Below are 41,105 nucleotides of genomic sequence, written 5' to 3'. Positions count from 1 at the left end.
TGACCACCAGTTCCCCGCTTTTCTCGACTCTCTCCGTTTTTTGTCCTGTACTTAGGAGGTGCCCTTATTCATTACTCATTTACGCTCGCTCCCCTAAAGCCAATCTCGCCTGTTCTCGATCGTCGAAGTGAATCTTTTCTGTGCCTAAAATCTGATAATCTTCGTGACCTTTACCCGCAATTAAAATGCCATCTCCAGGTTTTGCGTCTAGGATAGCATGACGGATGGCTTCGGCGCGATCGCCAATCACCATCGGTTGGGCAGATTCAGGAATACCAGCGATAATATCTTGGAGAATTTGCTCCGGGTTTTCCGTGCGCGGGTTATCGGAAGTCACCACAGGAACATCGGATAATTCGGCGGCAATTTTACCCATTATGGGGCGTTTGGTGCGATCTCGATCGCCTCCACAGCCAAACACGCAAATCATCCGCCCTGGAATAAACGGACGGGATGCTTTAAGTAAATTCTCTAGGCTGTCAGGGGTATGAGCATAGTCTACAATCACTGTAATCTCTTGATCGGGATTGATGCTGACGCGCTCCATCCGTCCCGGCACGCCCAAAAAATCAGGTAAACTCGATACCATAGTTTCTAAGGGAATGCCCAGATGCAAACCAGCACCAATGGCGGCTAAGAGATTGGAGACATTAAATTGACCGACTAAGGGCGATTCAAAGGCAATCTCACCTTGGGGCGTATGTAAAATTCCTTTCACACCTTTAGGCTGGTATTCTAGATCGCTTGTCCACAACGAAGCGGAACTATTCTCAGTGCTATAGCTCCAAACCTGTTCCTGGGATAGGCGCTCAATTAACCGTTTTCCATAGGGATCGTCAAAATTAATGATCGCTTTTCCCTTCAAGTAATCTGGACTAAAGAGCAGTGCCTTGGCTTCAAAATAATCTTCCATCGTAGGGTGATAGTCCAAGTGATCTTGGGTAAGATTCGTAAAAACAGACACTTCAAATGGACATCCCCAAACTCGTTTTTGCTCTAGGGAATGGGAACTGACTTCCATCACCCCATACTCACATCCAGCTCCAACGGCTTGGGAGAGCTGTGCTTGGAGGGTAACTGCAAAAGGGGTGGTATTGATAGCAGTTTGATGATATGCTGGCCATTTCGCGTAGAGGGTTCCCAGGAGAGCAGTCGGCTTTTGTCCGTGAGTTAAAAAGGATTCAATTAAGTGGGTGGTGGTGGTTTTGCCATTGGTTCCTGTAACTCCCACTAGCTTTAAGGTTTGGGCAGGATAGTTATAGAATGCGGCCGCAATTTCCGCACAGTCCTTCGCTATATCTGTACTGGAAATCACACAATTGTCTCCTGGAGGATGCTTAGTTAGAGCGGATTCCGAGGCGATCGCGGCGATCGCCCCCGCCGCCACAGCACTCGGCCAAAACTCACCCCCATCCACACGGGTTCCGGGCATTCCGATAAACAGATCTCCAGCTTGACAAGAATGAGAATTCGTGCTTAAACCCCTAATCTCCAGGTTTAAGGCAGGATGGGTAGGCACTTCTCCTAACCCACTCACTTTAGCCAGCAGCTCGCCTAATTTCATCCGTCAGCCCTCCTCACAGAAACATACGTTGGCAATTGCACAGGAATTGTTACTTACTATGCGTCAACTAGCTGAGAATGGCAAGCAGGGCAGGGGTTTATGAACACTAACGTGGAAAGAAATCAACGAGCAGATCGGCGAGAAACCCAGTTTCTAGTTCCGCCAGGCGATGGGTTGCCGCGATCGCCCTAAAATATAATTAAAGCCAAAGTTAACCTGTCCCTTATATTTGAGGTAACTGCCATGATGCCTCAATATAATTAGATCTATCCTCTGCTCTTATGCTAACCACTAAACCTCGATTCCAAACTTTTGACGAATACCTCGAATATGACGACCTCTCGGAAAAACTCTATGAACTGTTCAATGGAGAATTAATCGAAATGCCTCCCGAATCGGGTCTCAATTTCCAAATTGCAAATCGCCTATTTTTTGCTTTTGCTTCTCTCGTAGGCACGGATCGAGTACGGGGTCAGGGTCTAGAATTAGAAGTCAGAGGTGAACCCAAAAATCGCTATCCAGACCTGACGATTATCCGAGAAGAACATATTCAGCAACTCTCACAACGTAATACTCTTCGTCTCTCCATGCGCCCCCCTCTACTCGTCATTGAAGTGGTTAGTCCGGGAGAAATTCAACGAGAACGAGACTATATTGCTAAAAGAGTTCAATACCAAGATTGTCAGATTCCTGAATACTGGATTGTTGATCCGCAAACTCAAACGATTTTAATTTTGGAATTGATGAATCAGGTCTATACGGAAGTGGATACATTCAGGAATGATGACGTACTGGTATCTGCCAATTTCCCTCAATTGAATCTCCCGGTTTCCCAAGTTTTCCCGAATGATTGAGGGCATTGTGGAAACAATACCTTCGCCATTTTCTCGTAGGTTCGGTTGAACGAAGTGAAATCCAACGTCAACCCAACCTACGAATGTACCCCTATTTCAATTATTTGCCTGCACACTTACATACAGCAGACCACATCATAATTTTTCAGTATCTCTCGACCAAAGTGACGAACAGAGGCTGTACGAATTGCCTCCAGTTTAATATTTACATCGTTCTATCGGCCACGTTAAAGATAAAGGATATCATCAACAGCAAGATTTGGGTTCAGCACAATATGACAGAAATGAGAGTCGCTTAAGAATTAGTCGATCGAGGGGTAGACAAAGACCAAATTGTGCTAGGGTTTCACGATCCTGAAATCCGGCAATATACAGATTATGCAACCGTTTAAGGGATAGCACACGGACTTGATATTATCGACAATATCGCTGAACGTAAACGCTAGTTGGGGAACCGGGTTACCCGTCAGATACCAGGCAATGGCGATCGCCGGAATCAAATAAGCGATAATTAAAACCCCATATTGGGCGACTTGCGTCCAAGTAATCCCTTTCATCCCACCGAGGACAGCAAAAAAGGCAACAATTGCCATGCCTATCACTACCCCGGTACTCACATCCACTTGCAGAAACCGGCTAAAGACAATCCCCACACCACGCATCTGTCCGGCGACATAGGTGAGAGAAACGAAAATCGCCGCAATTACAGCAACGAGTCGGGCGATATTGGAATCATAGCGATCGCCCACAAAATCGGGAACCGTATATTTCCCAAACTTGCGTAAATAGGGAGCCAACAGCAACGCTAATAATACATAGCCCCCTGTCCATCCCATCAAATAAATCGAGCCATCATAGCCCAAAAACGAGATTAACCCCGCCATCGAAATAATTGATATAACAATGCTGTCAACCCGTTACCATTCAAACCCTTTCAGTCGAGACTTACAACAGCAACGGAGTGACAGCAATCATCACTACTTATGAGTAGAGGGGCTTAGTTATCAGCAGCAGTTGCCAATTCTGTACTGCCTTGAGTACGCCGTCTGGTGAGACTATTAAACAACAGTTGTCCGATCGCCTTAATTAAGCTACCTTCAAGTTCATTAAACATTTTCATGTTCATCCCAAAAGCAGCATTAGCTTCTTCGACGATGCGATCGGCTGTTGCTTCATCAATCGGTAAACTATCCATGGTTTGCCGATAGTTATTCTTAAATGCCTTCTCATCTGGAATATCAGCAAACTCATAGAACTGAGTTCCTTGTCCCTCTGGTAAATTCATCGCAGTTTGGGCAATCTTTTTCAGAATTTGCCCACCCGACAAATCCCCCATATACCGGGTGTACAGATGGGAAATCAACAATTCTGGTTCTTCATTGGAGACTTTTCTAATTTGGTCTACATAGGCTTGACCTGCTGGAGACAAGGATACTCCCTCGCGCCAGTTACTGCCATAATAGAAGGCTAAATCCTGTTCAATAGACTCTTTGCGGTTGAGTTCAGGAAAATAGAGTTTCCCCAGAATCGGATGATTCTGGTGACGAGCCATCTCTTCTTCCATGGCAGAATAGACGAAGTAAAGGTTACCTGACAGTTTGCGGTAAGACTCCTTCTCTACCGTTCCTTTTAAGAAACACTTGATAAAACCCACATTTTCCGCCATGGTATGGGCTTTTTTCGTGCCCTCGCGGAGCTTAGTCGCTAAATTGGTACTCATCCTAAAACAGTTCCCGATTTTGAAAATGAAAGACGATCTAAAAAATCCTTTGGGCAAGTCTCCACAAAGGGTTAGGGTTGATTTCTCAGCCTCTATATAGCTACCTTAGAACGATTTGATGAACGTTTACATTAAGTTTCTTAAACTTAAGTCACTTAGGCCGAATGGGCGATCGCCTCTCAGCGCCTGTAGAGGTCTATGCTTCTGCTATTCTAGAGTAGCCCAGTGTTAACGAGGAAGTGCTGCTGTGATGACTGATCCCTACTTATCAGAGGTTTTCCAGAGCCAGTATACCCCCTCAGATTCTCAGTCGGAAGACCCATTAAACCCATCAGCACAGTCTCCTAACCCGCAGGAAGACTTAGACCTAGAATTTCTCTATACCCGCGATATTGAATTTCGCCAAGAAACCCTTTACTTTATTGTTGTCGATCGCTTCTGTGATGGCGATCCGCGCAATAATGAAGGGCCAAACCCCGAACTCTACGATCCCACCCATGAAGATTGGGGCAAATATTGGGGTGGAGATTTACAAGGAGTAATCAACAAACTCGACTATTTGAAAAACCTGGGAGTAACGGCAATTTGGCTGACTCCTTTATTTGAGCAAATTGAGGACTTATTTGTTGAAAGTGCCGCTATCCATGGCTATTGGATTCAAGACTTTAAGCGCATCAATCCCCGCTTTATCCGACCAGAAGATAATCCCTCTTTGAACCAAACTCAAGAAGAGAAAGATACCCTATTTGATCGACTCATTGAAGAAATTCACAAGCGCAACATGAAGTTAATCTTGGATGTTGTCTGTAACCATAGCAATCCTGATATTAGCGGCAAAAAGGGAATTCTCTATGATGACGGGGTGAAAATTGCCGATTTCAATAATGACCTGGATCATTGGTATCATCACTATGGTGAAGTTCAAGACTGGGAAGATGAGTGGCAAATCCAAAATTGTGAGTTATCTGGATTAGCGACATTCAACGAAAATAACACGGCCTATCGAAGTTATATCAAAGCATCGATTAAGCAATGGATCGATCGGGGAGTAGATGCCCTGCGCATCGATACCGTCAAACATATGCCTATTTGGTTTTGGCAAGAATTCAATGCCGAAATTCAAACCCATAAACCTGATATTTTTGTGTTTGGAGAATGGATTTATTCCCATCCTCTTGACGATCGTTCTGTAGAGTTTGCCAATAATTCCGGGATGACGATTCTCGATTTTGGTTTGTGTTTAGCTATTCGGGAAACGTTAGCATTGGGATTAGAGGAGGGATTTTACCGAATCAAGAATGTTTTAGATCAAGATTATCGCTATTGCGGCGCAACCGAGTTAATTACCTTTATCGATAATCATGATATGTATCGCTTCCAGAGTTTAAATGACGATCCGGAAGTGTTGCATTTGGCGATCGCCCTATTAATGACCAGCCGGGGTATTCCTTGTATTTACTACGGAACAGAACAATATCTGTATGATAATACCAATGTTAATTCAGACAATCCCTTTGGAAATAATGACCCCTATAATCGTCCCCTCATGAAGCGCTGGGATACCAATACTAAACTCTATTGGACCATTCGTTTATTATCTGGTGTGCGTCGCTTGAATCCAGCCGTTTCTATGGGAGGACAATGGAAAAAATACATTACTCCTGATGTCTATTGCTATGTGCGACGGTATCGAGAGTCGATTCTGTTTGTGGCGATGAATCGAGGAGAAAGCGTAACTTTAGAATCCATCGATACGGAATTACCCGATGGCGAGCATACGGATATTATGTCCCTGGAAAAATATACGGTTGAGTCGAGTATACTATCCAATTTGACCCTAGAAAAAAATCAGGCAATTATTCTCAGTCATGTGGCGGAGAGAGTCACCGGTAAAACCATTGTTCGCGCTCAACTCAATGGTGTTAATACCCAGCCTGGAGAACGTATTATTGTCACTGGAGATTGTCCAGAATTGGGGAATTGGGATATAGCTAAAGCCTATCCCTTAGAGTATATTAATTCTAATACCTGGTTCGGTGAAATTCCTTTCAATGAAAGTGCAGGAAAATTAATTAATTATAAATATGCCATGTGGCGTGAAGGTCAATCTCCTCTGAGAGAAAATATAGTTTCCCGGCGTTGGGTGGTGGCTAGTGAAGGAACTGTAAAATGGAGAGACCATTGGACATCTGGCCGAGAATCTTAAGGGTGAATATAACTATTTCTTTCCTTTTCTAAAGGTTTGTTGCAGTTAATGGAATAGTAGAGGATTGGTGTAATACCATAATAAAGTCTAAAGTGAAGCTCTTCATTAAAGTACAGAAAGACCAGTCGTCAGCATAAGTAAAGGTTAAAATCGAAACGGTATTTCTGGACTCAATCGTTTGTGGACTCCAAAAGAGGTCAACCTGAGCAGCTAGGGGCTTTACAGGATAACCGTTCGATCGGTTAGGGAGGGTAAGCAATAGAAAGTTTGCAGGTAACGATATCAAAGAAAATACGTTGACTGACAAAACGGTCAGGAATTTAGGAGAGTAATATTATGGATGCTAATGAATTATTACAACGATATATTCAGGGTGAACGGGATTTTCGTGGTTCGGATTTGACCTATGCTAACTTAATTGGTGTGGAGTTACCTAAATCTAACTTGTCAGGTGCAAACTTAAAAGAAGCGTCTTTGGCGAGAGCCTATTTAGAGCGGTGTTTTCTGAAGGAGGCGAATCTTAATGGGGCGTTCTTGTATGGTACCAATTTGAGCTATGTGAAATTGCAAGGAGCGGTGTTAATTGAAGCAGACTTAACGAAAGCAGATTTGCGGGGCGCTCATTTGGGGAAAGCGGATTTAACGGGAGCCAAATTGACTGGGGCAATCTTGACTTGGGTGACGTTGTTTCGAGCAAAAATGCCAGGGGTGAATTTGTGTGGTTCAAACCTGAATGGGATTAATTTGCGAAGAGCGAATCTGGAGGGTGCCAATCTGAATTGGACGAATTTATCGGGAGCGCGCTTAAGTGGGGCGAATCTGCAAGGAGCGGGTTTAAATGGGGTGAAACTGAGCGGTGCCTTCTTGAATGGATTGAAACTGGAGGGGATGAATTTTAGTGGCTTGGAATTGGATGCGGTGAAGTTAAATGGGGCAAAAATGGCAGGTGCTAATTTGGTGGGAACCGATCTCAGTAATGCCCAAATGCGTTTTACTGATTTCGATCAAGCGAATTTGAAACAGGCAGATATGCATGAGACGATTCTCAAAGGCGGTAAGTTTATTCAAGCCAATTTGATGAAAACTAATTTGTGTGAAGCGGATATGCGTAAAGCTGATTTAACGGAAGCGAATCTAAATCTAGCCGATCTGCGAGGAACGGATTTGAGTGAAGCTGATTTGCGCGGGGCGTATCTGTGGGGCGCTAGTTTAGATGGGGCTTGTTTGCGTGATGCCGATCTGCGAGGTGCTAGTCTGCGGGATGCGGCTTTGGTGGGAGCGGATTTGCAAGGAGCAAATTTGGAAGGGGCGATGATGCCAGATGGTAAAATCCATGCCTAGGGGGATTATGCCATGAAAAATGGTGTAATCTAGAGTCCTGGAAAGATTCAGGTCGCGATCGCGGAGAAGAAAAATCATATGGCGATTGAGGTAGGACGGGAAATCTGTGGTGATTGGGCAATTGCCCTCTCTCGTGAATGGTTAGTTACCAACAGCATCGGGGGCTACGCATCGGGGACGATCGCCTCTGGCTTGACGCGCCGTTATCATGGGTTGTTAGTGGCGGCACTGAAACCCCCACTACAGCGAACCCTGCTGTTAACCAAACTCGATGAAACTGTTACTTATAGCCAAAAGTCCTATCCCTTGTTCACCAATCGATGGGTGGGCGGTAAAGTGGACGGAAACGGCGATCGCCATCTTGAAAGCTTCCGTTTAGAGGGAACAACCCCCGTATGGACATTTGCCTGCGGGGATATGTTGTTGGAAAAACGGATCTGGATGCGGCAGCGGGAAAATACCACCTACATTCGCTACGATCTGGTGCGGTGTAGCGCTCCTGTGGATTTAGAAATTGATGCGATCGCCAATACTCGGCCCTACAATCTTCTACAAGAGGATTTAGACTTTCCCATCCATACCCAACGGATTGAATCTGGAATAAAACTAGAAACGCCAGGAGAGTCTATCCCCTGGTACTTATTCAGCTCTGGAGGTGAATTAACCCTTTTAGGAACCTGGATACAAGGCTACGATCTCCCCATGGAACGCTATCGAGGAGATGGCTATCAAGAGAACCATTTCCATGCCTGCACCCTCACCGTATCCCTCAATGTAGGAGACTCCCTTACCTTAGTTGCCAGTACCCAGTCTCAGGTGAATCTAGACGGCAAAGAGGCGCTACAGCAGCAACACCGCTATGAACAGCAACACCTCGATCGTTGGCAAGCCACTCCCTATCTGAACACAGAAAAGGCTCCGGACTGGATTCGACAGTTAATTCTGGCTGCGGATCAATTTATTGTGTGTCGTCCCCTGTACCCTAACTCCCATGGGAAAACGGCGATCGCTGGCTATCCCTGGTTTACAGACTGGGGAAGGGATACGATGATTAGCTTACCCGGTTTAACCCTGGCGACAGGACGCACGGAAGTGGCTAAGAGGGTATTGACAACCTTTGCCCAATATGTGGATCGGGGCATGTTGCCCAATGTCTTTCCCGATGGCGGAGAAGACCCCGCTTACAATACTGTCGATGCAACGTTATGGTATTTTGAAGCCGTTCGCCAATATTATCAGGCAACCCGCGATCGCCCCCTCTTAGCTGAACTCTTCCCCGTTTTAGCAGACATCATTGACTGGCATTGTCGCGGAACCCGCTATCAAATTCATCGCGATCCCGATGATGGTCTCCTGTATGCTGGAGAAGCCATGACCCAACTCACTTGGATGGATGCTAAATATGGAGATTGGGTGGTCACTCCCCGGCAAGGAAAACCGGTGGAAGTGAATGCTCTATGGTACAATGCACTGCATACGATGGTCGCATTTGCCCGTAAATTAGGCAAGGAAGATCGGGAGTACGAAACCCTTGCAAAACAAGCAGAAAAGGGATTTGCTCGCTTTTGGAATGCTGAGGCAGGATACTGCTATGATGTAATCGATACAACAACAGGAAACGATCCAAAATTGCGACCGAATCAGATTTTTGCGGTTTCCTTACCCCAAAGTCCCCTGACTCCAGAACAGCAACGGGGAGTTGTGGAAGCTTGTGGGCGATCGCTGCTAACGTCGTATGGGTTGCGATCGCTCAGTCCAGACGATCCCCAATATATCGGTCATTATGGGGGGAATTTAGCCCATCGAGATGGAGCCTATCATCAAGGTACAGTATGGGGCTGGTTATTAGGGCCATTTGCGATCGCCCACTTCAAAGTGTACAACGAACCGGAGCGAGCGCTCAGTTTACTCACTCCCATGGCTCACCATTTATACACTCATGGCATCGGAAGCATCAGTGAAATCTTTGATGGCGATCCGCCCTTTACCCCCAGAGGCTGTATCGCCCAAGCTTGGAGTGTAGCTGAAACCCTCCGCGCATGGCAACTCATTGCCCAACACCAGAAAGTATAGTGGATTCAAATAACAATGAGAGTGCGATTGTTGTAGGGGCGAAAAAATTTTCGCCCCTACAGATACTGGCATTGTAGATTGATCTCAATCTCCGACCCTATTCTTTATTCCCTATTTCCTAGAGAAAAGTGCTATAACTCTTCCGGATCGATACCCATAGCTCTGAGGCGCTCTAATAGAGCTTCCCGTTTTTGTCGCTCAAGAGCTAATGCATTTTCTGCCTCTTGTGCCCGTTCCGTAGGAGTCGGTATCCAGTTGCCTTGGCGATCGTACCAGCGTAACCATAATCCTTCCACACCCTCATAAATTCCTTGCCATTTTCCCAAGCCTAACCCTAACGGCTCAAACCATAATTTCTCTTCTGGTAAACTCAAGGATTGATACTGAGAACCTTTTAAGTGAAAAGCTCGAAACTGATTGTTATAGCGGTCATAAACTACATAATGGGGAACCCGTAAAATTTGCTCGTATACTTGCCATTTTGTTGGCGGTTGATTAACTTCTCGCAAAGTTTGACCTAAATCTTCTTGCTCCGTTCCTCGAGATAAGAGTTCAATGACTAAAAAGGGTGAAATTCGTTCTTGCCAGATTAGATAACTCAGCCGCAGATCTTGTTGCTGTTTAAATCGTCCCGTTCCTAAAACGAGAAACCAATCGGGACGTTTATACCAATTGGTATGATGGGAATCGTAATATAGATTTAAGTCTTTAGCGATTAACCTTTGTTCGACTGGATAAAGGGGAGAGTCAAAGGTGAGATCGAGTAATTGGGGTTGTAGATCGTGAAATAAGTCAGGCAATCCCGGTTCCTCCGGATCTTCGCTGGGTAAATCATACATGGTGGGCAAGGAGTTTGGCCAGTCTGAGCGCGGATATTTGGGTGACATGGCTATAGGATCGCACAGTGAGGTTTTCTCTACTATGGTAGCGGTTGATTGCTACAGATTACCGAACCTCTGAATTCCCCAAATTTAAGGGAGATTTGCCAAGCTGGTAAATGATGAGTTCTCTGATTGATGATGATGAGTGTAAGGTTAGTTGGGACGATTTCAGCGATCGCTATTAGCAGTGTGTTGGCACTTGAATTACCGGCGATCGCCCAAACTTCAGAGTCTGGCTCTGTGCAAGTTCAAACCGATCCAGTCAGCGAAGCTGATGCCCTAGAAAACCAGGGGAAAAGAGACTATTCACAGGGACGTTTTTTTTCTGCACAGCAATTTTATCAGAGGGTAGTGAAATTACGACAACGAATTGGCGATCGAAGGAAATTAGCGAAGACGTTGATTAATTTAGCCAGTGTTGAAATAAATTTAGAAGATTATGATACTGCCCTAGAGTTGCTGAATCAGGCTCGATCGATTTCTCAATCGCGAGGAGATAGCGCCACAGAAATTCAAGCCTTAACCGGTTTAAGCTTACTGTATGAAAAGCAAAACTTACCGAATCGTGCTTTAGCTACTGCCCAACAAGCTTTAGCCTTAAATCAACGTTTAGATCGAAAAGAAGAACAGGGACATTTATATAATCATCTTGGACATCTTCATACCATCCTTCACCAGGATGCTAAAGCCAGTCAAGCTTATCATAGAGCCATATCTATTTTTCGCGAACTAGGAGATAAAGTCGGAGTAGCGAATAGCCTCAATGGATTAGGGTTTGTCTATCTTGAACAAAATCAGTTTGAACCTGCCCTTTCCCATTTTTATCAAGCACTTTTGCTCTGGAAAGCCTTAGAAAAAACAGAAAACTATGCCACTACACTCCATAATATGGGCCGCCTATTCGAGTCCCAGAAACAAGCAGAGTTAGCCATTCTATTTTACAAGCAGTCGATGAATGAGCTTCAGTTGATTCATAGTCAAATTACTGATTTTTCCCTAGAACAACAAAAGGCATTTCTGGCAACGGTTTCTCATCGCTATCGCCATTTAGCGAATCTACTCTTTCAAAATAACCGCCCACAAGAAGCCCATCAAGTTCTGGACTTGCTGAAATTGCAAGAACTGGATGAATATTTACACAGCGTCAAAGGCGATCATCAATTACCAACCTTAAGTTTACATCCCGTGGAAGAGGATATTTTCAACGATTTCCTTGAAGCCGAGACTCAGGGTGTAGATTGGATTGAAGACTTAGAAGAATTAAGGGCGATTCCAGAAGGCGATCGCACGGCTGATGAAACTGAACAATTAAACCAAATTAATTCATTATATCAGAGTCTACATCAGAATTTCAAGCCATTTCTAGAACCCTCCCGTATCAACCCAATTAGGCAGAGAATGGCTGATTACAACTCGGCAAATCCAAAGTGGAATTCTCATATTCAAGGCTTGAAGAGCCTGCTCCAACAATTTGAACATCAAACGGCGTTTGTCTATCCATTCATGTGGGAAGATCGGCTAGAAATGATCGTGGTTTTTGCCGATCGCCCACCGATCAGACGTACGGTACCCGTGAGTCAGTCGGAACTTGAACAAAAAATTACTGAATTTAGAACGACGATTACGCGCAAATACCCCTTACCCCGGGTACAATCACTCGGTCAACAGCTTTATGAATGGTTAGTACAACCCATTGCAGAGGATTTAAACCAAGCTGGCATTGAAGCCTTAGTATATTCACCAGATGGTCAATTGCGCCACTTGCCTTTCAGTGCTTTATATGATGGTCAGAATTGGTTAATTCAACAATTTGAGATTAATTATATTACGGCCACCAGCTTACAAAACTTTGCTCCCCAAACCCATCGAGAACGGAATATTTTAGCCGGAGCATTTACCCAGGGAAATTATCAAGTCCAAGTGGGCGATCGCCAATTTGACTTTTCTGGATTACCCTTTGCCCAGAAGGAAGTACAAAATTTGATCCAGCGTTTCCCCGATCATACGACCCTGTGGAATCAGGACTTTAATCGGGATTCCACCCTGCCAGAACTCCAGGAACATCAGATGGTGCATCTAGCTACCCATGCAGCATTCGTTCAAGGAGAGCCAGAAGAATCCTTTATTTTATTAGGAAATGGCGATCGCATTACCCTACGGGATATTGAGCATTGGAACCTTTCCGACGTGGACTTAATTGTCCTCAGTGCTTGTCAGACAGGGATTGGCGAAATTCTGGGGAATGGCGAAGAAATCCTTGGTTTAGGCTATCAGGTGCAAAAAGCAGGCGCAAAAGCGGCGATCGCCACCCTATGGCACGTTGACGATCGAGGAACCCAAGTTTTAATGGATCAATTTTATCAATCTCTCGATACCGATCCCGATATCACCCTAGCCCAAGCCATTCGCCAAGCACAATTGAGCTTCATTAACGCTCAACTTCCCCAAACAGATAACCTCGATCCCACCTCTTTTCAACATCCCTACTATTGGGCCCCATTTATTTTAATTGGCAATGGTCTCGATTAAGGGCGATCATCTTATACTACAATTAGGGTCACCCACCCACAACTCAATTTATTTTTAATTGTTAATTGTTAATTGAACCATGTCACCAGTGCTTGCGGGTCGCTACCAGATAGAACGGGAACTCGGTAAAGGAGGATTTGGCCTCACCTACCTAGCGCGAGACTTGCACCTTCCAGGATATCCCCTATGTGTTGTCAAGCAACTGAAGCCCCAGTTCAAGAGTCCAAAAAAACTGAAGACAGCCCAGCGTTTATTTGAGACAGAAGCAAAGGCTCTGCAAAAATTAGGAAAATATCCTCAAATTCCCCAACTTCTCGCCTATTTTACGGAAGAAGGAGAGTTTTATCTGGTTCAGGAATATATCCAAGGTCATGAGTTAAGTCAGGAAATACACCAGGGACAACCTTGGTCAGAGGAGCAAGTGATTCAGTTATTAAAAGATATCCTCACTCCCTTAAAGTTTTTGCACGATCGCCAAGTCATTCATCGAGATATAAAACCCAATAACTTGATGCGGCGTAAGCCCGATCAAACACTAGTACTGATTGATTTTGGTGCAGTCAAGCAACACCTGTCTGAGTTAACTCAATGGGGAGAGAAAAATCAACGGACAGTTCGTATTGGTACACCCGGATATATGCCCAGTGAACAAGCGGTAGGACAGCCCAAATTCTGTAGCGATATCTATGCTGTGGGCATGATCTCGATTGAAGCGTTAACTGGAAAACCGGCCCTCAGTCTACCAGCAGACCCAGAGACTCTAGAAATCATCTGGCAACCCTTCGCTACTCATGCCAGTCCAAGATTGCGGGAAGTCCTACAGAATATGGTCCGGTATCACTTCAATAGTCGCTATGTTTCAGCTCAGGAAGCTTTAGAGGAAGTTAACAGACTTCAGACTTTAACAGTACCGACTCCAGCCCTGGATATCGTGCCACTCAAACCAGCTCAACTCAAATCTTTAGAGTCTACTCTCCTATCTCTACCCCAACCTTACCAAGGTTCACTCTCTAAATTTAGCTTTGAGGTAGTGACGGTTAACGCTTGGGGCAAAATCATTCAGCAGGAAAATCGAGAAGCGCAGTATTTCCAGGAGGACTTGGGAGAAGGGATCGTTTTAGATATGGTGGTTATTCCTGGGGGAGAGTTCCTCATGGGGTCACCAGAGAGAGAAGGATCGGATGATGAAAAACCCCAGCATTTGGTAACCGTGCCCCCATTTTATATGGGGAAGTTTTTGATCGCGCAAGCTCAATGGCGCAGGGTAGCCTCATTTCCCCAGGTGAATATTTCCCTAGAGTCTAATCCCTCTTATTTTAAGGGAGAGAATTTGCCTGTAGAGCAAGTTTCATGGTACGACTGCGAGGAATTCTGCGCCCGGCTATCTCAATATACAGGAAACACCTATCGCTTGCCTTCTGAAGCAGAATGGGAATATGCTTGTCGGGCAGGAACAACAACGCCCTTTCATTTTGGCGAAACCCTGACGACTGACCTGGCTAATTATGATGGCAACTATATAGATGACCCGGAAGGTAAAAATCGTGCGAAAACCACCCCAGTCGGCAGTTTTCCGCCCAATGGATTTGGCTTATATGATATGCATGGGAACCTGTGGGAGTGGTGTGCAGACCATTGGCACGATCGTTACGATCGCGCTCCTACCGATGGTAGTATATGGCTCGATAGCGATGAATGGACCAGAAGGGTGATACGAGGGGGGTCTTGGTTTCTCACCTATTCAATATTCCGTCGTAGTGCCGATCGCAACCACCGCAATGCTGGCGATCGATATTGCACCTTTGGCCTGCGGGTTGTCCATCCTATCGTACCGGACTAAAATCAGTTAAGATATTGTCTGTTCCCTGTTCCCTATTCCCCAGTGCCAAGCGCTATAGCGTCGGCAACGTAAACCAGAAATTTGTGCCTTCACTCACCACACTATCTACCCCGATTTCGCCGCCATGGGCGTGAATGATTTGGGAACATAAATATAATCCTAAGCCTAATCCAGTTTTGCGTGTTTCCCGATCGCCCCTTGTATAGGGTTGAAACAGCGTTTCACATTGTTTTTTGCTCATTCCTATACCATTATCTCCCACGGTACACCGAACCCAATCCCCTTCTACTCTAGCGCTGAGAGTCAGGCTTAAACCGGGGGGATTATGCTTGAGGGCATTGGCGAACAAGTTTTCAAATACCCGCCACAGTTGCTGGCGATCGCCGTTAATCAGGGGTAAAGTAGACGCTATCCGATCTTCTAAAGTCGCCTGATTTTGACTCAATACCGGTTCCCAATCTGCTGCCAACTGAGCGGTTAATGTAGATAATGATAAGGATTCACAATTGAGAGACACCCCCCAAATCTCACTATGTTGGGTTTCAATCAAAGAATTAATTAAATTTAACTGGCGATCGCAACTATCTGCCATCCGCTCTACCATCGATCGGGTTAAAGCGAACGAATCCCGTTTCAACAAATTTTTAAACACCATCAACATCCCGGTTACCGGATTCCGCAAATCATGGGAAACCGCATGTAACAAAACTTTTAATCCGGCTTCCGCCTTTTGTCGTTCCACAATTTCTGCTTGCAACTGAGTATTTTGAGTCTCTAACTGCTGTTGTAATTGATGAATCTGCAAATGAGTTGCCACCCTCGCCAACACCTCCGGCGCTTGAAAGGGTTTCGTAATATAATCAACTCCCCCCACATTAAACGCTCGCACCTTATCCACAGTCTCATCTAAAGCACTAATAAAAATTACTGGAATATCTTGAGTTCGAGCATCAGCTTTCAGGATCTGACACACTTGATACCCATCCATTTCCGGCATCCGAATATCCAACAAAATTAAATCCGGTTTTAGCACCTCAATGGCTTTGAGCGCCCCTTTAGCATCGATCGCCTTACGCACCTTATAACCTTTTTCCGTTAACATCGACGATAACAAACGCAAATTGTTGGGCGTATCGTCTACAATTAACAAATCGGCTAGAACTTTACTGTTCATCCGTTAATTCTAACAAAGTATTGAAATGGAAATGATGCACCAAATCAGACAGGGTGTTAATTAAACCCTGGTAATGGGGAGGGATTTGGGCAATGAGTTGGATAATCTTCTCATCATCGCCACTTAAAGCCGATTGATGTACGGCCTCAATCCACTCCGATGGCATTATTTTAAGCTGATTGGGCGTAAGGGTAAATGGCTCAGGGCTATCAGTTGGGGGTAAGGCTTCCTCATAGATATATTCTAGACCCAAATGTTTGGCTAGGGTGTTCCAGATTGTTTCTTCCTGAAAAGGTTTAGCAATAAAGTCATCACATCCAGCCGCAAAGACTAGCTCTCGTTTTTGGGAAAAGGCGCTGGCAGTCAGGGCAATAATGATGCTTTTTTGGGTTGGGGAGGCTTGACTTTCTAGTTCCCGAATCCGTCGGGTGGTTTCGTATCCATCCATACCTGACATGCGGATATCCATCCAGATCAGATCGGGATGATACTGCTGCCAATGGGCGATCGCCTCTTCTCCTGTTTCGGCTTCAAGGATCTCCAATGCCAAAGGTTGTAATAAGCGCACCAATAACAGACGATTTTCGGGGATATCATCAACAATTAGCATCCGATATCGGGGTTGTCCAGGTGCTAAACCAATTACTCGATTGCGTACAATAACCGGCTCGACTCCTTCCGCACTGGCAAGGGTGGCTTGAATTTCAAATCGAAAACAACTGCCTTCCCCCAGGATACTTTTAACTTCAATGTTCCCCCCCATGAGTTGGACAAATTTTTGACTAATAGAAAGTCCTAATCCGGTTCCTTGATGCGATCGCCTTCCCGACTCGGTTTGTACAAAAGGATTAAATAATTGCTCTAATTCATCTTCTGCAATCCCAATTCCCGTATCTTGAACAGCAAACTGCAAACGAATTAAAGGATCTTCTCGTACCTGAGATATGCATAATTCAACTGTCCCTTTTTCTGTAAACTTAATTGCATTTCCCAAGAGATTAATCAACACTTGGCGTAATTTTTGTTCATCAGTTTGAATATATTGTACTAAATCCGGGGGGCGATCGAAGGTCAACGTTAACCCTTTAGAAGTTGCCCGGATATGTAACATGCCTTCTAAAGTTTGTAATAATTGCTCTAAGTCGAAAGCGGTTGGCAAAAATGTCATCCGACCTGCTTCTATTTTAGACATTTCCAGAATGTCATTAATCAGGTCGAGTAAATGTTCTCCACTGCGGTTAATGATATTGATTTCTGAGGCTCCAGCCGCAAATTTAGGGTCATTGGCCATTAATTGACTAAATCCCAAAATAGCATTCAAAGGCGTGCGTAATTCATGGCTCATATTGGCTAAAAATTCACTCTTGGAGCGGTTAGCCATTTCCGCTGCTTCTTTGGCTTGTTGAAGGGCAGTTTCTGCTTGTTTACGAGCACTAATATCTTCAGAAATACAGAGTAAATGGGTCGCTTCTCCGTGGCGGTTATAGAGAGGCAATTTGAGGGTTCTGAGCAAAATTTCGCCCCGCGTGAGGGATTGAAAAGGATGCTCGGCGCTCTCTAGAAGTTTCCCTTGCTGCACGGCTTGCAAGTCATAGGTACTGTATTGGGTTGCTTGTTCCAGGGGATAGATTTCGGCATCGGTTTTGCCAATGACGCGATCGCTCCCTAACCCAAAAATAGCTTCGCTGGCTTGATTCCAAATCAGATATTGGAAATCATGGGTAATATCCTTAGTATAAATGGCTAGGGGAATATGATCGATGATGCTATCGAGGAATTGTTGCGATCGCCGTAAGTCTTCCTCGAGCTGTTTGCGATCGGTAATATCAGTAGTCACCGAAAGTAAACAGGGTTTGTCATTCACCGTAATCACATCCGATGAGAGTAGAGCCACCCGATATTCTCCAGCCTTGGTGCGATAAGTAAATTCATAGTTTTTCACCTGCTTCTTGTGTTGAATCAGGTGAAACAAGTGCATCCTCTCTTCCACATGAACCCAGAGGTTTAGCTCTAAGGCGGTACGACCAATCACTTCTTCATTGCTGTAGCCGGTTAAACTGAGGAAGCTATCACTGACTTCCAGATGTTTGCCACTGCCTAAACAAGTGATGGTAATGGGGTGGGGAGTACGACGGAAGGCTTTGGAGAACTTTTCTTCCGATTCTCGTAAAGCGATTTCCATTGTTTGCCGCTCGCGGATTTCTTGTTCGAGTTCTTCCGTTCTGGCTTGGATTTTAGCTTCCAAAGATCGAGAATAGGATTGCAGTTGACGATGGGAGCGCTTGAGCTGATAGCGCATTCGCTCAAAAGCTAGAGCTAGAGTTCCTAGGGCATCGGTGCGATTGTACCAAGGATCGGCTGTGCGATACCAGTCACCTTCGGAAAGGGCGATCGCCACTTGCGAGAGTTGCTTAATCGGTCGGATAATGTGGCGAGTGATGAGCCAACCGAGTACAGTGGCAGCGATCAATGCCAGTAAACCGACGATCGCGGTAACATTGCCTCCTTGGTGAATATCCTCCAGAAAGGGATCTTGAGGGACAAAAATCGCCATGAGCCAATTTAAGTCTTGATGATCGCTTAGGGAACTCAAGTGCAGAGTGTAGGGAGTATCGAGAAGGCTAACCTGAAGGTCAATAGCTTCTTGCATTTGAGGGTGCTGGACTAAATAGGTTTGGAGATAGTCCGTCGCACGATTGATCAGAGGATAGGTTGACTCCAAAGGGGTGACGACAGGCGCAATACTTCCATCTGTATTACTAAAGATTAGAATCTGCGCGTCTAGGCGCTCATTCAAGGTTTGTAGAAACTGCTGAAGTTTAGAAAGCCAGATGGAGGTAGAGAGGACACCCAGTTGGGTTTGGTTCCTGCCATAGATCGGTAAGACGGCATCTAGACTCATCTGTCCGGTATTTGAGAGATAGGGAGTTGTCCAAGACTGGGGAGAATTGTTGTAGGTAGTGGCGTTGCGAGTGGCTTCTTGATACCAAAATGATTTACGGGGATCGCGCTTGGGAAGCGATCGCAACAGCGCTCCCCGTTTTCCTCGATCGAGGGAATAAATATGGGATTGCCCATCGGTTGTAGAGGACGAGATCGCCAGTTCTAGGCTCCGATTATCCTTCTGAGAATGATGCACACTTACCCATTCCCCTTGGGAATTGGCAAATTGAATTTCACGGATCTGGGGAAATAACTGGAGTTGTTCGTAAAATTTTTGGCTTAATTGCTCAAGGTTGTTTGGGCCGGTTTCTCCCCAAGCAATGGCATTCGCATTAACGTGATTAATCTGATGGGCAATGGAAAGAGTATTAACGAGGCGATCGTCGAGATGAGCCGTGATTTCTGCTTGTAAGCGACTGGTGACATTTTCAACGGCTGCTTTGCCATGGTACCAAGAGAAATATCCAGTTAAGCCCACTGCGATCGCAATTTGCAGGAGAAAAGGCACAATTAAGGCCACTCCTAAGGGTACAGTTTGGAAAAGTTGATGAAACCGTTGCTTAACACGAAGCATGGCATTGATGGCAATATTCTCTGGAATTTTGGCGTAGGTAGGTCATCTGAAAATACTAGAATAGCCGATCTACCCTTTTCCATAGCTCAAGAGGGCGAAGTCGAATATTGACTTAGCACTTCTTTGGAGCGCCTTACCATGTGTTCTGGTCCTTCAATCATCAGCAGATATCGCCCCTGTTGCAGGTGATGGCGATAGATACTAGAAGTATTTCCTTCACCAAAAAAACCAATCAGTGCGCCCACAAGACTACCAGAGAGACCACTCATAAGTCCGGCGGATAAAATGACTAGAGCGATATGGAGGTGAGCCAAATTGGAAATCTCCAGCTTTAAGAGCCAGAGGAGGATAGCCGCGATCGCGCTCCCAGCCAAGGCGGATAATAAGGCCAATCGATAGGCCTTGGCAAAGATGATCTTCATGGGTTTATACAATCCTACCCATTCGGGAGGATTAAATTCTCGCCCCACAATGGCTAAGTATTCGGGGGATATACCTTCGCTATAGAGTAATCGATAGGCAGCAAACGCTGAATCGATATCAGGAAGCACAGCGATCGCCAAGTGGGGACGGCGTTTGAATTTAAGTTTACGACCAGATAAATTAGGGGACATTATGCAACATGCCTAAGAGAGAGCCGCTCTACTCTATTTTAGATTAACCGAGATTATGCAACCTGCCCACAGTATAAGAATCTGTCTTAACAAAGAGTAAACAGTGGGGAGTCGGGAAGATCGGGGGACGCACAGACACGGAGACACGGCGATAGCTTACTCCTCTAACTGAGAGTATCTGGATTGATACCCAGTTGCGCTAGGCTCTCTCTTAGCTGTTGAATAGTGCGATCTTTTTCTTCAACCACTGCTTTTGCGCGATCGGCGCAATCTTGTTGACTCTCCTTACTTGTTCCTCTTGCCAGAGAACATAGGATAAGCATAAACCTTATCTGTTTACTTTGCAGTTGCTCTTGATTTTATCGTACTCTACAAGCCCTTGTTTGTTTGCATCCATGTCTGCTTGCGGTAATCCACAGGAAAGACTATAGTCATAGTATGGATCACCACACAACCGCTTATGATTTTCACCTTTTTAGATGAGCAATTAGCCAATATTGAGCTTTCGGAGCAAGTCCGCCAAAGAGCTATGGAGAAAGCCAAAGAAGGTTATGTAATGGCGCTGTTGGAAGTTGGAGAAATCAGTAGCGGACGGGCTGCAAAAATCCTAGGCATTTCCCGCTTAGAGATGATCGATCGAATGCATAAATGGGGAATTTCTGTCTTTGATGATTCACAAGATTTACAGGAATTCCGTCAGGAAGTGGAGCAAGCTGAGTTAAGATTAAATCAATCAATTTAATCCATGATTATTGTTTCAGATACTACTTCTATTAGTGAATTAGCTAAGGTCAATTATTTGTATTTATTACCTGAACTCTTTGGGAAACTGATGATTCCCCAGGGCGTTTTTAATGAGTTGCTTGTGGGAGATCATCCAGCAGCGCAACAAGTACAGGATTTGTCATGGCTACAAGTGGTCACCGTCAATAATCAGCGGCTTGTAGAGGAGTTACAGGAGTCTTTTCATTTAGACTTAGGAGAGTCAGAAGCGATCGCCTTAGCTGAAGAAACTAAAGCCGATCAATTACTGATTGATGAACGGGCAGCTAGACGAGTGGCACTAGAAAGAAAGTTACCCTTAATTGGAACCATGGGTGTTTTGGTATTGGCAAAGCGCCAGAGCCTGATTCCTAATGTTAAGGATGTTCTAGAGCAGATGCAAAATCGGGGTACAAGGATTGCAGATCATCTCTATGAACAAGTTTTAATTTTGGCTCAAGAAATATAGGTTCGGGGAACGGGCTATACTAGAAATCTTGGCTCGTTAGATGTAATTCATTGTGCAACCGGTTGATTTTACGACTTTGATGGCTATTTGTGCCGATTTGCGCGATCGCTCTTTACCCGCTCGTTTAGAGCAGGTTTTTCAACGCGATCGCTTCAGGCTATCCCTTGCCCTGCGGACGCTTCAGGGGCGGGGATGGTTAACGCTGTGTTGGCATCCACAGGCAGCCCATATCGCCATGAGCAGCCCTCCCCCAAAAGCACCGGATACGTTTACATTTAGCGATCAGTTGCGCCATCAGCTTAATGGGTTAGCTCTGGTTTCCATTGCCGAAATTGCCCCTTGGGAGCGGGCGATCGATTTGCAGTTTGCCCAAAGACCGGGCGATCCAATTCGCTGGCACTTAATTGTGGAGGTGATGGGTAAATATAGTAATGTAATTTTGGTCAATCAAGAGAATACGATTGTTACGGCTGCCCATCAGGTGAGCGAACAACAGTCGAGTGTACGCCCGATTTTGACCGGACAGCCGTATATTAACCCTCCAGCCCTAAAAAATCGGATACCTAGTCTAGAAGAATCATTCAGTGATTTTCGGGGGAGAGTCGGATTGATTCCGGGGCCCCTCAAGCGGCAATTACTGCAAAGTTATCGGGGATTAAGTCCCCGGTTGATTGAGTCTTGGCTATCGGGGACGGCGATCGCTCTCCATCAACCCACAGATAGTTTAAGTGATGCCGATTGGTCTTTGGTGTATGAACGCTGGCAATATTGGTTACACAGTTTGCAGCAGGGAATGTTTACACCAGGATGGACGAAAAAGGGCTATACGGTTATGCCTTGGGATCGAGTCGAAGCAGTTGAATCCGTACAAAATTTAATTAGTGGGTATTATAACGAGCATCTTAATCGCCAAGAATTTAGTCAATTACATCATCAATTGCAGCAAAAGGTGCGATCGCATTTAGGCAAGCTCCATCAAAAGGCGCTCCTATTCCGAGAACGGTTAAACCAGTCCCAAGATGCCGATCGCTATCGCTATTTAGCCGACTTATTGATGGCTCATTTGCATCAGTGGCAACCCGGTATGGCGGCGATCGAATTAGCCGATTTTGAAACCAGAAAACCGGTTAAAATCAACCTCAATCTCGAAAAGAATGGCGTACAAAATGCCCAAGCGCTCTACAAAAAACACCAAAAACTCAAGCGCTCTCAACTTGCCGTTCAACCCCTTTTAGAAGCAGTTGAAACCGAACAACGCTATCTCGAACAAGTGGAAACAACCCTACTGCAACTTGCGGAGTATGGCACGGCTGAGGATTTATCGACTCTAGAGGAAGTGCGCGAAGAATTAATTGAACAGAAGTATTTAGACTCTCCAGCATCCGACTATCAACGCAACTCCAACCGCTCCCAACCCCATCGTTACCAAACCCCTAGCGGGTTTGAAGTTCTCGTCGGTCGCAATAATCGCCAAAACGATCGCTTAACCTTTAGACTAGCTGGAGCATACGATCTATGGTTCCATACCCAGGAGATTCCTGGAAGTCATGTGTTGATGAGAGTCTCTCCGGGAGAGGTTCCTGATACCGAAGACCTCCAGTTTGTGGCTAATCTAGCCGCCCATTATAGCCAAGGACGGCAAAGTAAGCAGGTTCCAGTGGTTTACACCGAACCGAAATCGGTGTATAAACCAAAAGGCGCTCAACCTGGAATGGTTGTCTATAAGCACGAGCGTATTCTTTGGGGATGTCCTCAGGAAGCAGCGCTGGAATAGGTTGTGGTATGTGTGGTACGTGTGTTTTGCGATCGATAACAGAAGAAACTGATGTAATCGGGATCTTTGATTATAAATAATTATCGAAAGGGAAACCGTTAAGTATGAACTTTTATTAAAAAGATTCGCATTCTCTGTTACGATTGGTAAAGAGAGACAAAAGAGACCGATCCTCCTCGTGTTGTGGGAACGCGCAGTCAGGATTTTCGGAAACGACAATTGATATTGATGATATCGATTAACGCCAGCTAGGTTCTAGCTGGTTTTTTATCGTAAGGCGCTTAATCCGAACTTCGTCAATTGAAGCAGAAAATGCCCTCAAAGGAGCGATCGTTTTACGAAGTAATATCTCAAGCTCCTGAGATGATATAGTCGTGTAACTCACCAATAACGCTGTATCCTAGTCGTTCATAAAGCTTACGTGCGCCCGGATTAAAGGAAGAAACACAGATAAAAACATTAGGCGTACTCTGGAAGATCCGCTTCTCAGCATAATCGATCATCTCGGTTCCAACTCCTTGTCAATCATCTGTAGCAAACATCTTAAGGATTTGATATTAGTGGTGGGCGGGGATGACATAGTTATTTTAATTAAGGATGGGACACAACGGTAAGAGCAAATGGCGTTTACTCCTACAGTCGTTCGAGTTGTAGACCCATCATGATTGTCCCAATCTTAATTAAAACGACTATATCAATATTTTTTCTCGTACAGCGCTTTGCGCTGTTATGAGGGACAGCGTTGAATCCTCAAAGCTATGTACCAAAAGCCTATTCCCTATTCCCTATTCCCTATTCCCTAGCGCAAAGCGCTATAAATCTAAGGAAGCCAGTCTTGATCGAGTAATTGTTCAAGATCGTAAGGACAGTTTTCAGGGAAATCGACTATCATTCCTGTCTTTTTACTGACATATTTTAATGCTTTTTGATAAACTCTTGACTGATTTTCTGCCAAATGATTTCGTAGATTTTGGGTTAAATATTCGTGAAGTTGGGTTCTAAAACTCATGATTTCAGCTTGCCAATGATTGGCATTATAATCATATTTTTCTTGCCAATATTGGAGAAGAAGTAAATGTCTGATAATTTGTTCGAGAAAACTCTCAACAGTTAATCTATCTCGGCGACCCACGGATTCTAATTCCTCAATCAAATGCTCTAAATCGAGACGATCGAGTTGTTTGTTTTTTAAGAGTTTCAAGGTTTGAGAAAACCATTCTTCATTATCAATCTCATAAAGATGACTTAATTGATCGATCTTAGTCATTTCTTTAATTCCAATTACTAACAGCGAGATGCTATATTAATGCTACATTAATTATTTTTCAGGTATTCAAAAACCGATTTATCGCCAATGTCTGGGGGAATGGGTTGGATCAGTTTTCGCCCAGCAAAAATCAGAAAGAGGAGGCTCCAGGCTGCTAACATGATTTGTTGAGCTTGCAGGGGAAGAGTGCCAAAGAGAACACCGAGGAGGAGAATGGGAACTAGGGGTGTGAGTAGTTTGGTTTCTAGACGATGGAAACAGAAGCCTTCCTTGAAGTAAATGCCGGTGAGGGAGGCAAAGGTAAATCCAATACCGAATAAGGTCAGAGGTTGAGTATATACCGTAAGAGCGAGGGGTTGCGAGCTGTTGAAACTAAGGATAACACCCGAAATTGTGCCAATAATCAGAAACCCTTGTAAGAGGCGATGGAGGATAGCCATATAAATATGGATGGTGAGCAGGCTAACCCCTAATGCGAGACAGAAGAGGAAATAGAGGGGAGTGAGCCAGAAGAGAGTTTCTGGGTTACGATCGGGCCAGAGAGTGAGGGTAGTGGCGATCGCCATACAGACAGCCGCAACGGTTAACCCAGCCCGATAAATGACCACCCCTTGGCGATCTTCTTCGGTAATGGTAAAGCTACCAAATTGACCTTGATAAATGGGTTGTTCTACATTAGTTGTCATCAGGGTTACTTCAACATCAGTTAAAAATACTATATCGGCATCTTTTTGCTCCTGCCAACCCAGGCCAAGAAACCAGGTTTTTACGAGAACCTGGGGCAAGAGCCAAAAATCTGGTCAGAAACCCAGTTTCTACTCTCCGCAGGGAGGCTAAAGAGTTTCTCTGGCTAGGCGATCGCATATCCAGAGAACTGACGCAAGAAAGGCGAATGGGAACCGAGAACAATATTATCCCGATCGACACCGCTTTCTCGCAGGCGTTCCGCGATGTTAATTTCCGTGTTATTGCGCTGTATCCAGATTTTTCCATCCTTGATATCGATATGGACAAACACCGCATAGACATATTTTCGCTCGTGCCAACCGACATCGAGCAGCAGGTAGTGGTCATGGTCGCGATCGCAAATAATTTCTGCATCCACTCCAGGAGTCGGATTTCCCTGGCTATAACTGTATAATTCAGTTAAGATCTCTTCAATCAATTGCCGATATACATTTAGGTTATCCATCTGACAATCACCTCATTTGGAGGGTCGTAAACCAGTAATTTAATTTGATGTTTCTGAATAACAGACTGAGCGAGTAAAGACTGAAAAAAGGTATCATGAATTTCCTGGGGAACAGCCAAATAAAGAATCCGGGAGGGTTCTAAATTTTCTAGGGCGACTTGATAATTGATGAACTGTCCAATGGCTAGATGAAAACCGAACATCAGAGAATCACTAGCAAACGTTTTAATTTCAACCGCAATCTTTTCTTCACCCTTTTCAGCAGCTAGGATTCTTTCCGCACCTAAATCAATATAAATTTGTGAATCCCCAAATTTCAAGCTAAGAGGATCGGCAGTAATTGTCCAACCCTCTTTTTCTAATCCTACTCTAACAACATCATGAAAGCGATCCTTCGCGCTCATCGATTAAACTCCACAGCCAGAGGTCTAAAAAAAGAGTTTTAGGAAATGGCTACTGATTTATGGTATTTTTCTATAATACTAAAGATACCCTTGTATGAAAGGCATACAAGGCTGTACAACTAAATTATCTCTCTTCTGTCAGACTTTCAAAGAGTGACAGACGAGAGATATATCCTTACTTAGGAGTAGAACGGTAGTGTGGTTTAACTTTAGTCCCATCAGCTTTGGTATGGGGTTTCACATAAACTTTCTTTTTGCCTTCCTTGGTTTTTGCCATAATGGCTTCTCCTTAATATTGAATACGATTCTGATTGTAGCACTTACATTTTTATTTGTGGCAAGTGGAAAACGCAAGAAATCACCTCTGATTTCTTGTTTAAAAACACCTATCTCCTCGATTTTCTGCCACTAGCTGAACCTCTATGGAAGATCGACTAACCTGAAAGTATGGCAATAATAGAGAGAAGACCAACAACAGAGGTAGCAAACATGGCTGTTCCGAATCTGAAACTGATGGAAGCAGTGGAGGATCTGGGGTATCGGGTAACCGTTGGAGATGTGTCCACCCGCACCGGGTTTAATGTGGCGGAAACCCAGCAAGCGCTTTTAGCTCTCGCCGCAGATGCGGGGGGACATCTCCAGGTGGCTGAGTCTGGCGATATTGCCTATCTGTTTCCGAAAAATTTTCGCACGATTCTACAAGGGAAGTTTTGGCGCTTGCGTTGGCAAAAGACGCTACAGCAAATTGGGCGGATTTTGTTTTATTTGGTGCGAATTTCCTTTGGTATTTTGCTGATTTTATCGTTAGTGCTGATTTTAGTGGCGATCGCCGTCATTGTCATCAGTCTGCAAGCGTCGCAAGAAGGAGACTCCGATGGCACAGGGAGTCGGAGATCAGTGGGTTTCTTTTGGTTTCCACTCCATTTAGGGGATTTGTTTTGGATGTTCTCTCCCGACTATTCCAGCCCAAAGCGTCATCAGCGCTCGTCGTCAGAAATGAACTTTTTAGAGGCAATTTTTTCCTTTTTATTTGGGGATGGTAACCCAAATGCCCATTTAGAACAGCGTCGTTGGCAGGCGATCGCAGCTACAATCCGTTCTCAACAAGGAGTCGTGGTGGCTGAACAGATTGCGCCCTATTTGGACGATCTAGGTAAGGGGTACGATCTCGAATATGAAAATTATCTGTTACCCGTTTTGGTACGCTTCAATGGTCGTCCCGAAGTCACTCCAGAAGGGGGAATTCTTTATCAGTTCCCCGATTTACAAATTACGGCCACTGAGCAAGCTTCAACAAGCTATTCTTCCTATCTCCAAGAGAAGAAATGGCGATTTAGTGCCGCCAGTTCAACCCAAATTATATTAGCGATCGGCTTAGGAGCCGCCAATCTAATTGGGGCATTAGTCTTGGGAAGCTTATTGGCAGATGGCACAGTAGCGGCTGAATTGGGGGGATTCGTTGCCTTTGTCCAATCTATTTACGGTATTTTGTTAGCCTATGGTGTTGGATTTTTAGCCATTCCCCTGATCCGTTATTTCTGGTTGGGACAAGCCAATGGGAAAATTGAACAACGCAACCAAACTCGCCGCGATCGCTACTCCATGCTCTGCGATCCCACCCCAGAAGTACAGCAGAAACTCGACTATGCTGAACATCTGGGCAAAAAACAGGCGATCGTCCCTGACGATCTCGCCTATACCACCGAAACCGATATCTTAGAGCAAGATATTAACCGACTTACAGGAGACCCTTAGAAGCCTTTCCCTAGGTCGATCTCGTGTGTTTGGGGAAAAGAAAGCAACAAGCCCACCGGCCCGCGTTTTTTCCAAGAGACTTTTTGGGGTTTACCCAAAGCTTGGGTTACCCGGTCTAATAGGATCGCAACTAACACAATACTGATCCCCCCAACAGCCGCTAATCCCACATCTAAACGACCAATGCCTCGTAATACCATTTGACCCAGACCTTCGACAGAAATCATCGAAGCCACAACGACCATGGAGAGGGCTAAGAGAATGGATTGATTCACACCAGCCAGGATAGTGGGTAGAGCGAGGGGAACTTGAGCTTCCCAGAGGACTTGGTTGGGAGTCGAACCAAAAGCGATCGCCGCTTCCACCACTTCCTTCGAGACTTGACGAATCCCCAGATTGGTTAATCGAATTAGGGGTGGCACAGCAAAAATCAAAGTTACAATGACTCCAGGGACTTCTCCAATACCAAAGAGCATGACCACAGGAACCAAATAAACAAAGGAGGGCAAGGTTTGCATGGCATCCAGAAGCGGCCGCAAAATGGAGTCAAAGCGATCGTTTCTGGCGGCTAAAATGCCAATCGGTAGGCCAATCAGAATACAAAACGTCACCGCACAAATTACCAGGGATAAGGTGGTCATTGCCGGTTCCCAGGTTCCCAATAAGCCAATTCCTACCATGGCAACTAAACTATAGATTGCAATGGCAGAACCACAAAATTGCCACACCAGCAACCCTAAGAAGATTAAGAATAAAGTTGGAGGAATCGCCAACAAACCCACTTCAATCCCATTCAGGACAAAGGCAAAGGGAACTCTAATGAGTTGGAAAACCGGGCGAAATTGATCGACCAAAAAATCGACAAAATTGGAAACCCAATCCCCTAGGGGCAGGGTATACAGTTGAAAAGGGTCAAGTAAAACCGGTGTTTCGCTGATTAAAGAAGGAGAGAAACAATCAATCATGAATTTATGAAACCAAATAACACTATTTTTTGACAGGGGGAGGAAAGGGGGAAGCTAGGTTTGTCCTATTCCCTAGTCCCTAGTCCCTAGTCCCTATTATTGACTCATACTCATTAATACTTCTTTGGGGGTAATGATGCCGTGGAATTGTCCCTCAGGATTAGTGACAGCGATCGCCATCCCAGAATCCGAAAGCGAAAAGGCTGCTTCTAAACAATGGGAATCTTCAATTTTGGGAAAGTCATTAACTATCAGATGAGCTAGATCTTGATTACCATTGTTGAGCGCATACTCAAGACGCTGCTTCTGGAGCAAACCGACCGGAACTTTGTTCTCATTGACAACATAGAGCTGGTTGACTCCTTGTTTTTTCATCTGTTCTAGAGCAACCTCAATTGTATATTGATGCCGATTTAATGGGGTCGTCTTCCGTGCTACTGTGCCAATTTTCAGCACTTGAGCGCGATTAACATCCTGGGTAAAGGCACTCACATAATCATCAATGGGACTTAACACCAAATCTTCAGGAGTGCCTACTTGTACCACTGCACCATCTTTCATAATCGCCACGCGATCGCCAATTTTCAGCGCTTCTTGAATATCGTGACTAATAAATACAATCGTTTTATGCAGTTCAGCTTGCAAGCGAATCAACTCATCTTGCATTTCCCGCCTAATTAAGGGGTCAAGGGCACTAAAGGCTTCATCCATTAGCAAAATTTCTGCATCTGTGGCTAAAGCACGAGCTAACCCTACCCGTTGTTGCATTCCTCCACTCAAAGACGAGGGCAAATAATTGCGCCACTGTTCTAATCCCACTCGCTCTAAAATCTCTATCGCCTTATGTCGGCGCTCCTTGAGTCCCATCCCTTGCACCTTCAACCCATAAGCCACATTTTCTACGACTGTCTTATGGGGGAATAAGCCAAACTTCTGAAACACCATCGCCATTTTAGTGCGACGAATTTCCCGGATTCTCTGTTGACTCGTATGAACCACTTCCTCACCATCAATGTAAATATTGCCCCTGGTGGGTTCAATCAATCGATTAATGCAACGAACCAGAGTTGATTTCCCCGATCCAGATAATCCCATGATTACAAAGAGTTCCCCGCGATTAATTTCCAAGGAAACATCGGCGATACCCAGAACATTACCGGTTTCCTTCAAGATCATCTCACGGTTTGCCCCCTCTCGGAACCTTTGCAAAGCTCTCGAGGGGTGTTTTCCGTAAATTTTGATTAAATTTTCCAGGTGGATTTTGGTTTCACTCATGATGATTCCAGCATAACATCAACAGCACCCTAGAGATCTTTAACTAGAGCGCTGCTGTATACACTATAAACGACGACTTGGTGTTTCTCGACTTTAATGGGTGTGCTGTATTACCAAATAGCCAGGGTCGATCCTATCCTCCGACCCTATTCCCTATTCCCTATTCCCTATTCCCTAGCACTTCGCACTATATCTCTTTGGACGATCATCTGTTTTTGTACTCTTCCATCTTTCTCTTCTGTGCGTCGCCGTCTCACCCCCCATCCTCTGCACCCCTTGAGCTATCCTAGTAGAGTTGCTTATCAACACCTGGTTTGGAGAGCAGAACCGATGAATCCTGAAAATCCCCGCGATCCTAGTCGCCGTCTGCGAGAGAGCGAAGAACAACTCAATCGTCCATCTAGCCCATTTAGCTCTGAGGCGATTAAAGGCCTATTGACAAAAATTCAAACATGGTATCAAGGTCTATCGAATACCGGTAAACTGGTGGTCGCTGGTGTGAGTGTAGTGATTGGCTTTGGATTTCTCAATCTGTTCCTGCGCTTGGTCACTACCCTGATTACCTTAGCGGTATTGGGAGGAGCCTTATACTTAGGTTACAAATTCTTAATTGAATCTGACCCCTCGCAAAATTAAGTTAAAGTGCAAAGAGTTTTGTGTAGGGGAGGAGGCAATAGGTACGAATGGCAATAGGCAATCGGAAAAACCCGATTTTTCCCTTTCCCGATTCACCATATATAGTATTCTCCAGTTAACTTGGATCTATATGGGGGATTTTACAAAATGCACATTGCCTTAACTTGTCACTATTACCCATTACCCATTACCAGGACGTAGCGCTCTATTCAGTTCAAGACTCGACCCTATGGCAAGTTCAACGGCCCCTAAAGAGAGTAACTCTTCTTTCCCTAAGCCACCCCTTAAACTTCGTCGTCCCCCCTTATCCCTGCGACGGTTTAGTGCTTGGGTAGTTGAGGTCTCTATGGTCGTCGTGAGTGCTGCCGTTCCCTATGGTTTGGGGGACTATGCCAAAAATCAAGGGAATCAACCCCCAGTTCCTGTAAATTCCCTGGTGGCTACCGGCCAAGAGACGATCGCCAAAACCCTAGCTCTACAAGTGAGCGATCGCCAAAACCAGGTCTCTCCTCTCACCAACTTACTCTGGTCTGTTGCCTTTATTGCCCCTGTGGCTGTGGCTGGATGGCAGCTCTATCTGCTGGGAACCACCGGCCAAACTTCTCCCAAACTCTGGTTAGGAGTGCGGGTGATCTCGTTTAATGGCGGTGTTCCGGGTATCGGACGGGCTTTTGTGCGCGAGGCGATCGGGCGTTGGGGACTTCCCATCGGCGTAGCTTACGGCATTTGGCGCTATAGTGGAGCCTTTCCCCAATTAGCAATTCTACTGGGTTTATCCGGTTTAATGTTGACCGTGGAAGTCTTTAGCGGACTGTTTGACCGCTATTATCGCGCCTTCCATGACCGCATTGCGGGAACCTATCCCATCTCCGAACCCTTAGCCATCAGCTACACCAGTTCGGAAGAAGACCCTCCGGGCGCTCTGGCTGTTACGCCTAAAACGGGGAAAGAGCAACCCAGTTTATGGGGTTGGATGCAAAATCATCCCGGCATTACCCTGGTGAGTGCGATCGGGTTAGGCTTAGGTTCTGTACTGATCGCATTTGTGGGAACCCAAATTTTTATCCAATCCCAAACCACGGTGCGTGAAGGGGATGCTCAGGATAATCAACTGTTCATCGAACTTGTGCAACATCTCGATCCCTCAGTCGCCAATTCTGCCCAAAAACGTCGCGAGGCAGTCTTAGCCATGGGCACACTCAACGACCCCAAAGCCTATCAATTTCTAGTTGATTTATTAGTTCAGGAAACTGACCCCCGCTTAGTCGATGCCATTCAACAGGCCCTGTTTAGCATGGGGCCGGATGCTCTGCCCTATTTACAACGGGCGAATCTAGCCCTGCAAAAGGACATGGAAACCCTCAGTCCAGGGAGTAGCCAAAAACAACAGAACATTATCCGCTTACGTCTGCGGGCGACCCAACAGGCGATCGTAAAAATTCTCACCATTGACCAGGGAAACCCTAAAAACTTTTCTCTAGCGCAAGTGGATTTAGGTAAAACTTCTGCCCCCGTTGCCTTTGTTGCAGCGATGGAAAAAGCCGACCTTTCTGGGATTAATTTTCGCGGGGCAATCTTATCTCAAGCCAGCTTAAGATGGAGCCGATTTTATGGCGCAGGAGAAGACCAGCGCTTAGGCACGTTTGACGATGAAGTTGCTGATTTAAGCGGTTCAGACTTAAAAGAAGCGGATTTAACCGGCGCAGTCCTCTCCAATGTCACCATTCGCCGTACCAATTTGATTCGCGCTATTTTGAATAAAGCCAATTTAAATGAGGCTCGACTGACTGGCTCAAACCTCAGTAGCGCTCAGTTATCGAGTGCTACACTCGAGTCTGCTTTCTTAGAAACTTCTAGTTTAACTGGAGCCAACTTAAACGATGCTAACTTTTCTTATGCCAACTTACAAGGCTCGCGATTAGGACAAGTTCAGGCGATTTCGAGTCAGTTTAAGTTTGCGAATCTCACGGAAACGACCTGGGAAAATGCCAATTTATCCCAAGCCAATTTCAGCAGTGCCCAATTGCAATCAGCAGATTTTACCGAAAGTCAGTTAATGGGTGTGACGTTCAATAGTGCCCAACTGCAAAATGCTAATTTTGCTGGAGCAGACTTAGTGGATACTAATTTTCAAGGCGCAAAATTAGCCGGTGCGAACTTCGAGGGTGCGGTTTTTGAACCCGTAGTCAAATCGCCCAACAAAGATGAATTTATTGAAAAACAATCTCCTACAACTGAATCTGAGGGATTCGCAGGAGTAGATTTTAGTGAAGTGCAAAATTTAGATGAAAAGCAACTGACTTATCTGTGTTCTCAAGGTGCAATTCATCCCAATTGTGAATAGGGTATATTCCCCTCTGTCTGGGATACAATCAAAAATAACGGAAAACTAGCAGAACATGGGGAACCCACAATGTCAGTAGAAATCACTACCCAGACTCGCCCCGGAACTGAAACGACTATGGAGCCGGAGTGGAACCCCCCCAGTCCGCCCACTGACCTGATTTTTGATGATGGAGAACCCTTGGAAAGTAACCGCCATCGCATTGCCATGAACGTCCTGATCCGATCCTTGCAGCAAGCCTGGAGCGATCGCAATGACTTTTACACGGGCGGTAATATGTTTATTTACTACAGCGACAAAAAAGTTTTCAACAAAGATTTTCGCGGCCCGGATTTCTTTGCTGTTCTTGATGTCGATGGCACCAAACAACGACAGGGTTGGGTGGTGTGGCAAGAAAATGGTTCCTATCCTGATGTCATTGTGGAACTGATGTCACCGAGTACGTCCAAAGTAGACACAGGAAAGAAAAAAGATATCTATGGACGGATTTTCCGCACTCCAGATTATTTTGTCTATGACCCGTTTAAACCAAAGTCCTTACAAGGATGGCATTTAGACACTTCTAAGGGGTATCAGCCCTTGGTTGCTGATGAGCGAGGTTGGTTGTGGTGTGACAGTTTGGGCTTTTGGCTGGGAATTTGGTCAGGAACCATCGACCGAGAGGACGCAGTTTGGTTGCGCTTTTATGATGCTGATGGCAATTTGGTGCAACTGCCAGAAGAAGTAGCGCAACAACGCCTTGAGGAAGCGGAACAAGTGGTTGAGGCGGAACGGCAAAAAGCTGAGGCGGAACGGCAAAAGGCCCAACAAGCTGAACAACTTGCCCAGGAGGAGAGCCAGCGAGCCGAAACTGAACGCCAGCGAGCCGAACGTCTCGCGGAACGATTGCGGGCGATGGGGTTAGATCCAGATAACCTTTAAGTGAGCAATACCTAAAAAATAGACACTGGGTTTCCTGTCAGTATCAATTCTGTGTTTTAACGGTTAGGACTTGGGGAGGGGTAGCATCGGGGGGATAAATCAAATCCACCTGCACCTGTTGGCGATCGCCGGGAGGCAGGGTTAACTCTAATAAAGCCTCTCCCCGTTGTCCTCGCTGTTGCACTAAATGCATATAACGTTCTGTCGCTTGTCCCTGGGAATTTTGATGCACAATTCGCACCGTTCCCCGGAAGAAGATCCGATCTTCGGGAGGATCTAAAAACATTAATAATCCTTGCGTACCATCATCTTTTAAGGGGGTTTGCAAAGAGATAGTAACCTTTTGTGCTTTCTGAGTATTGTTATAAAGGGGCAAAGTTAAATTATATTCAACCCCATAATTCCCATGGCCAAAATAGGCTGTATCTGGATAGCGGGTTAACATGGGAGCGCTTTGGATTTGTCCTGTACCCAGCCGTCCGCGATGGAGTAAGCTTAGGCCGTAGGCGATCGCCCGTCCGGGTTTGGGAATCGTTAAATCCTCAGATTGGGGATTATCGGTTAATGTCGTTGTCCATTGCGAACCCTGGGAAATTCCCGCCACTCGACCATAAATAAACCGAGCGGGGAAGTTGGTGGTTTTATTATCAATGGGAGTCGGTCGTAAATCTCTTGGCCCTGATAAAGTGCCCTTCACCAATAAACTCAGCCATTCTTGCAGGGTTGGCACACGCTCCGTACCATCCGGGTTTTTCGGGGATAGCATCGCTAAATTCGCCACATGAACTGGGCCATCTGTTTCCACCCGCAACAGAGTCGAGCGACCGTTGGAGGTCGGAAGCACGGTTCCCGCAGGAATCGGGAGATTCATCAGTTGTTGAACTTCCCCGGGTTGAATTACTGTCACATCTGGCCAATTCCCTTGTTTTCGACCCCGTAAAACATCGCCTACAGCACGACTTCCAGGGCCAGAAAAGATGGTTCCCAAGCGATTATCTACAATTTCGGGTAAGTCGATAAAAATGGCATCGGGGCGAGTTAAATAACTGGCTCCTTCCAACACTCTGAGAGTAATCGGTTGATTCGTTGGATTATAGACTAGAATTCCTTGAAAGAATGACCGAATTTCTGCTTGTGTTCTAGCACGAGAAATATGATGAGCAAAAATATCAAATCTTCCCTCTAAAGGATAATCTAGGTGGGCTTGAGGGTGCTGCATTCCCCGTTTTGGAAATGTGGATAAGAGAATGCCTTCAGTTTTGACCAGTTCGGGACTATTACTATTAAAAACTGGAACCCGATCCAGTTGACCTGATAAGGGACGAACTTCAGTCGGTTGTAAGTATTCAAATTGTGGCAAGGTAGGAAGCTTGGGAATGGTTTCGAGGGGACTCAAGCGCTCTGGAGGAGGGAGAGGGGGAGGTGTAGGGCTAGGAGTCGGTTCAGGGGTGGGTTGAGCAGTCGGTTGAGGAGCGGGATCGATCAGTATGGGAGTCGGTTCAGAAGGCGGAATCGGAATTTGGGAGAAAATCAACAAAGAAACTAATGGCAGCATAGGCTCGCAGTAGGGTTAATTAGGGAAATATCCGAAAGTGTTATCGTTTTTGGCTCATGATCTAGTCACCTCTTCGTTAGATTTGGGAGAATCCAAGCTGCATGGCTTGAGCCAGCAGAAGGTGACGTACCGATTACCAGTACCTGGCGCTCTACTTAATTTTCTCGGATCTGAATCGAGATCCGGGGAAGTTTCGATCGCCACTGCATGGAACTTTTTCCATTAACCGGATTAACTTTAAACCTATATGATAGAGAAGTTTGAACATTAAGACCAGATCGTGGGATAGAACGCAATGCAACGGATGATAGGACAACCCCAATTTGGATTGGCTCACGGGTTAGCGATCGCCTTAATTTCTGCCACAGTGACCGCCCTCACTGGGTTTAGCCTCCCCGCACAGGCTAACCCTAATTCTCTGTGTCGAGGGAATTTTAGCGGCGGTATGTTAACAGGTGAAGGAACGTGTACCCTTCCCAGTGGAACTCAGTATCAAGGGCAATTAGTGGAGGGCATTTTTCACGGTCAAGGAACCCTACGTTTCCGTAATGGATTTCAATGTCAAGGTACGTTCCGTAATGGTCGTCTGCAAGGGGATGGAGTTTGCTCATTTGGGCGACAATATCGCTATGAAGGGCAGTTTCAGAATGGTCAGCGTCTGGGTCAAGGAGCGATCGTTTTGAGTACCGGAACGCGCTGTGAAGGGACAATTCAGGATCAACAGTTGAATGGTATAGGAACCTGTGTGTATCAAAGTGGCGATCGCTATCAAGGAGCCTTTCGCAACGGTCGTCCTGATGGTCGTGGGGCCCTAAATTTTGCCAATGGAACCCAATGCAGTGGCGCGTTTCAGGATGGTCAATTGAATGGCTTTGGCACTTGTATTTTTCCCAGTGGTAATCGTTATGAGGGTAATTTTCGCAATGGGATGAAACAGGGTTGGGGCGTTTTTACTTATACCAATGGCACGAAATTGGAGGGAAATTGGCAAGCTGGAGTGTTGAAAAAGTAGTGCATTAGACAAGCGAAATGAAGCGATCGCTTTCTTGCGGTTGCAATGACGACTGTTTAACCGGACATCCTATTCTTATCCAAGAGAGTATAGATTGGTTCTTCCCTATCTCCCCCATCTTTTTCTAAAGTATCAAATTAGCTGTGTCACGGTATTACAAGATGGGCGATCTCCTCGATTCACACTCCCTCCGGGTTAATTCCCTGCGCTCTGAGCAACTCAGCCAGTCGTTCAGCCCGTTGGCGTTCCTGCTCTAACTCAGATTCAGCCCTTTCCGCTCGTTGACGCTCAGTTTCCGCTCGCTGCTGTTCAATTCTAGCCCGTTCATCTCCCGTTAATAGCAAATTTCCCTCACTATCCCACCACCGCAACCAAGGCAATTCCATGTTTCCATACTGTCCTTGCCAAATTCCTAACTCTACACCCATGGGGTTAATGGGATAATGACCTCGTTTATTGGCTGCCACTAACTCATAGCGATCTTCGATTAAATGATAAACTTCTACACTCTTTTTCTGCACTTCATAGATGGCGTAAAACGCCGGACGGATGATTTGTTCGTAGACCCAAAATTTACCTGGTTTTTGCCCCTTTTTCCGCACTTGGGATAAAGGAGTGTTATCGCGTTCTTCTGAACCATCTCCTGAGACGAATTCGATCGCTATTAAAGGGGGAATAAATTCCTGCCATAACACATAGGAACGCCTCGCTCTACCCTCAAGAGTGGGAGGAACGTTAGGAACATAAAACCAGTCGGGACATTCCGCGCCTCGTTCTGGAGGTTCTGTCATTCTCCAATAGATACCACAGTCTTGACCGATCGCGTAGCGTTGGTCTGGGTGTAGGCGATCTAGGGTAGATTGAATCGAATCTGTGAGTAAAATACTTTGGGGATGCTCCTGAAAATTTTTCACGAAAGTACCATCGGAATCAGGCAGTTGACTATGGTCGGGAAGGGTGGTAATTTCTGGTTGTGATGATTTGGCGATGGTCATCGGTCAGTGTTCCTCATCGCAGGGCATGGACGACAGTATAACATTTGCACAGTAGGGTAGGCAGGATCAGAAAAGTAGAAGATCGCGATCGCCTGCATCAATGTAATATTTTATTAAAATATGCGTGATTTTGCATAAATAAGACATCATCGCAAGAGTTGCCGAGTCATGCTGTTGGCTTGAGATCCATAGCCGCCACCAAAGAGATTAAAGTGATTGAGAATATGATAGAGATTGTAAAGGGTTTTGCGGACATTATAGCCGGGATTGGGGGGCAAAACTTGATGATAGCCTTGATAAAAAGAAGTAGGAAAACCGCCAAATAATTCGGTCATCGCTAAATCGACTTCGCGATCGCCAATATAAGTCGCTGGATCGAAAATTACCGGTTCTCCAGACACCGTGCAAGCCGCGTTTCCCGACCATAAATCCCCATGAACTAAAGAGGGTTGGGGATGATGATCGCCCAACAGTTCGGGAAGAGCAGCTAACAGTTCCTTCTCTTGCGGAAAATTTCCCCCTCGCCGTTTCGCCAGTCGGAATTGATATCCTAATCGATGCTCCCGATAAAATTCAACCCAATCCGCTGTCCAAGTGTTGATTTGAGGAGTTGAACCAATCGTATTATTGCCATCCCAGCCAAACTCTGGGCGAGGGGGTTTGGCGCTGTGCAAATGTGCCAATTGTCGCCCCATTTCTTCCCAAGATTTGGACGTTCCACCCCCGAATTCTAGCCATTCCAAGACAATATAGGCTGAATTGCCTGCGACTCCGGTACAAATGGGAGTGGGGACACGAATCGTTTGGGTATCGTACATTTGTTTTAAACCCAAGGCTTCAGCATCAAACATTTCGATATCTACAGCGCGATTGAGTTTCACAAAATAGACGCGATCCCTTCCCCGAACTTGATACCCTTGATTAATACAACCCCCACCGACCGATCGATGAGATTGAATTTCAAAGGGTTGGTTGGTCACTTCGCTAATACGATTGGCAATTAAATTCCACATGGCTTGGTTGGATAATTAACAATCAATAATTAAGATAATTATTAATTGTTAATCGTTAAATTATTTAGGTCTTATGGTGACGATACCATAGGCTTCTGGAGAAAGATAGGCACAAGCGGCTGCTTGCAGATCTTCGACTTCTAGAGAACGAATACAAGTGGGATAATTAAGGGCCAAGTTAACATCTTGGAGCATGGCTTGATGATATCCATACAGGTTAGCGTGATCGCTCGGTGTTTCCGTGCCAAAGACAAACCGGTTTGCCACTTGAGTGCGAATGCGTTGCAGTTCTGAATCTTGCAGATTATAGCTCAAAGCCGCCACTTGTTCGGCGATCGCCTCTTCCACTTCGGCTAAATGCTCTGTCGGCAACTGAGCCGCCACATAAAACAACCCTTGGCTATGATACGTTAAATTGGCTGCCATCACGCTAGACACTAACTTCCGCTCTTCTCGCAACTGACGGACTAACCGAGAAGTACGTCCTTGAGAGAGAATCGCACTGAGAATATCAAACGCATAGGTTTTGTCTTGAGCTAAAGCACCCGGAACCCGCCACACCATCACTAACCGTGCTTGCTGCAAACTCGGATCGACAGACTCTCGGCGTTCAATACCCGTAAACGGCGCTTCGCTTAAGCCATTAAAAGGGGCAGTGTCTGAAAACTGCCCTAATCTTGGTGTAACGGGTTCTGACGCTTTCAACCGTTCCCCAGATACCGTGAGCGTACAACTATCAGCCACAATTTGAATCAACTCGTCCACCGGCAAATTCCCCACCACCGCAGCAGTGAAGTTGTGGGGTTGATAATACTGCTGATGAAACTCTCGCATTTGCTCTGGTTTCAGACTGTCAATCACCGCTTTTGGGCCTAAGACTGGGCGACGATAGGGTAAATTTTCAAAGGCTAATTCCATTGCCTTTTGATAAACTCGGCGACGGGGATTATCTTCGGATCGATGAATTTCTTCAATCACCACTGAGCGTTCCCGTTCAAAGGCTTCATCGGGAATTGTGGCATTGAAGATCACCTCAAACTGTAGGGGGGCTAATTCCATAAAGTCTTGAGGCGCAGTGGTGATATAGAATTGGGTGTAATCTTGGCTCGTCAAGGCGTTGGTAACTGCACCTCGTTCTTCGATCCGGCGCTCAAATTCACCCGGAGGCAGACTAGGGGTTCCTTTGAAGATCATATGCTCTAGGAAGTGAGCCATGCCATTGATGGGGTCTGATTCTACCGCAGAACCGACTGGGAGCCACAGGCTTAAATTCACAGCATCCACAGGCATTTGCTCGGCGACGATAGTTAGTCCATTGTGCAGGTGACGCACGGTGGGAGAGATGCACCGTCCTGGAGTAGCAGACCTAAGCAAGGTTGAAGTCATTGAAGAAAAGTATCACAAGGTACAAGGTTCTTTTTCTATGGTAAACAGTTCTGCCAAAACTGGGATGTATTGATTCATAAGTTTCATGGAAAATTAGCATACGATCGCGTGGATCGCGTTCAGAGCGGCGATCGCTCCCGGACTCCAGAAAGGCTATAATTAAAGCCAAAGCAAGACGTGAGGCTCTGATGAAATGGTAGATAAACCAACAACTCCATTCATTGAAGAAGACTCTCTCTATCCAGACAGTGATGGTCAACCTGTGGGTGAAAATACCATACAATTCCGTTTGATTATGATGCTCCAAGGAGCATTGGATGCTTTGTTTAAAGATATCCCCGATGTGTTTGTGGCTGGAGATTTATTTTGGTATCCCGTGCAACTTTCATCGGAGGAAATAGAGAATCAGGAAGAACCATCTAGACAAGCTCCGGATGTGATGGTGGTGTTTGGAATTAAGAAAAAAGACCGTCCATCTTATAGGCAGTGGGAAGAGAACAATATTGCCCCTCAAGTGGTGTTTGAGATCGTCTCTCCGAGTAATAGTAAGGAAGCGATGACTAAAAAGTTTGAGTTTTATCAAACCCATGGAGTAGAAGAGTATTATGCTTACAACCCTAAAGGAAATAGACTCGAAGGGTGGTTGAGAAAAGGGGAGGTATTGGAAGAAATCACGCCGATGGAGGGCTGGACAAGTCCGAGGTTGGGCGTAAGTTTGACAACAGTTTCAGGAGAGTTACGGTTATTAACCGCAGAGGGAAAGCAGTTAGGAACCTATCTGGATGTGGTGCAAGAGCGCGATCGCGAGCGCCTGGAAAAGGAACGGGAGCGACTCGATAAGGAATTGGAGCGCCAAAGAGCAAATGCGGCTGAGTTAGAGCGCGATCGCCAACAGCAACGAGCGAATGATGCCCAAGCCACTATTGAACAATTACGCGATCGCCTACAGCAACTGGGAGTCGATCCCGATCGAATCTAACCTGAATTCGGGATAAACAGCGACTCTTTCCTCAGAGTGCGCTCCTATACGAGGGAGCGACTCATTGAACGTTACTGGCATCAGATCG

The 41,105-nt window shown here is 45.5% G+C and carries 34 protein-coding genes and 1 pseudogene; 16 read left to right on the top strand and 19 right to left on the bottom strand.

Features of this window, described 5'->3' with window-relative positions:
• Positions 1–79: 79 nt before the first annotated feature.
• Entirely contained in the window at positions 80–1,564 is a 1,485-nt protein-coding gene (locus AC3A14_RS11520; RefSeq protein WP_318732378.1) for a UDP-N-acetylmuramoyl-L-alanyl-D-glutamate--2,6-diaminopimelate ligase, read from the bottom strand.
• A gap of 281 nt (positions 1,565–1,845) precedes the next feature.
• Here AC3A14_RS11520 and AC3A14_RS11515 point away from each other — a divergent pair, with 281 nt between their 5' ends.
• The gene (locus AC3A14_RS11515) at positions 1,846–2,418 is read left to right on the top strand and encodes a Uma2 family endonuclease (protein WP_318700663.1); all 573 of its coding nucleotides are present in this window, start codon (positions 1,846–1,848) and stop codon (positions 2,416–2,418) included.
• A 335-nt stretch (positions 2,419–2,753) separates the two neighbouring features.
• Positions 2,754–2,810 (top strand): hypothetical protein, encoded by a 57-nt coding sequence (locus tag AC3A14_RS11510; protein ID WP_318732402.1) that lies wholly within the window; start codon positions 2,754–2,756, stop codon positions 2,808–2,810.
• Positions 2,811–2,819: 9 nt separating this feature from the next.
• Here the strand turns inward: AC3A14_RS11510 and AC3A14_RS11505 are convergent.
• Both AC3A14_RS11505 and AC3A14_RS11500 read right to left on the bottom strand, forming a co-directional pair.
• Positions 2,820–3,314 (bottom strand): annotated as a pseudogene (locus tag AC3A14_RS11505) (sodium:solute symporter family transporter); the annotation flags it as partial.
• Positions 3,315–3,415: 101 nt separating this feature from the next.
• A complete protein-coding gene (locus AC3A14_RS11500; protein ID WP_318732379.1) occupies positions 3,416–4,138 on the bottom strand; it encodes a biliverdin-producing heme oxygenase in 723 nt (240 codons plus the stop codon).
• 250 nt (positions 4,139–4,388) lie between these two features.
• Here AC3A14_RS11500 and AC3A14_RS11495 point away from each other — a divergent pair, with 250 nt between their 5' ends.
• The 3 genes from AC3A14_RS11495 to AC3A14_RS11485 all read left to right on the top strand — a co-directional run bounded on the left by AC3A14_RS11495 (position 4,389) and on the right by AC3A14_RS11485 (position 9,758).
• Positions 4,389–6,344 carry an alpha-amylase family glycosyl hydrolase gene (locus tag AC3A14_RS11495; protein WP_318732380.1) on the top strand — a complete coding sequence of 652 codons (1,956 nt, stop codon included), beginning with the start codon at positions 4,389–4,391 and terminating at the stop codon, positions 6,342–6,344.
• A 336-nt stretch (positions 6,345–6,680) separates the two neighbouring features.
• Entirely contained in the window at positions 6,681–7,685 is a 1,005-nt protein-coding gene (locus AC3A14_RS11490; protein WP_318732381.1) for a pentapeptide repeat-containing protein, read from the top strand.
• 78 nt (positions 7,686–7,763) lie between these two features.
• The gene (locus AC3A14_RS11485) at positions 7,764–9,758 is read left to right on the top strand and encodes an amylo-alpha-1,6-glucosidase (RefSeq protein ID WP_318732382.1); all 1,995 of its coding nucleotides are present in this window, start codon (positions 7,764–7,766) and stop codon (positions 9,756–9,758) included.
• A 131-nt stretch (positions 9,759–9,889) separates the two neighbouring features.
• On the opposite strand, the gene AC3A14_RS11480 is transcribed toward AC3A14_RS11485, so the two are convergent.
• On the bottom strand, positions 9,890–10,645 hold the full coding sequence (locus AC3A14_RS11480) for a Uma2 family endonuclease (protein ID WP_318732383.1): 756 nt from the start codon (positions 10,643–10,645) through the stop codon (positions 9,890–9,892).
• Positions 10,646–10,774: 129 nt separating this feature from the next.
• Between AC3A14_RS11480 and AC3A14_RS11475 the strand changes: the two genes are divergently transcribed.
• Together AC3A14_RS11475 and AC3A14_RS11470 are read left to right on the top strand one after the other, a co-directional pair.
• On the top strand, positions 10,775–13,168 hold the full coding sequence (locus AC3A14_RS11475) for a CHAT domain-containing protein (protein WP_318732384.1): 2,394 nt from the start codon (positions 10,775–10,777) through the stop codon (positions 13,166–13,168).
• Positions 13,169–13,247: 79 nt separating this feature from the next.
• Entirely contained in the window at positions 13,248–15,008 is a 1,761-nt protein-coding gene (locus tag AC3A14_RS11470; protein WP_318732385.1) for a bifunctional serine/threonine-protein kinase/formylglycine-generating enzyme family protein, read from the top strand.
• Between the two features lie 52 nt (positions 15,009–15,060).
• Here the strand turns inward: AC3A14_RS11470 and AC3A14_RS11465 are convergent, their stop codons facing one another.
• The 4 genes from AC3A14_RS11465 to AC3A14_RS11450 all read right to left on the bottom strand — a co-directional run bounded on the left by AC3A14_RS11465 (position 15,061) and on the right by AC3A14_RS11450 (position 20,636).
• On the bottom strand, positions 15,061–16,182 hold the full coding sequence (locus AC3A14_RS11465) for a hybrid sensor histidine kinase/response regulator (RefSeq protein WP_318732386.1): 1,122 nt from the start codon (positions 16,180–16,182) through the stop codon (positions 15,061–15,063).
• The gene (locus AC3A14_RS11460) at positions 16,172–19,699 is read right to left on the bottom strand and encodes a PAS domain S-box protein (protein WP_318732387.1); all 3,528 of its coding nucleotides are present in this window, start codon (positions 19,697–19,699) and stop codon (positions 16,172–16,174) included. Before AC3A14_RS11460 ends, AC3A14_RS11465 begins: the two co-directional genes overlap by 11 nt.
• An 86-nt stretch (positions 19,700–19,785) precedes the next feature.
• Positions 19,786–20,313 carry a hypothetical protein gene (locus AC3A14_RS11455; RefSeq protein WP_318700675.1) on the bottom strand — a complete coding sequence of 176 codons (528 nt, stop codon included), beginning with the start codon at positions 20,311–20,313 and terminating at the stop codon, positions 19,786–19,788.
• A 164-nt stretch (positions 20,314–20,477) separates the two neighbouring features.
• The gene (locus AC3A14_RS11450) at positions 20,478–20,636 is read right to left on the bottom strand and encodes a hypothetical protein (RefSeq protein ID WP_271937539.1); all 159 of its coding nucleotides are present in this window, start codon (positions 20,634–20,636) and stop codon (positions 20,478–20,480) included.
• Between the two features lie 137 nt (positions 20,637–20,773).
• Here AC3A14_RS11450 and AC3A14_RS11445 point away from each other — a divergent pair, with 137 nt between their 5' ends.
• The 3 genes from AC3A14_RS11445 to AC3A14_RS11435 are packed head-to-tail and all read left to right on the top strand — an operon-like array spanning position 20,774 to position 23,318.
• Positions 20,774–21,055 (top strand): UPF0175 family protein, encoded by a 282-nt coding sequence (locus tag AC3A14_RS11445; RefSeq protein WP_318727317.1) that lies wholly within the window; start codon positions 20,774–20,776, stop codon positions 21,053–21,055.
• 3 nt (positions 21,056–21,058) lie between these two features.
• Positions 21,059–21,544 (top strand): PIN domain-containing protein, encoded by a 486-nt coding sequence (locus tag AC3A14_RS11440; protein ID WP_318732389.1) that lies wholly within the window; start codon positions 21,059–21,061, stop codon positions 21,542–21,544.
• Positions 21,545–21,596: 52 nt separating this feature from the next.
• Positions 21,597–23,318, top strand: a complete 1,722-nt coding sequence (locus AC3A14_RS11435) for an Rqc2 family fibronectin-binding protein (RefSeq protein WP_318732390.1) — start codon at positions 21,597–21,599, stop codon at positions 23,316–23,318.
• Positions 23,319–23,668: 350 nt separating this feature from the next.
• Here AC3A14_RS11435 and AC3A14_RS11430 read toward each other — a convergent pair whose 3' ends face one another.
• The 5 genes from AC3A14_RS11430 to AC3A14_RS11410 form a co-directional block, all read right to left on the bottom strand.
• A complete protein-coding gene (locus AC3A14_RS11430) occupies positions 23,669–23,821 on the bottom strand; it encodes a GNAT family N-acetyltransferase (protein WP_413038764.1) in 153 nt (50 codons plus the stop codon).
• Positions 23,822–24,138: 317 nt separating this feature from the next.
• Positions 24,139–24,585, bottom strand: coding sequence for a DUF29 domain-containing protein (locus AC3A14_RS11425; RefSeq protein ID WP_318700000.1), 447 nt, complete (start codon positions 24,583–24,585; stop codon positions 24,139–24,141).
• 47 nt (positions 24,586–24,632) lie between these two features.
• Complete coding sequence (locus AC3A14_RS11420; protein ID WP_413039088.1) at positions 24,633–25,271, bottom strand: DUF2301 domain-containing membrane protein; 639 nt, start codon at positions 25,269–25,271, stop codon at positions 24,633–24,635.
• 164 nt (positions 25,272–25,435) lie between these two features.
• On the bottom strand, positions 25,436–25,777 hold the full coding sequence (locus tag AC3A14_RS11415; protein ID WP_318699998.1) for a XisI protein: 342 nt from the start codon (positions 25,775–25,777) through the stop codon (positions 25,436–25,438).
• The gene (locus AC3A14_RS11410; RefSeq protein WP_318732393.1) at positions 25,765–26,181 is read right to left on the bottom strand and encodes a XisH family protein; all 417 of its coding nucleotides are present in this window, start codon (positions 26,179–26,181) and stop codon (positions 25,765–25,767) included. The genes AC3A14_RS11415 and AC3A14_RS11410 overlap by 13 nt, the downstream gene beginning before the upstream one ends.
• A gap of 489 nt (positions 26,182–26,670) precedes the next feature.
• Here AC3A14_RS11410 and AC3A14_RS11405 point away from each other — a divergent pair, with 489 nt between their 5' ends.
• Complete coding sequence (locus tag AC3A14_RS11405) at positions 26,671–27,936, top strand: hypothetical protein (protein ID WP_318732394.1); 1,266 nt, start codon at positions 26,671–26,673, stop codon at positions 27,934–27,936.
• Here AC3A14_RS11405 and AC3A14_RS11400 read toward each other — a convergent pair.
• The gene (locus AC3A14_RS11400) at positions 27,933–28,901 is read right to left on the bottom strand and encodes an ABC transporter permease (RefSeq protein ID WP_318699995.1); all 969 of its coding nucleotides are present in this window, start codon (positions 28,899–28,901) and stop codon (positions 27,933–27,935) included. The two genes, AC3A14_RS11405 and AC3A14_RS11400, sit on opposite strands and share 4 nt — an antisense overlap.
• Positions 28,902–28,997: 96 nt before the next feature.
• Entirely contained in the window at positions 28,998–30,176 is a 1,179-nt protein-coding gene (locus AC3A14_RS11395) for a quaternary amine ABC transporter ATP-binding protein (RefSeq protein WP_318699994.1), read from the bottom strand.
• Positions 30,177–30,506: 330 nt separating this feature from the next.
• Between AC3A14_RS11395 and AC3A14_RS11390 the strand changes: the two genes are divergently transcribed.
• From AC3A14_RS11390 to AC3A14_RS11380, 3 genes are all read left to right on the top strand, one after another.
• Positions 30,507–30,812: a hypothetical protein gene (locus AC3A14_RS11390; protein WP_318699993.1), complete on the top strand. Its 306-nt coding sequence runs from the start codon at positions 30,507–30,509 to the stop codon at positions 30,810–30,812.
• A 229-nt stretch (positions 30,813–31,041) separates the two neighbouring features.
• Positions 31,042–33,156, top strand: coding sequence for a pentapeptide repeat-containing protein (locus tag AC3A14_RS11385; protein ID WP_318732395.1), 2,115 nt, complete (start codon positions 31,042–31,044; stop codon positions 33,154–33,156).
• 69 nt (positions 33,157–33,225) lie between these two features.
• The gene (locus AC3A14_RS11380) at positions 33,226–34,077 is read left to right on the top strand and encodes a Uma2 family endonuclease (RefSeq protein WP_318732396.1); all 852 of its coding nucleotides are present in this window, start codon (positions 33,226–33,228) and stop codon (positions 34,075–34,077) included.
• Between the two features lie 43 nt (positions 34,078–34,120).
• Here AC3A14_RS11380 and AC3A14_RS11375 read toward each other — a convergent pair whose 3' ends face one another.
• A complete protein-coding gene (locus tag AC3A14_RS11375) occupies positions 34,121–35,632 on the bottom strand; it encodes a DUF3370 domain-containing protein (protein ID WP_318732397.1) in 1,512 nt (503 codons plus the stop codon).
• Between the two features lie 295 nt (positions 35,633–35,927).
• On the opposite strand from AC3A14_RS11375, the gene AC3A14_RS11370 reads away from it, so the two are divergent.
• Positions 35,928–36,644, top strand: coding sequence for an MORN repeat-containing protein (locus AC3A14_RS11370; RefSeq protein WP_318732398.1), 717 nt, complete (start codon positions 35,928–35,930; stop codon positions 36,642–36,644).
• A gap of 179 nt (positions 36,645–36,823) precedes the next feature.
• Here the strand turns inward: AC3A14_RS11370 and AC3A14_RS11365 are convergent, their stop codons facing one another.
• The 3 genes from AC3A14_RS11365 to AC3A14_RS11355 form a co-directional block, all read right to left on the bottom strand.
• A complete protein-coding gene (locus AC3A14_RS11365; RefSeq protein ID WP_318732399.1) occupies positions 36,824–37,639 on the bottom strand; it encodes a Uma2 family endonuclease in 816 nt (271 codons plus the stop codon).
• Positions 37,640–37,785: 146 nt separating this feature from the next.
• Complete coding sequence (locus AC3A14_RS11360; protein WP_318699987.1) at positions 37,786–38,652, bottom strand: fructosamine kinase family protein; 867 nt, start codon at positions 38,650–38,652, stop codon at positions 37,786–37,788.
• Positions 38,653–38,712: 60 nt separating this feature from the next.
• A complete protein-coding gene (locus AC3A14_RS11355) occupies positions 38,713–40,038 on the bottom strand; it encodes a M16 family metallopeptidase (protein WP_318732400.1) in 1,326 nt (441 codons plus the stop codon).
• Between the two features lie 193 nt (positions 40,039–40,231).
• Between AC3A14_RS11355 and AC3A14_RS11350 the strand changes: the two genes are divergently transcribed.
• The gene (locus AC3A14_RS11350) at positions 40,232–41,017 is read left to right on the top strand and encodes a Uma2 family endonuclease (RefSeq protein WP_318732401.1); all 786 of its coding nucleotides are present in this window, start codon (positions 40,232–40,234) and stop codon (positions 41,015–41,017) included.
• The last annotated feature ends 88 nt before the right edge of the window (positions 41,018–41,105 follow it).

This window comes from Roseofilum sp., assembly GCF_982964205.1.
This window is presented reverse-complemented; position numbering and strand designations above follow the sequence as displayed.

Coding starts and splice junctions, on each gene's coding strand:
- AC3A14_RS11520 (WP_318732378.1), bottom strand. CDS start 1,564: ATGAAATTAGGCGAGCTGCTGGCTAAAGTGAGTGGGTTAGGAGAAGTG.
- AC3A14_RS11515 (WP_318700663.1), top strand. CDS start 1,846: ATGCTAACCACTAAACCTCGATTCCAAACTTTTGACGAATACCTCGAA.
- AC3A14_RS11500 (WP_318732379.1), bottom strand. CDS start 4,138: ATGAGTACCAATTTAGCGACTAAGCTCCGCGAGGGCACGAAAAAAGCC.
- AC3A14_RS11495 (WP_318732380.1), top strand. CDS start 4,389: ATGACTGATCCCTACTTATCAGAGGTTTTCCAGAGCCAGTATACCCCC.
- AC3A14_RS11490 (WP_318732381.1), top strand. CDS start 6,681: ATGGATGCTAATGAATTATTACAACGATATATTCAGGGTGAACGGGAT.
- AC3A14_RS11485 (WP_318732382.1), top strand. CDS start 7,764: ATGGCGATTGAGGTAGGACGGGAAATCTGTGGTGATTGGGCAATTGCC.
- AC3A14_RS11480 (WP_318732383.1), bottom strand. CDS start 10,645: ATGTCACCCAAATATCCGCGCTCAGACTGGCCAAACTCCTTGCCCACC.
- AC3A14_RS11475 (WP_318732384.1), top strand. CDS start 10,775: ATGATGATGAGTGTAAGGTTAGTTGGGACGATTTCAGCGATCGCTATT.
- AC3A14_RS11470 (WP_318732385.1), top strand. CDS start 13,248: ATGTCACCAGTGCTTGCGGGTCGCTACCAGATAGAACGGGAACTCGGT.
- AC3A14_RS11465 (WP_318732386.1), bottom strand. CDS start 16,182: ATGAACAGTAAAGTTCTAGCCGATTTGTTAATTGTAGACGATACGCCC.
- AC3A14_RS11460 (WP_318732387.1), bottom strand. CDS start 19,699: ATGCTTCGTGTTAAGCAACGGTTTCATCAACTTTTCCAAACTGTACCC.
- AC3A14_RS11455 (WP_318700675.1), bottom strand. CDS start 20,313: ATGTCCCCTAATTTATCTGGTCGTAAACTTAAATTCAAACGCCGTCCC.
- AC3A14_RS11450 (WP_271937539.1), bottom strand. CDS start 20,636: ATGCTTATCCTATGTTCTCTGGCAAGAGGAACAAGTAAGGAGAGTCAA.
- AC3A14_RS11445 (WP_318727317.1), top strand. CDS start 20,774: ATGATTTTCACCTTTTTAGATGAGCAATTAGCCAATATTGAGCTTTCG.
- AC3A14_RS11440 (WP_318732389.1), top strand. CDS start 21,059: ATGATTATTGTTTCAGATACTACTTCTATTAGTGAATTAGCTAAGGTC.
- AC3A14_RS11430 (WP_413038764.1), bottom strand. CDS start 23,821: ATGATCGATTATGCTGAGAAGCGGATCTTCCAGAGTACGCCTAATGTT.
- AC3A14_RS11425 (WP_318700000.1), bottom strand. CDS start 24,585: ATGACTAAGATCGATCAATTAAGTCATCTTTATGAGATTGATAATGAA.
- AC3A14_RS11420 (WP_413039088.1), bottom strand. CDS start 25,271: ATGACAACTAATGTAGAACAACCCATTTATCAAGGTCAATTTGGTAGC.
- AC3A14_RS11415 (WP_318699998.1), bottom strand. CDS start 25,777: ATGGATAACCTAAATGTATATCGGCAATTGATTGAAGAGATCTTAACT.
- AC3A14_RS11410 (WP_318732393.1), bottom strand. CDS start 26,181: ATGAGCGCGAAGGATCGCTTTCATGATGTTGTTAGAGTAGGATTAGAA.
- AC3A14_RS11405 (WP_318732394.1), top strand. CDS start 26,671: ATGGCTGTTCCGAATCTGAAACTGATGGAAGCAGTGGAGGATCTGGGG.
- AC3A14_RS11400 (WP_318699995.1), bottom strand. CDS start 28,901: ATGATTGATTGTTTCTCTCCTTCTTTAATCAGCGAAACACCGGTTTTA.
- AC3A14_RS11395 (WP_318699994.1), bottom strand. CDS start 30,176: ATGAGTGAAACCAAAATCCACCTGGAAAATTTAATCAAAATTTACGGA.
- AC3A14_RS11390 (WP_318699993.1), top strand. CDS start 30,507: ATGAATCCTGAAAATCCCCGCGATCCTAGTCGCCGTCTGCGAGAGAGC.
- AC3A14_RS11385 (WP_318732395.1), top strand. CDS start 31,042: ATGGCAAGTTCAACGGCCCCTAAAGAGAGTAACTCTTCTTTCCCTAAG.
- AC3A14_RS11380 (WP_318732396.1), top strand. CDS start 33,226: ATGTCAGTAGAAATCACTACCCAGACTCGCCCCGGAACTGAAACGACT.
- AC3A14_RS11375 (WP_318732397.1), bottom strand. CDS start 35,632: ATGCTGCCATTAGTTTCTTTGTTGATTTTCTCCCAAATTCCGATTCCG.
- AC3A14_RS11370 (WP_318732398.1), top strand. CDS start 35,928: ATGCAACGGATGATAGGACAACCCCAATTTGGATTGGCTCACGGGTTA.
- AC3A14_RS11365 (WP_318732399.1), bottom strand. CDS start 37,639: ATGACCATCGCCAAATCATCACAACCAGAAATTACCACCCTTCCCGAC.
- AC3A14_RS11360 (WP_318699987.1), bottom strand. CDS start 38,652: ATGTGGAATTTAATTGCCAATCGTATTAGCGAAGTGACCAACCAACCC.
- AC3A14_RS11355 (WP_318732400.1), bottom strand. CDS start 40,038: ATGACTTCAACCTTGCTTAGGTCTGCTACTCCAGGACGGTGCATCTCT.
- AC3A14_RS11350 (WP_318732401.1), top strand. CDS start 40,232: ATGGTAGATAAACCAACAACTCCATTCATTGAAGAAGACTCTCTCTAT.